Raw genomic sequence first — 57,671 nt, 5'->3', positions numbered from 1 at the left:
CGTCAGACCGACCGTGAAGGTGCCCCACGGCGAACCGGTCAGCGCCTTGACGACGATCAGCGCCAGCACGGCGAGGATGATGATCATGATGAGAAACGCGCCGAACAGTGCGATCACACCGGGGATCATGCCGAGTTCGGACTTCACGAGATCGCCCAGCGAGCGGCCGTCGCGACGCGTCGAGATAAACAGCACCATGAAGTCCTGCACTGCGCCCGCGAACACCACGCCCGCGAGAATCCAGAGCATGCCGGGCAGGTAACCCATTTGCGCGGCGAGCACGGGCCCGACGAGCGGACCGGCACCGGCGATGGCAGCAAAGTGATGGCCGAACAGCACGTAGCGATTGGTCGGTACGTAGTCGAGGCCGTCGTTGTGACGCCATGCGGGCGTCATGCGTGTGCCGTCGAGTTGGGCCACACGGGTGGCGATGAACTTGCTGTAGAAACGGTAAGCGATCAGATAAACGCAGACGGCTGCGATCACAATCCAGAGTGCGCTGACGGTTTCGCCGCGCGATAGCGCCACCGTGCCGAGCGCGCACGCGCCGACGACGGCCACCGCTGCCCAGGGCAGTTGTTGCCAGATACGATTCATTGTCTCTCCTCGGAACTGCCTGCTTAAGGCAGCAACCCGGGACGGTGCCGTTGCGACACTGTCCCGCCTCTTGGTGTGACACCGTGTCGGTGTCCCGAATCGCAGCGCGAAGCGCTTTCGCGTACGGCTCACTGGCGCGCCCCTCTGTGGGGGGGTGACGACAGCGAAGACCAGTGGCGACGCTTGTGACCTTCCGCCCGGTCCGCGCATGGACGCATGCGAGCTTGCCGGACATCTTGCCAACACCGGGAACGGACTTGCGAGTTACACTCGGCAGCCCCGGCCACGATTCGGCGTGTAGTATTGGCGTTTGCCCGACGCGCCACAAGCGCGGAACTACGCAGGTTCGCTACGTGCTAGTACGTAGCGCGCACCTTTGAAACCGGCGGTCGCGGCATTGCAGGCTTATCGAATGCCATGAATCTCCGACAGAAATTTTTCGTCCTGTCGCTGCTGCCGGTTGCGTTGGCGATGGTCGCCATCGCGCTTGCCGTGCGACACCAGGGTATTGAGCTATCGCGCGCGCAGCACGAGGCCGTACAGACCACATCGCTGGCCAACAAGCGGGCCGAGCTGCTGCATTACGTGGGTCTCGCGCGCAACGCCATCGAGCCGCTTTACAACGGCCCGGATACGCCCGCTGCGCGTGAAGCCGCCCTGGCCACGCTCGCCCGGATGGAATTCGGTCAGGACGGCTACTTCTTCGTCTACGACCTACAGGGCCGCAGCTTGATGCATCCGCGTCAGCCGGAACTCGTCGGCCACAATCTCTGGTCGCTCAAGGACGAGTCCGGTGCGCCCACGATCCAGCGCCTCATCGCGGCCGCCCGCGCTGGCGGCGGCTACGTTCAATACGCGTGGGAAAAACCATCGCGCCAGCAACAGATGACACCGAAGCTCGGTTACGTCATCGCCCTGCCGCGCTGGAACTGGATGATCGGCACGGGTATTTACCTCGACGACGTCGAAGCGACCTTACGCGAGTCCGACGATCGTGCGCAGGCGAACATCGACCGCACGCTGATCTGGATCACGCTGATCGCGTCGTCGTGTCTCGCCATCGTCGGCCTGTGCGGCCTGGTGGTGAACATTACCGAACTCAAGACCGCCGACGCCAAGCTGCGGCAGCTCGCGCGTCAGGTCGTAGAGTCGCAGGAACTGGAGCGTTCGCGCATCTCGCGCGAGTTGCACGACGGCATCAGCCAGTTGCTCGTCTCGGTCAAGCTCCTGCTCGAATCGGCGTCGATGCGTCTGCCAGGATCGCCTGCGGCGGCCAGCGCCACGCTGGGCGTTGCCATCGAACGGCTGAACGGCACGCTCGGCGAAGTCCGGCGTATTTCGCAAGCGTTGCGCCCCGCAATGCTCGACGATCTGGGGCTTGCGGCCGCGATCGAGCAGCTCGCCCGGGAGTTCGGCTCGCACGCGGGGCTTCCCGTGGAGATGAACGTCGAGGGCGATGCGCCGACGCTTGACGACAACATCAAGACGATGCTCTACCGAATCGCACAGGAAGCGCTGACGAACATCGAGCGTCACGCGAATGCCTCACGTGTGTCGATTTTGCTCATCTTCAAATCCGACGGCATTCATCTGTCGATTGCCGACGATGGACGCGGTTTCGACGTCACCGACGTGCATCACGATCCTCGTCACGGCATCGGCCTGCGCAATATGCGCGAACGGCTCGACGCCGTAGGCGGTGCCCTCGGCATTCAATCCTGGCCCGGCCTCACGACCATCAGCGCGTGGGTCCCCCTCACGCCGGCCGCCGTGAAAGCGGCACTTCGCGCAACCACTCGCAAATGATGCAAGCTCACCCCATCCGACTCCTGTTGATCGACGACCACCCGTTAGTGCGCGACGGCCTGCGCGCGCGATTCGACGCGGCACCCAACTTGCAGGTCGTTGGCGAAGCGGGCAACGCGCAGGAAGCCCTGACCCGCGCGAAGACGGCATCGCCCGATCTCGCCCTGATGGACATCAGCATGCGCGGCACGAACGGCATCGAGCTGACGGCGCAGTTTCGTGAGCAGTTTCCGCATATCGCTGTGCTGATTCTCTCGATGCACGACAACGCGGAGTATGTGCGTCAGGCGGTACGCGCCGGTGCGCGCGGCTACGTGCTCAAGGACGCGCCCGCACACGAGATCGTGACGGCCATCGAACGTGTGGCACGTGGCGATGCTTACTACAGCGCCGCGATTGCGGCGCGTGTCGTGCAGGCCTCCACATCGCACGCCCCCATCGATTCGCTCACGCCTCGCGAGCGCGAAATCCTCACGCGCATTGCGCACGGACTCGCGAACAAACAGATCGCCACGGAAATGGACCTTTCTGTGCGCACGGTGGAAACCCATCGCCTCAACATCAAACGCAAGCTCGGCATCGAAGGGCAGGCGGAGTTGATCAAGTTTGCGGTGGAGAATCGGCTGTAACGTCGGTCGAGAAATGCTTTCGCGCCGTTCGTCTAATGTAGGAAAGGGTTGTGCACCTCCACCCCGGTTTCCGAGAAATCCTTGACGTTGCGCGTGACGACAACAAGCTTGTGGACCAGCGCAGTTGCCGCGATGAGCTTATCGATTGGATTCTGCTTATGGGGTACACGCATGTGCGCCCACACGTCACTGACGGCCATGTCGATCGGTAGAATGCGGTCGACGAAGTCGCCCCGCATCACCTGAATCCAATTTTCGATGAGTCCGGCCTGGATAACGTCGTTGCGATGACGAAGCAATAGGGCACCTCGGCGCAACTCCCCCAACGAAATAACGGAAAGGTATCGTCGCCTCGACGAGCGTCCGGCATGACGATAAAACCGATCAACGCCAGCATCGCCGCCACCGCCCTTCCTAAGCTCGCTTATGACGTTTGTATCGAGCAGAAACATGCGCGCTCCTTGTCGCCTCGACCGTAGCATCAGTTAACACGCTCGAAATCACTATCGAGCCCCACGTTAGGGAAACGCGTTAGCGCATCGTAAAAGTCCACGAATTCCGGCTCTCGCGCAAAGTAATTCAACACCCGCAACACCTCCTGCTCAGGCGTAATGTTCGTATTCGTGGCCCGCAGTTGAAGCGACTGCATCAATTGCTCATCAATTCCCTCGATCACCATCGTGTACATAAGCTCCTCCTTCCGTCCATAACCAAAATCCGTCATCCAAATTAAACATTCGGATGACGAGATAAATGCTAGCACCGGAAGACTTTCGAAAACCGGCCAACGCGTTGACTGACGCACCTTTCGGAAGGATCACAAGGCAATAAAAAATCCCGCCGAAGTTTCCCTCGGCGGGATCGTGCTGCGGACTCAGGATTACAACAGCGCTATCGTGACGTTGACGACGTTTGCGATGTATCCATCATCGCCAACATCACGACTTCAGACGGCGCTCGATGTCGGCCTTCGTATCGAGCAGTGCCTGCGGCAGATGGTGCTTGAGCGTGTCGAACAGTTCGGCGTGAAGCTTGAGTTCTTCGTGCCACGCGGCAGGATCCATCGAGGTGACGTCGTCGAACTGCGCCGGCGTGAACGACAGACCGTCCCAGTTCAGATCTTCGTAGCGCGGCGTAATGCCGAAGGCGTTCTCCGTGCCCTGCGCAGTGCCGTCGATACGACCCAGCATCCATGCCAGCACGCGCATGTTCTCGCCGAAGCCCGGCCACACGAACTTGCCGTCGGCCCCCTTGCGGAACCAGTTCACGCAGTAGATCTTCGGTAGCGTGGCGCCCGACTTGTCGAGATGCGCGCCCGTGTCGAGCCAATGCTGGAAGTAGTCGGCCATGTTGTAACCGCAGAACGGCAGCATCGCAAACGGATCGCGACGCACCACACCTTGCTGGCCCGCGGCTGCCGCGGTCGTCTCCGAGCCCATCGTCGCGGCCATGTACACGCCCTCGGTCCAGTCGCGCGCTTCCGTGACCAGCGGCACCGTGGTCGAGCGGCGTCCACCGAAGATGAACGCATCGATCGCCACGCCGGCCGGGTTCTCCCAGTCGGCGTCGATCGACGGGCATTGCGACGCCGGCGCCGTGAAGCGTGAGTTCGGATGCGCCGCCTTGCGGCCGGTTTCCTTCGCAGTCTCGGGCGTCCAGTCCTTGCCCTGCCAGTCGATCAGGTGCGCGGGCGGCGTGTCGGTCAGACCTTCCCACCACACATCGCCGTCGTCCGTGAGCGCGACGTTCGTGAAGATCACGTTTTCGCCCAGCGTCGCCAACGCGTTCGGATTCGTCTTCTGGCTCGTGCCCGGCGCTACGCCGAAGAAGCCCGCTTCCGGATTGATGGCGTACAGACGGCCGTCCTTACCCGGTTTGATCCATGCGATGTCGTCACCGATGGTCTCGACCTTCCAGCCATCGAAGCCCTTCGGCGGAATCAGCATAGCGAAGTTGGTCTTGCCGCAGGCCGACGGGAACGCCGCCGCGACGTGGTACTTCTTGCCCTGCGGCGACGTCACGCCCAGGATCAGCATGTGTTCGGCAAGCCAGCCTTCGTCGCGGCCCATCGTCGAGGCGATGCGCAGCGCGAAGCACTTCTTGCCCAGCAGCGCGTTGCCGCCGTAGCCTGAGCCGTAGCTCCAGATCTCGCGCGTTTCCGGGAAGTGGACGATGTACTTCGTGCTGTTGCACGGCCATGCCACGTCTTTCGCGCCAGCGGCGAGCGGTGCACCCACGGTATGCACGCAAGGCACGAATTCGCCGTCGTCGCCGAGTACGTCGTACACGGCGCGGCCCATGCGCGTCATGATGCGCATGTTCACCGCGACGTACGGCGTGTCGGACAATTCCACGCCGATGTGCGCGATCGGCGAGCCGAGCGGGCCCATCGAGAACGGCACGACGTACATCGTGCGTCCCTGCATGCAGCCCTGGAACAGCCCGTCGAGCGTCGTGCGCATCTCGGCCGGATCGATCCAGTGATTGGTCGGGCCGGCGTCTTCGCGCTTCTCGCTGCAGATGAATGTGCGATCTTCCACGCGCGCGACATCCGACGGATCGGACAGCGCGAGGAACGAATTGGGGCGCTTGGCGGGATTGAGCCGCTGCATTGTCCCGGCGGCGACCATCTGTTCGCACAAACGGTCGTACTCTTCTTGCGAGCCGTCGCACCAGACGACACGCTCGGGTTGCGTGATCGCCGCGATATGCGAGACCCAGTCGATCAGTTTGCGGTGACGCACCCAACCGGGCAGATCACGCGTGGCAACATTGGACGAGGAAGAGGCGTTGAGCGCATTAGCGCTCACACTGGCTTGCGTCATGGGGGTTGTCTCCATGCAGAGTCGGGGAAATCGAAGCGGACGTTGAAGCGCCGGTGGGTGCGAGCACCGGTCGTCCTTATATAAGAGCACCGCGCAGGCGCCCTGCGTGACCGGGCGGTCCATCCGGTTGGGGATACCGGAGGGACGTCACAGTTGGCGTCTCACTCACCCGGTCCGACTCGCATTTGCGGGGTGGGTTCGATTTTTTGCCATCGTGTTTAGGCGGTTTCGCCATGGTTGCCAGGACACCTGCCATACTATGCAAAACGAGGCGTCAGCATACCACCGCAAAAATTGCTCCGGTGCTGCGTCGCAACAAGGCGGCAAGGGGTTTGCCCCGCCTCGCGCCGCCCACGCCCAGAACAAGCATGCCCGCCCGTCGGGGTGGGCCCCGACGATTGCTCCGTCTGTGCAGAATGCCGCCGTTCTGCGCCGATCCGATTACGCTTTGCCATGAAAATTGCCATTCTCGACGACTATCAGGACGCCGTTCGCAAGCTCGATTCTTTCTCCCTTCTGGCCGGTCATGACGTCAAGGTCTTCAACAACACGGTAAAAGGCGTCGGGCAGCTTGCGGCCCGGGTCGGAGAAGCCGAGGTGCTCGTTCTGATTCGCGAGCGCACCGCCATCACGGCGCAACTCATCGACAAACTGCCGCGCCTGCGTGTCATCAGCCAGACCGGTCGCGCCGGCAGTCACATCGACATCGACGCCTGTACCGCACGCGGCGTGGCCGTGCTCGAAGGCGTCGGCTCCCCCATCGCACCGGCCGAACTCACCTGGGCGCTGATCATGGCCGCCCAACGCCGGATTCCCCAGTACGTCTCCAGCCTCAAGCACGGCGCATGGCAGCAGTCGGGCCTGAAGTCGTCGAGCATGCCGCCGAATTTCGGGATGGGTCAGGTGCTGCGCGGCCAGACGCTCGGTCTGTGGGGCTACGGCAAGATTGGCCGTCTCGTCGCCGGTTACGGCAAGGCGTTCGGGATGGAAGTGATGGTGTGGGGACGCGAAGGCTCACGCGAAGCGGCGGCCGCCGACGGTCTGCGTGTGGCGAATAGCAAGGAAGAGCTCTTCACGCAAAGCGATGTACTCTCGCTTCACCTGCGTCTGAACGACGAGACGCGTCACGTCGTGAAACTGGAAGACCTCTTGCAGATGAAGCCCACGGCATTGTTCGTGAACACGAGCCGCGCCGAACTGGTGGAAGAGAACGCCCTCATCACCGCGCTGAACCGCGCGCGCCCCGGCATGGCCGCCATTGATGTCTTCGAGAGCGAGCCGATTCTGCAAGGCAATCCGTTGCTACGTCTGGAGAACTGTGTGTGCACGCCGCACATCGGCTACGTCGAGCGTGAGAGCTACGAGTTGTACTTCCGCGTCGCGTTCGAGAACATCGTCAACTTCCTGAACGGCGATCGTTCGCACGTCGCGAATCCGGCAGCTCTGCTCGGCTTCGGACGTTAACCCGCTCCCCTCTCGCCCCACGACATCGATGCAGCGCCGACCCAACGTCGGCGCAACCGCTCGGCTGTATGGCTCGCCGTTACATCGACGCCAGATGCCGCAGAAAGGTCTCGCCGTCCTTGCGGCCGAGCGCGAACGCCGGCGCCATATTCTCGGGGCGCGTGTAATCCCAGCTTGAAATCGGCACCGGCTCGGACGGCTGCACATACAGCCGGTCCTGCCCGGCATGATGCTGCGTAAAGATTTGCGGACGCGGATAGCGCCGCGTCACCAGCACGAGCACTTGTCCGGGCGTGGCATCGAGCGCATCGACGGGAACGTTATCGACCATACCCCCATCGAGTACCGCTCGGCCGCCACGTCGCAAAATCGGTGTGAACGGCGGCGTGCACGACGATTGCAACATCAGATCCGCCAGTTCCTCGGTCGTGCGGCAGTCCTGCGCTCGCACGAATTCCGGACGAAACCCGAGGCTGCGGGCGAGCGTCGGATGCAGCGTGCGCCGCCAATGTTTGTCGATGTTGTACGCCACGAGTCCGGCCGCCGTCGCGCTGCGCGGTCCCAGCCAGCGGGGGATGTGCGACACGCCCACGCGAATCTCCGGTCCGGCGGCGAGCTTGTCGAGTTGACCGTCGTAGATGTCTAGCAATGCCTGACGATAGATGCGGTAATGCGGGAACACCCGCTCGCGTCGCAGCAGGTTGCCCCAATAGGCGTTCTTGCGATTGCCCGCGAGCGCCTGCCGGTAGTAATCCATCACCCAGTCCGACGCCCGCATATGCAGCATGCATGCCGTGGCCGCACCGGCCGAAATGCCGGTGATAACGCGCGGACGCAGCGGTACATCGCGCGAGACGCGCTCCCAAAATCCGGCCTGCCACCAGCAGCGGTTACCGCCACCGGCAAAGACGATCTGATCGAACATCGGGGTCTCCTCTGAGGCGGCCTCGCGACGCCGCCGTCAATTCGTCACAGCAGCGCGTAGGTGGTCGTTGCATGCACGGCCATCTTGCCGGACGCGTCGAAAATCTCGATCTCGCCGAACACCAGATTCTTGCCTCGACGCAGAATTCGCGCGATCACGCGCAGATCGCCGTCCGTGACGGGACGCATGAACTGCGTGTTGAGCGTAACCGTCGTCATCGGCTGGAAGCCACCGAGCGCGGCGGACAACGCCACCACCATCGCGGTATCTGCCACAGCCATGAACACCTGTCCGCAGATCACGCCGCCACCGTGCTTGAACGCGGCATCGAACGGCAACCGTAGCTCGCTTTCGTCGGGGCCGACGGCCTCGACTTGCAGGTTCAGTTGCCGCACCCACGGCGAGACGAGTTCTTCGAGCATCTTTTGCGCTTGCACCAGCTCCATCCTGTCCATCCTCCATCGTCATGCTTGTTTTCGTGACGCCGATGATAGCCCCAAAACAAACGCGCCACCCGGTAAAGGGTGGCGCGTAGAGCAGACACTCGGGACAGCTAGGAAGCCTTCAGGACGACTGAGCGACGCTCGATGAAAATCGCTTAGCCGTTCGTCTTGTCCTGATGAATACGCTGGCTCTGATGGTTCTCGCGATGTTGAACGCCGGACTGCTCACCTGCGCTCACGTGACCGTTCTTGGCGGCGTGCGCCTCGGCGGCGTCTACATGCGCCTGGCCCTTCTCGAGGCTGCCGACCTGCTTGTTGTTCAACGTCCCGGCCGCTTGCCCTTGGGCGATGCGCTTCTCCTGATTGACGTTACGCTGCACGTCTGACTGCAAGCGCTCGGACGACTTGGACGTCGGATTCGCCACCCGGTCATTGTGCTTGAGCTGATCGATCTTCGCGCTTTCCTTGTTCTGCGCGTTGGCGATGCGCGCCTTCTGCGCGGCAGTGTCGCCCGTGCGATCGGCATGCGCCTGCATCTTGTCGATCTTCGCTTCGCCCTTCTCCAGACCCGACGCTTCCTTGGTCGTCAACTGGCCGCTCTTCAAGCCGTTCTCGATGCGTTGCTGCTGATTGATGTCGCGTGCCGTTTCGGTCCCGGTGCCCTGGGCGAACGCCTGCGAGGCGAACAAGCCACCGAAAGCCACGGTCACAGCGCTCAGAATCAGAGTTTTACGGACGTTCATGATGGAATCCTTATGCCTTAGGGCGTTTTGCTTCGTCGGAGACTCGACGGGGGGATCGCGCCTGCCGGCGGAATTGCCGACGATTTGCTGCGTCCTTGACCGTAATAACGAAGCGCGCCGGCCATGCGCCGACAGCCGTTGTGTAACGCGGCAGTCCGAAAAGTAACGGCGTGTAATCGCGCTGATGGGGGCGTCTTTCGCTATGTCCATGAAATCGTTGGGACACCCGCAGACAGCGCCGTAACGTTTTGATACAGTGGTGCCCATTTGGCCGGCACGCCCTACCCGTTCCGACGTTGCAAACATCGAAGGGGGCGCGCCACTCCGTTGTCTGTCAGCCCCCCTTACGCGAACAAGCGAGTCAAGAAGGAGCCTTCACCATGCAGAGCACCAGAGACGATCTCGGCAAACTGATCTTGCGCCTCACCCTCGGCATCCTGCTGCTGTTTCACGGCGTCAGCAAAGTCATCAACGGTGTCGGATTTATCGAGGGCATGATCACATCGCACGGTCTGCCGGCGTTTCTCGCCTATGGCGCATATCTGGGTGAAGTCCTCGCCCCTGTCCTGCTGATTCTCGGCGTGCTTACCCGTCTGGGTGGCTTGCTCGTCGTGGGCAACATGCTCGTCGCCTTCTCGCTGGTTCACCTGAGCCAACTGGGCGATCTGTCGAAGACTGGCGGCTGGGCGCTGGAATTACAAGGCTTCTATCTGTTCATGGGCCTGTGCGTCATCCTCTTCGGCGCTGGCCGGTACAGCGTATCTGGCGGTCGCGGCGCCTGGGACTAATCCACAAGGAACCGTAGGGCGCGAAGGCGCCCCCCTCGGGAACCGGACGACGCGCGGCATGTCGCGCGTTTCGTCAGCACGGCCCGCCCTTGCCCACCCAGGCAACGGCGGGCCGAGTCGTTTCGGAATGTTGCAAACGCGGGCGCTGGTAACGCTGAGTAATACAGCGGTTGCACTTTGCAACTTGTTAGGTTCACTGATGACTTACTCTGAAACTGCCAATTCCGGCAGTATCAAAAGGAGTCAACACCATGCGCAAACTGAAGATCGCCGCCGCGTCGGCAATCGTTGCCGCCTCCGCGATGTTCGGCGTCGCCCATGCCGCGGACACCCCTGAGCCGGCCACCGGACCGCACGCCGCCATGCATCACATGCGCGGCGACCACGGCCCCTGGGGGCTGGGTAACATCAGCAAGCTGCACGACCAACTGAAGCTCAACGCGCAACAGGAACAGGCCTGGCAGCAAGCGGTAGCCACGTCGAAGCAGAATCGCGACGCCATGCGTAAGAATGGCGAGCAATTCCGTCAGATGATCGGTCAGGCGAAGGACCAGCAGGTGCTCGATCTGGCCGGCATGCGTGCCGCCCGCGAAAAGGTGTTCGATCAGAACCGCCAGCTTCGCAGCCAGACCGAAGATGCGTGGCTGAACGTGTACAACGGCCTGAACAACGACCAGAAGGTGCTTGTGAGCAATGCCATCAAGGCACGCTGGGCGAAGATGAAGGCCTGGCATGACAAGGCGATGCAGCATCGCGGCCAGATGCACAAGGGAGCCCCGGCTCCGGCACCGACGCCGGCACCTGCCGGTCAGGCACAATAAGCGCGAGGCCAGCGCCGCCGGGTGCGAACGCCCGGCATGTTGTGAAACGCCCGGTCCCTTAAGCAGGGATCGGGCGTTTTTTTGCGCTCAGTTTGTTCAGGTCTCGCTCCAGACCCGCAGCAGGTTGTGATAACAGCCCACGAGCGTGCGACGCGCCGTCTCGTCCGCGTCCGTCGTGTTCAGACGCTGAATGGCGTTATCCATGTCGAAGAGCAGCGTGCGCTGTGTGTCGTCGCGCACGAGGCTCTGCACCCAGAAAAAGCACCCCACGCGCACACCACGCGTAATCGGGTTGACACGATGCAGGCTGGTCGCCGGATACAGCACCATGTCCCCCGCCGCGAGCTTCACCTGATGCGCACCGTACTGATCTTCGATGACGAGTTCGCCGCCGTCGTATTCGTCCGGCGACGCGAGAAACAGCGTGGCGGAGATGTCGGTGCGGATGCGCATGCCGCTGCCCGGTTGCAAACGGATCGCACCGTCCACATGATTGCCGAAGTGCATGCCTTCGCCGTAGCGGTTGAACATCGGCGCGTAGACTTTGTTCGGCAGCGCAGCGCTGATGAACAGGGGATTGCGCTCGAGCGCGGCCAGAATGATGTCGCCGAGTTCGTGCGCGACGGGCGAGCGTTCGTCGATCTGCTGGTTCTGTTTGACGGGCGCGCCCTGATACCCCGCCGTGGCAAGGCCGTCGACCCACGCTTCGCCCGCGTTGTCGAGCCTCAAACGGACCCGACGCACCTGATCGGCGGTGAGAACATTCGGTATTCGGAGCTGCATGGGCGGCATCCTTTGAAGAAAGCACAAGGCGCGAAACCGGCCACTGATGCCGGTTCGTGCCTCGTATTGTGCGTCATTTTGCGCGGTGCGGGACGGCGCTTCGCTCTGCGCTTAGGCCCCGCGAAGTCCGCTCGGGCAACGATCAGAAACGATACGTCCCAGTGAGCAGCGCCGTGCGTCCGATCCCTGGTGTCGCGCGTCCGCCGTCCGACTGAATCAGCCCGTCCCAATACGTCTTGTTGAACACGTTGAGCAGGTTGAAGCGGATGTCGTACTTCGGCTGATGGTAGGCCACAGTGGCATCCCAGCGTGTGTAGCCACCCACCCGAATCAGGTTGGTGTTCGCCGCGTAGCGCATCGACATGTAGTTCATGCCGCCGCCCACTTCCCAATGGCCGAGCGTGTACGTCGACCACAGCGTGAGCGAATGTCGCGGCGTATTCGCGAGCACATTGCCCTGCGTGCCGTCGTTGGCCTGCACGACTTGCGAGTTCAGGAACATGTAGCCGCCCATCACTTGCCAGTTCGACGTGATGTGCCCCGTCGCGCTCACTTCCGCACCGCGAATGCGCACCTTGCCTGCGTCGCTGTAGTCACCCGTCGTGCCAGTCTGCGTGCGTGCGTTGTTCTTCGTGACCTGGAACAGCGCGGTGCTGATCGAGAGGTTGTCGTCGAACAGATTCCACTTACTGCCGACTTCGAACGATTCGTTCGTTTCCGGCGGCAACGCTTGCGTGTTGTTGGTGACCGTCAGCGTCTCAAGCGACGGATTGAACGACGTACCATACGAGAAGTAATAAGACTGCGCTTCGCTCGGCTGATAGATCACCCCCGTGCGTACGCTCGTGTAATTGACGGTCTGCGTCGCATAGCCCGGTGAGCTGATCGTGTTCGAGAGCTGCGCCTTATAGCGATCCCACCGAAGACCGCCAATGATCTTCCACTGCTTGTTCAGTTCGATCGTGTCGTTCGCGTAGAACGCCACTGTCTCCGCCGAGCCTTGCGCGAGATTGCCAGTCGACGTCGTGACGTTCGGCAGGCTGGCGAGGTACGCCGTGCTGTTCGCCGGAATCCAGCCTAGGAAGCCCGACGCCTGCCCCGCGCCCGTGCGCAGATACGTCTGATTCTCGTATGTGTCGCGGCCAAGTTCCGCACCGGCGATCAGGGTGTGCTTGATCGGTCCCGTGTCGAACTTCTTCACCACGTCGGTCTGGTTGAACAGCGCCGTGTCCGTGATCTGACGGTCGTGGCTTTGCAACTGGACGGAGAGTTGATCGAGCGAATACGACGGCAGCCCCGGCGCCGGCCCGGTCGGCAGCGTCGTAAAGCCGCTGCCGTTGGAGATACCCACCGCGTGTGCCGACGTCTCGATCGCATCGATCGAATAGCGGCTGTAGTTCGTCTGGTTCGTGATCTTCAGGCTGTCGTCGACCTTGTGCTCGATCTTGGCCGTAACGCTCACCACGTCCTGCACGGTGCGGTCGGTCGTCAGCCCGTAGAACTGATTCTTCGAGATGGGCAGCGGATTGCCGTTGAAACCGACGGTGCCGTAGTCCGCCATGTCGCGGTTATGCTGGACCAGCGCAGAGAGCGTGATTTCCGTGGGCGTGCCGATACCGAGCTTGAGGGTCGGCGCGACACCCCAATCCTGGTTGTACAGCACGTCGCGCGTGGTGTGGATATCCTGACCGAAGCCGTTGATTCGGAAGGCGGCCGTGTCGGAGAGCGGATGATTGAAGTCGAACGAGCCGCGATAACGGTCGTTCGTCCCGATCGTGCCCGACACTTCGTTCAACGGCTTGAGGTTCGCCTGCTTGCTCACCTGATTGATGACGCCCCCGGTCGATCCGCGCCCGAAGAGCATCGACGACGGGCCTTCGAGCACTTCGATGGCGTCCAGATCGAACGTGTCGCGATAGTACTGACCACGGTCGCGGAAGCCGTCGAGATAGATGTCCGTACGCGCGTTGAAGCCGCGCAGGTTGATGTTGTTGCCGATCTGCCCGCCCTCGGCGCCACCGAGCGTGATCGCGGGGGAGTTGCGCAACGCATCGGCGAACGACGTCGCGCCCTGCGCCTGCATGACCGCCTTGTCGATGACCGTGACCGTTTGCGGAATGTCGCGAATCGCCGTGGGCACTTTGCCGCCGACCGTCGACATGTCGCGCATGTACTCTTCGCGAATCGACGTGCCGGAGACCTCCGTCTGCGGCAGTGCCGCCGCAGGGGCGGCGGGTGCAGCAGGCATGACCGTCGGGGCGGCCTGATTGGTGACGGGCGCGTTCGGTGCGGTGCTTTGCGCCATCGCGTTCGGGGCGTAGGTGACGGCGAGCGGCGTGGCGAAGATCGCCATCATCGCCAGCGCCAGCGGCTTGCGTTGCATCATGGTGATTGAAAGTACGACGGAACGAGTGAGTACGAATGCGTGCTCGACGGCACGACGTCACAGGAGTGATCTGGGGCGCGAATATAAATAGGAATGATTTTCATTACAAGACGCCCGCGCAGCGGTAACTCACTGAAATCACTCGTTCTTTTGTAATACGTCGTAACACAACAGCACCAAATCGGTGCGATCGTGCGGTAACGCGATGAAAGTATTCGGATTGCTTCGTCGACCTGCAATCGCTATTGATCACTTCGCCCACACGAAACACAGGGTTTTCACTGAGGGCGAAGAAGCAACGAATGCGAGACTTCCACGCCATTTGCGGGCTTGACGAGCGTTGCGGCGGTTTTGACTGACGATATCGCCGTGTTCGGGGCCGATCCGAGGCAGTTTTCGTGTGACGTCCGACGGGAAGCGCGTCGCACCGATATCGATATGACGGTAACAACGCTAAGCAAAGCCGAATCGCTTATTGGCGTGAGCGCGATGCGTCGCGATACAAATAACGACGGCGCAGCGCGCCGCATGTTGCGCTATCGCCCTGCCCGTCGTTCACATTCAGATGTTCACGTTCACGGCGCTCCCGCTCACCGCCCTCACCTTGCACCGCTCATGACTCGCCTGCCCGATTCCGCCCACCTTGCCGCCGCCGTCGACAATACCGACGACACTCTTCTTTCGTCGCCGCCTCCTGCGCGCCGACGCTTCCTTCAGCGCGCGGGCACCGCGATGCTCGCGGGCGGTGCGCTCAACGCGCTGGGTGTCGCGGGGGCGGCCGGTGTGCTGACGCACAGCGGCCAGGCACGCGCAGCCAACGCCCCGCTCACCCTGCGCGTCGGTTATCAGAAGTCGTCGACGCTCATCGTGCTCGCCAAGGCGCGCGGCACGCTGGCGCAGGCGCTGGCCCCACACAACGTCACGCTCACGTGGCACGAATTCACGAGCGGATTGCCGCTGCTCGAAGCGCTCAACGTGGGCAGCATCGACTTCTCGGCGGACGTCGCTGACACGGTGCCGGTGTTTGCCCAGGCGGCCGGCGCACGCATCGCCTATGTCGCGCGCGAGACCCCGTCGCCGGACGCCGAAGCGATTCTCGTCCCGCAGAATTCCCTCATCAAAACGCTCTCGGATCTCAAGGGAAAACGTATTGCCGTGACGAAGGGCGCGGGCGTGCACTATCTGCTCATCGCGGCCTTGCAAAGCGTTGGTCTGCGAATCAACGACGTGCAGCCCGCCTATCTCACTCCGGCCGACGGCCGTGCGGCGTTCGCCAGCGGCAATGTCGACGCCTGGGTGACGTGGGATCCGTTCCTCGCGAGCGTCGAGCGTCAGGACAAGGTGCGCACCCTGACCACCGCACGCGCACTGGCTGGCTATCAGCGCTACTACCTCGCCACGCCCGCCTTCGCACGCGATCACGACGCCGTGCTGCGCGACGTGTATCGCACGTTGCGTGAGACCGGTCAGTGGGTACGCACCAACCCGCGTGAGGCGGCGGCCCAGTTGTCACCGGTGTGGGGGCTCGACGTCGCCACCGTGGAAGCTGCCAACAAGCGCCGCAGCTACGACGTGCAGCCTGTCGGGCGCGACGCCATTGCCGAGCAGCAGCGCATTGCGGACGTCTTCACGCAGGCGGGACTGCTGCCCCGGCGCATCGACGCCGCCGACGCGACCATCTGGCAAGCCCCCGCCTGAGGATTCCGGACACCCCTGCACATCACCATGGCGCGCGCATGACACCCCGGGTATTCATTAGCGATTCTTTCAGGTATTTCCGACGGAATTAAGACACCTGTTTATACTTCGGTATGTAAGACCTAAAGCATTCGGCCGGAGCCCCCCCGGAACGGCCTTGGCGTCTCGTTGGCATGCCGACGGGATGACATCATGAAATTCGCAATACCGGCGCATGCCCCTGCGGCCCCGCCGGTTTTGCTTATTTGCCGTCCAAGGACAATGCAAGTCAACAGATCGCTCTACCTGCTCGGACCGATGCGGGTCGAACAAGGAAAACAGGCCTGCGCCGTGAAATACACGAAAGCGCGCGGCCTGCTCGCCTATCTCGCCCTGCAACCGGGCTATCACACACGCGGCGCACTGGCCGATCTCTTCTGGCCCGACGAAGACGGCCAAGGCGGTCGCGACAAGCTCAAGCGCATGCTGTTCCATCTGCGCGACACCCTCGGCGACGAACTCTTCGAATCCGATCGTCAAGTCGTGCGTCTGCGTCCGGAAACCGGGCTGTGGATCGACGCACATGTCTTCGCGAGCATGATCGAGCAGGCGAACCGCACGCTCGACGGTGTCACCGGGCTCGATCTCGCGGCGCACCTCCAGCATCTGGCGGACGCCGTCGCGCTATATCAGGGGCCGTTCCTTCACGGCCTCTCGGTACGCGACACGCCCGATCTCGAACAGTGGATCGAACTGCAACGCGACGAATATCAGCGTCGCCGTGTCTTCGGCGAACGTCTGCTTGCGGACGGTTACGCACGTCTGGGCGATCTCGATCAGGCGCTGGCACACGCGCGTCAGCTCGTAGCGCTGGCCCCCTTCGACGAAACCGGCTGGCATTGCCTGATCGCCCTGCTGCTGCGCGCCGGCCGTCGCGACGACGCCGAGACCGAATACCGCCGTCTGTGCGACATCCTCCATGAAGAACTCGGCGAGTTGCCCGGTGACGCGCTGACGCAACTGCTGGAGACGCCGCCTGCGCGCATGGAGCAGCGCGCAACCGGACCCGAGCGCCGCCAGATCACCGTCGTCGCGATCGAACTCGCACCCAACGGCGTAGACGATCCCGACCAACTCGTCGCGATGATGCGCCCGCCCCTCGTGCAGTGCGAGACGATCCTGCGACAGTCGTGGGGCTACACGTTGCGCACCCCGACCGGCGGCCTGCTCGGCTACTTCGGTTACCCCACGGCACTGGAAGGTGCGGGACGCCATGCCGTCGAAGCCGCCATGCGCTGCGTGCAAGCGAGCACCGTGCGCGTCGGCATCGGTGTGGGCGTTCACACCGGCCTCGTGATCAGCTCGGCGGCCGACGACAGTCCCGACACGGGCGGTCGCGTCTCGCGCTCGGCTACACAACTCGCCGACATGGCGCTGCCCGGCGAAGTCGTGATCTGCGACGCTACGCAGCGTCTTATCGGCGTTGCCATCGCTACGACGGCGCACGGCAGCGTGCGCGAGCGCCACGGCAATCGCGAAATTCCGGTCTTTCGCGTCAACCCCGATCCCACTCCAGAGCGTCGTTCGCGCCGCCGTGCGGCCACGCTGTTCGGCCGCGACGCCGCCTTGGCCGAACTCGCCGCTGCGCATGCCGCCATGCGTGACGCCAGCACCGGCCACGGCGTATTGGCGCTGGTCATCGGCGAAGCGGGCATTGGCAAGACCGCGCTCGTGCGTCACTTCGTCGAGACGGGCGGCCTGCGCTCCATTGATCTCGCCTGCGCACAGGACGGCGCAGGCACGCCGTTCCATCCGATCGCGCGCTGGCTGCGTGCGCAGTCGACGGTCGAGGCCTCGCAGTTGCCGCAACCCGCGCTGCTCGCCCTGAGGCGATTGCGTGCGCTGTTCGACATGCATGCCGACGGCAACGTGCCGCATGCATGGAAGCAGGCCGTGCTCAACGAAGCGCCCACACTACTTGCCACGCTGTTGCCTGACGGCGGCGTCATCACGCTCGACGACGCGCACTGGGCCGACCCGTCAACGCAAGAATTGCTCGCCGTGATGGCGGAGAATGCGCCGGGCGGACGCTTGCTGATCGTGTGCGCGCGCCCCGAATTCGAGTTGCCCTGGCGGCATACCGTCGGACTTCGTCGTATCGATCTCGCACCGCTCGACGCAGGGGCCGCAGCCTCCATCGTGCGGGCCGCCACGCCGCGCGTCGCCCTGCCTGCCGCCATGCGCGAGCGCATCGTGCATCTGGCCGAAGGCGTGCCGCTGTTCCTTCAGGAACTGGCACGCGCAACGGCCGCGCAGCAAGGCGGACGCAACACCGCGAACACCATGCCGATGCCCGCGAGCCTTCAGGAACTGATGATGGCGCGCATCGACGCGGCGGGCAGCGCCAAGCCCGTGGCGCACTTCGCGTCGTGTCTCGGACATGAGTTCCACGCGGAATTGCTGGCCGCTGCGAGCGGCCGTTCGATGGCGCTCGTCGAGCGCGCGCTGGACACGCTCGTCGCCTGCGCCCTCGTGCAACGTCAGGACCTCGGACGCTACGTCTTCCGTCACGCATTGCTGCATAAAGCCGCGTACGACGCACAGCCGCAAGAGCGCCGACAAGACGCACACCGCCGCATTGCGCTGGCGATGCGCGATCACGCCGCCGTTCAGACCGAACCCGAAGTGCTGGCGTGGCACTTCCGTCAGGCCGACGAACCCGACGCCGCCATCGAGCACTACCGCCTCGCGGGGGAGTACGCCACCGGTCGTCAGGCATTTCGTGAAGCGTGTGCACACTATCAAAGCGCGCTGGACGTGCTGCGTCAGACCGGCACCAGCGCACAGACCGCGCCGCGCGAACTGCAACTGCGCATGGCGATGGGCGTGCCACTCGTCTCCCTGCACGGTTACGGCTCGGAGCCTGCACGTCACAACTTCGAAACGGCACTGGCGCTGGCTCAGCCGATGGGCGACGACATCGCCCTCTTCCCCGTGTACTGGGGACTGTGGCTCGGCTCCAGCTCATGGAGCGACTTCGAGCGCAGCACCGAACTGGCGCGCAAGCTCATTCTCATTGCCGAGCAAGCCGGTGCCCCGCCGTTGCTCGCGCACGCGTACTACGCGCTGGGCAACAGCCTGTGCTGTCACGGCGATTTCGGCGGGGCCATCACGGCGCTGGAAACCGGTCTGGCGCATTACCGCCCCGAACACGCCGACACCGGCCTCGGAGAAGACGCGCGCATCACGGGCCTGTCGTTCCTCTCGTGGGCTTACTGGTTCGCGGGACGTCACGACGCGTCGCTCGCCGCGAGCGAGGAAGCGCTGGCGATGGGACGTCAGCAGGGCCGCCGTTACTCGTTCGCCTTTGCGCTGGTGTTCGCGGCGATGCTGCGCCGCCTGCGGCGCGAAGTCGCGCCCGCCGAAGCACTGGCGAGCGAGGCGACCGAAGTAGCGTCCGAGGCGGGCGTGGCCCTCTGGGCGCTCGCCGGGCAGACGATTCGCGGGTGGGCGCTTGCGTCGCGCGGCGATGTGAACGGCCTGGAGCGCATTACCGACAGCGTCGGCCGACTCAGCGAGATCATGGGCGGCGTCGAAGGGATGTTCTTCGGTCTGCTCGTCGAAGCCTGCGCAGGCACCGGTGATATCGCACTCGGTTTGCATGCGGCTGAGCGCGGCGCGCATTTGTCGGCGCGTCGCAGCGACGGGCACTGGCAAGCGGAGTTCCTGCGGCAGAAGGGGGACTTCCTACGTGCGGGACATCACGCCGACGACGCGATCCGTCCGTGGCTCGAACACGCGTTGCAAATCGCACGGGCACAAGCCTCGCCCATGCTGACGCTGCGCGCCGCACACAGTCTGTTGCGTCTGGGTGGCGGCAACGCGCCGGACACGCTGAGCGACGCCGAATGCATGACCGTGCTGCGCGACGCGCTCGACGCCCTGCAAGGCGGCGAGACGCTGGCGGACGTGCAGGAAGCGCGCGCCACGCTGGCGGAGGTAGCCGCACGTCATACCGGTAAAACCACGGCGACGCGCCCTGCCCGCTATGGCAGTTGATGCTTGCGGGGCGTCGCTGTGCGTGACGCCCATCGGCAGCAGTTAGCATATGCGGGGCCTGCTTCGGCCCCGCGTTTCTTCGCGCTTTTGCGCCGCGAATAGCCGCTATCAGCGACTTCGTATGTCCGCGCCGGGGTCGGCCGCTATATTGAGACGACCGGCTCCCCCAGGCCGACACACCGAATCCACCATGCCCATCGACCCCTTGAGCGCGAACCTCGGCGCTGCGCCGGACGCACGCCTCACCGGCACCGGCGCACCGCTCACGCTCGTCAGTCCCATACCGACCGGTCTCTCCCCGACATCTGCACCACCACCCGCGATGGCATTGCACACGTCGAGCGAAGTCGTCGTCTCGGGCAGTGTCAAACGCCGTCACTCCTTCGATCTGTGTGCGCTCATGCGCCTGCCCACGCAGTTGACCGGGCCGCTCGACGTCGTCTGTCTGTCCGGTCGCAAGGTACGCAGCGCTAGCGAGTACAAGGGCGTGCGGCTCACGGCGCTGCTCGACGTCGCGCAGTGGCGTCTGCCACAGGCGCGCGACTTCACGCGAGCGTATGTGCTCGCACAGGGCGCGGACGGCTACACCGTCATGTTCTCGTGGCACGAGTTGTACAACACGTCGATCGGTGTCGGCGCACTGGTCGTCTACGAGCGCGATGGTCAGCCGCTCGGCGACGACGAGGGAGGCATCGGCCTAATTTCGACCGGCGATCTGCGTGTCGCGCTGCGTCAGGTGCGTGCACTCAAGCGCCTCACCGTCCATCTGGCAGAACCGTCAGCCCTCTGAGGGCAATCGCAGCGCGCGTGCGCCGCCTACACTAGCGGCACTTTTTCATCACGGCGACCCGAATCATGACGGCATCTTCCGGACAGCCCCTCGCAGCAAGCACGAACGCCATCGGCCACTGGCGCATGCCACCGGAGTGGCATCCGCATGCCGCTTGCTGGATGGCATGGCCGGGTAGCTCGGTCGTCGCCACCGCGCAGCGTCAGTCGCTCCTGGGCGAACTGACCCGCATCGCCCACGCCATCGCCCTGTTCGAGCCGCTACGCGTCGCCGTCGATCCGGCGCATCTGGACGAAGCGCGTCGCGCCCTGCCCGATAACGTCACGCTTTACGCCATGCCGGTCGACGATCACTGGATGCGCGACACCAGCCCTACCTTCCTGCTCGACGACGCCCTCACCCCGCACGCGCTGTGCTGGAACTTCAACGGTTGGGGAAAGCCGTGGATGCAATGCATCGAGGCCGACGCGAAGCTCGCGCAGCGGGTGGCGCGTGCGCTTGACGAGAGGACACCGATGACCGCATCGCTCGCACCCATCGTGGCCGAAGGCGGATCGCTGCTGGTCGACGGTGACGGCACGCTGATCGTGACGCAGACGTCGATCCTCAACGAGAACCGCAACCCGGGTCTGACGCGCAGCGAAGCCGACGCGGTGTTTCGTCATTGGCTCGGGGTGACGAAAGTCGTCTGGCTGCCGGGCTCCACGCTCGATACGATCACCGACGGACATATCGACGGCATCGCGAGCTTCGTGCGTCCCGGCGCACTGCTGGCGACGGGCGCCGAGGGTGGCGACGAGCGGGCACGGGAGATGCGTGAAAATCTGAAAGCACTGCTGCTCGCGCGCGATGCCCGGGGAAGGCACTTCGATATCGGCCTGCTACGCGCGCCGGACTTCGAAGCGCTGCCCGTCGATCTCGCCACCGATGCCGACTTCGCGCCGGAATATGTGAACTTCTACCTACCAAACGGTGGTGTGGTGATGGCGTCCTTCGGCGACGCGAAGGCCGATGTGCATGCTCGCAACATCGTGCAGCAAGCATTTCCCGAGCGACGCGTCGTGCAATTGCCGTTACGCGCTATCGCCCGGCGTGGCGGCGGCATTCACTGCTGCACGCAACAGCAGCCAGCGGCGGTGCTGACCTGATGCTTCGCGCTGCACCGCCTATCGCTTCAGTTTGACGAGGTGCGTCGCGCAGTCCGCGCTTTGGGCTGCGTTGCGGTCTTCGCGGTGGATTTCGCCGCAGCCTTCTTCGCGACCGGAACCTTCGTCGCCACCGTCTTCGTCGCGGCGTTCCTCACAACGCCCTCGCCCGTTGTCTTGCGCGTCGCGCGCTTCGGTGCCGGTGCAGCGTCCGCCGTCGCGATCTTCTCCGTCTTCGCCGCTGACTTACGGCGCGACGCGGGGGCAGCATTCGCACCCAATTGCGAACGCACACGCTGCTGCATGTCGGCGATATCCGAATCGAGAATCAGACGGCCGCGCAGCTTCCCGTTCATTCGTTTGATGTACGTGCGCGCCTCCTGCATGTGGAAGTGCATGAGTTCGCGCACGCGCTCGGCATCGCCAGCGCGCGCCGCGTCCGTAATCTCACGATGGATGTTGACGTTCGCTGTACCGAACTTCTCGTGTTCGCGACGCGGCGTCTCGTTACCGAACACGATCAGCTGACGGATCATCTCGTTGACGAGTTCGCACGTAAAGCGCAGGAAACTGTTGGGATTGGCGGCCGCGAGAATGTCGTGAAAGTCGACATCGGCCTGACGCTGACGCAGCAACTCGTGACGATCGTGCGACGCCGGACTGCAACACGACATGTTGTTCTCGAGCGCGGCGAAATCGGCTTCGGTCAGGTGCGGCACCGCACCGGCGGCGAGTTCGGGTTCGAGCAACTGACGCACCGTATAGATGTCGTCGATGCTTACTTCTTTGAAGAAGAGATAGTTCTGCATGAGCTGGAACGTGCGCTCCAGCGGCACCTCCACGACCATGCCACCGCCCGACGGCCCGGTGCTCACCTTGATGAGCCCCTGCACTTCGAGCGACTTGAGGGCTTCGCGAATCGTGCTCTTCGACACGCCGAACATTTGCTGCAATTCGACTTCGCGCGGCAGACGATCGCCGGGCAACAGATTGCCTTCCGTGATCAGACGCTTGATGGCTTCGGCGACCAGATCGCCCCGCTTTTGCTGTTTGATTTCCAACGGCTCTCGCACCGTGTGTGCATCCAATGCCATGTAGCGCCTCAGGAGTCTGTTCGCACTTGAAACATGCGTCACCGCAGCGGTGAACACACGTCGTGTCTTGCTTTCCGGGTTGTCCCGGATCGGAATTTTTTCCGATTGACACGGAAAATCATTATACCTACGATCAAATCCATCCTATTTATCATAATAAATATGACGGATAGGGAAAAAGGCGTTTGACCCCATGAACGATTGCTCCCCGACTGGAGACCAAATTGAATCGTCGTGAACTGTTGAAGCTCGCCGCCGCGGCGTCTCTGCCCGGCTCTCTATTCACCGCTCGCGACGTGTTCGCGCAAAGCACCGGTGCCATTCAGCTGGCGTGTCCGGTGCCCATGTCGGGGCCGTTCGCCGCCAACGGCAAGTTCGCCGATCTGGGCATGAAACTCATCGTCGAGCAGTACGGCAAAGTGCTCGGCCGTCCGCTCGCTTACACCACGCTCGATACCGAAGGTAAACCCGCAACGGCAATTCGCCGCGTGCAGGAAATTGCGCAGCAGAAGGGCGCTCGCTTCTTCGCTGGCGGCATTCTCTCCTCGGAAGCGCTCGCCATGGGCAAGGAAGTCGAGAAGGCCGGCGGCATCTTCATCACCACGGCCGGGGCTGACGAAATCACCGGCAAGGACTGCAACAACGCCACGTTCCGCTGGTCCGTGCCGACCTTCGGTGCGATTGAGCAGACGGTGCGTCCGCTCATCGAGTCGATGCCGAAGGCCAAACGCTGGTACACGATCACGCCGCAGTACGTGTTCGGCGAAGGGTTGCTCACCGCCGCGAAGAGTATCTTCAAGGAGAAGGGCATCGAGCACGTGGGCAACAGCTATCACTCGCTCACCGAAAAGGAGTTTTCGGGCTATCTGACGAACGCGGCCGCCGCGAAACCCGACGTGTTGCTGATCCTGAACTTCGGCTCGCAGTCGTCCGACACGCTGCGTCAGGCCGTGAGCTTCGGCATGAAGAAGAACTGCACGATCCTGATGGCCTGGGCCTCGGGTCTGGAGCAGTTCGAGACGCTCGGCGCGGATCTGTGCGACGGTGTGTACTTCGGCGCGCAGTACTGGCACGCCGTGGCCTCGCCGCTGAACCTCGATCTGGTCAAGCGCACGCAAGACCGCTTCAAGCAGAACCCGAACTACAGTCTTGCGGGCTCTTACATCTGCACCAAGCTCATGCTTGACGGCATGGTCAAGGCGGGGAGCGCCGATCCGAAGGCGGTCATCGCGGCGATGGAGGGCCTGAAGTACGACGGTCTCACGGGACCGGAAGAGATTCGCAAGGGCGACCATCAGGTGCTCAAGAACTATTACCTGCTCAAGGGCAAGGCGAAGGCGAAGATGAAGAACGCCGACGACTATGCCGACATCGTGAGTGCAGGGAAGTCGTTCCTGCCGCTCGACAAGACCGAGTGCAAGATGGCCTGACGCCGTCGCGCATCGTCTCGCATGGTCTGAAATCTGTCGCTCGCGGGGACGCACGTCGTCCCCGCATGTGTCGTCTGTGCAGCATCCTCTCGCGAAGCGGGCGCATGCACAAGGTGTTCCACGTCTGCTCCAAAGCTCTCCGGGACGCGCATGAACGTCTACTTGCTCCAAGTCATTAACGGCGTCGGGATCGGGATGTTGTACTTCCTGCTCGCCGTCGGCCTATCGATCATCTTCGGCCTGCTGCGCTTCGTGAACTTTGCGCACGGTGCCTTCTATCTCCTCGGCGCGTACTTCTGCTATCAGGCATTGCAATGGGGGATGTCGTTCTGGCTCGCCCTCATCGTGTGTCCCATCGTCGTGGGTGCGCTCGCCTGGATTGCCGAGAAAGTGCTGCTCTCGCACATCTACGAGAAAGCGCATGAGTTCCACATTCTCGTGACGGTCGGCCTCGCGCTCGTCGTGCAGGAAGCCGTCATCATCATTTGGGGACCGCTGGGCGATAACGTCGCCGTGCCCGAAGTGCTCGACGGCGTGGTGATGTGGGGCAGCTTCATCTATCCGAAGTATCGCCTCTTCCTGATCGGCTTCACCGCCGTGTTCGCCGCCGTGCTCTGGTGGTTGCTCGAAGGCACGCGACTGGGCAGCGCGGTGCGCGCGGGCAGCGAGTCGTCGGAGATGGTGTCGTTGCTCGGCATTAACGTGTTCCGCGTGTTCAGCCTGGCGTTTGCCCTCGGCGCAGGTACGGCGGCACTCGCGGGCGTGCTGGCTGCACCGGTGCGTGGCGTGGAGCCGTTCATGGGCATCGAAGCGCTGGGCATTGCGTTCGTGGTAGTCGTCATCGGCGGCATGGGCAGCTTCGCCGGGGCGCTGGTGGGTGGTCTCGTGATCGGCATCGTGCAGAGTCTGATGAGCACGATCTGGCCGGAAGGCGCGCGCCTCATGATCTACGTGGCGATGGCAGCGGTGCTGCTCATGCGTCCGCACGGCCTGCTCGGGAGGGGATGATGTTCGTACGTTACCGTTTTTGGTGGCTCGCCGCCGCCGTCACGCTGATCCTGCCGGTCGCGCTCTCGTCGGGCACGCTGGCCACCGAAGTGCTGATCTACGCGCTCGCGGTCCTCGGCTGCAACCTGCTATTGGGCTACACCGGTCTGCTGTCCTTCGGTCAGGGCATCTTCTTCGGGATGGGCAGCTACACGCTGGGCATTATGCTCACGCGCTGGTCGTTGCCGATGCCCGTGGCCATCGTCGCCTCCATCGTGCTGGGTGCGGCGATTGCGGCCCTCGTCGGCAGCTTCGCCATCCGGCAGAAGGGCACCTACTTCGTGATGCTCACGCTTGCGTGCGCGCAGATGTTCTACTTCTTCGCCTATACCGCCACAGACTGGACGGGCGGCGACAACGGTCTGCTCGACATTCCACGCAAGTCGCTCGCCATCGGCGGCAAGACGCTGATTCCGCTGGAGACGCCGTGGCAGTACTACACCTTCGTCGCGGTGATCTTCCTGATCGTCTTCGCCTGGTTGCTGCGCGTAGCGGACTCGGTGTTCGGCCGCACGCTGCTCGCCATTCGCGATAACGAAACGCGCGCGGCGGCGATCGGCTATCACGTGAAGACGTTCAAGCTCGTGGCGTTCGCCATCTCCGGCGCTGTCACGGCACTGGCTGGCGCGCTGCACGCGCTCATGACGGGCATCGCACCGTTGTCCAACATCGAGTACCACACGAGCGAAATGATCCTCGTGATGACGGTGATCGGCGGCACGGGCAATCTGTTCGCGTCAGTGCTGGGCGCGGCGTTCTACGTGCTGGCCGCCGACTGGTTGTCGACGCTCTGGCCGCGCTGGCTGTTGCTGCTCGGCCTGCTGCTCATCGCCGTCAGTCTGTTCATGCATCGCGGCTTGTGGGGGGTGGGCGAATCGCTGTGGTATCGCATCACGGGCCGCCGCAATACGTCGAACGGCAAACTGGATACGCAGAGTACGCAGAGTACGCAGGGAGACCCGACATGAGCGACGCTCTCATCGAAGCCTCGGGCATCGTCAAACGGTACGGCAAGTTCACCGCGCTGCACGGCGTCGATCTGCGTGTGGCACCGCGCACGGTGCACTCCGTCATCGGGCCGAACGGCGCAGGCAAGACCACGCTGTTCCACATGCTCACGGGCACCGTGCCGGTCTCGGGCGGGCGAATCATGTTCGACGGTCACGACGTCACGACCGAAGCCGATTACCGTCGTGTGCAACGCGGCATCGCTCGCTCGTTTCAGGTGACGGCGCTGTTCCAGAACCTGTCGGTGCGCGAGAACCTGCGTCTCGCAGCATTGGGCGTGACGCCGCGTCAGGCGCTGTCGTCCTGGCGTAAGGCGGACGGCGCGCGCGCCTGCGCAGCCGTCGTGGACGACGTGCTAACGCGACTTGCGCTCACGCGTCACGCCGACACCGCAGCGGGTCTACTCTCGCACGGGCAGCAGCGACGCCTAGAGGTCGGCATGGCGCTTGCCGCGCGTCCCAAGGCGATCTTTCTGGACGAACCGACGTCCGGCATGGGCATCGACGATCTCGACGACATGAAGCAACTCATTCGCGGCCTGCGCGACGACCACACGGTCGTGCTCATCGAGCACAACATGAACATCGTGATGGACATCTCCGACACGATCACCGTCATGCAGCAAGGCCGTGTCCTCGTCGAAGGCAAGCCTGATGCGATTCGTGCCGACGACCGCGTGCGCGCCGCCTATCTCGGCAACATGATCACGGGAGGCCGCGCATGATTCTCGACGTCGCAGGCGTTCACAGCTATTACGGCAAGAGCCACATCCTGCAAGGCGTGTCGTTCCAGATCGGCGACGGGGAACTCGTCACGCTGCTGGGTCGCAACGGCGCGGGCAAGTCGACAACGCTCAAGACCGTCGCCGGTGTGGTCACGCCGAAGGCGGGCAGCATCACCTTCATGGGCAAGCCGGTCGCCGGGCAGCCCGCGCATCGCATCGCTGCGCGCGGCGTGTGCTTCGTACCGGAGCATCGCGGCATCTTCAAGCTGCTCACCGTCGAAGAGAATCTGAAGCTCGGCGCGCGACGCGATTCGCCGTGGCAACTCGCCGACATCTACCGCATCTTTCCGCGCTTGCAGGAGCGTCGCAAGAACGGTGGTGCGCAACTCTCCGGCGGCGAACAGCAGATGCTCGCCATCGGGCGCGCGCTGATGAATCACCCACGTCTGCTCATGCTCGACGAACCCGTCGAAGGGCTAGCGCCGGTGATCGTCGAAGAGATCGTGGCGCAGTTGAAGCTCATCAAGCAGGCGGGCGTGGCCATCCTGCTCGTCGAACAGAATCTGGAAGTCTGCACGCAGCTCGCCGACCGGCATTACATCGTCGAGCAGGGCGTGATCGTGTACGGCGCGGACAACGCGACGTTTCTCGCCGACGAGGTCGTCAAGGACCGCTATCTCGGCGTCGGCGTGGCGTAGCCCGCCCGGCTGGCGTCTCCGCTGGCGTCGATATGCAACTCTCAAGGACAGAAATACATGGAACGTCTCGATCAACCGGCTGCCGCAGTGCGCATTGACGGTGCGCGTCTGTGGGACAGTCTCATGAAACTCGCGCAGATCGGCGCGACCGAGAAGGGCGGCGTCTGCCGCCTCGCGCTCACGGACCTGGACCGTCAGGGTCGCGATCTGTTCGTGGCGTGGGCGAAGGAGATCGGCTGCACGGTGCGCATCGACGCCATCGGCAACATCTTCGCGCGCCGTGCCGGGCGCAACGACGCGCTGCCGCCCGTCATGACCGGCAGCCACATCGACACGCAGCCGACCGGCGGCAAGTTCGACGGCAATTACGGCGTGCTGGCTGGCCTCGAAGTGCTGCGCACGCTTAACGACAATCACATCGTGACGGAAGCGCCGCTCGAAGTCGCCGTCTGGACGAATGAGGAAGGCTCTCGCTTCGTCCCGGTGATGATGGGCTCGGGCGTCTACGCGGGTGCGTTCACGCTCGAACACGCGCTGGCGCAAAAGGATCACGACGGCGTGAGTGTCGCCGAAGCGCTCGGCGGCATCGGGTATGCGGGCAAGACGTCCGCCGTCGGGAAGTCGGGCGACGTCGGCGCGTATTTCGAAGCGCACATCGAACAGGGACCGGTCCTCGAAGCGCACGGGAAGACCATCGGTGTGGTGCAGGGCGCGCTCGGCCAGCGCTGGTACGACGTCACCATCACGGGAATGGAAGCACATGCGGGCCCGACGCCGATGGAACTGCGTCGCGACGCCCTGCTGGCGGCTGCACAACTGATTCAGGCTGTGAACCGCATCGCCTGCGAACACGCGCCGCACGCGCGCGGCACCGTGGGCTGGGTCGACAACTATCCGAACTCGCGCAACGTCATTCCGGGCCGCGTGAAGCTATCGGTCGACCTGCGTGCGGCGGACGACGCCACGCTCGACGCGCTCAACGCGAAGCTGCGCGCCGAGTGTACGGCCCTGAGTACTAAGGGCATCGACGTCGCCATCGAGCAGGTCGTGTACTTCCCGCCGCAGCCGTTCGCGCCGGAACTGGTCGACGCCATTCGCACCGGCGCACAGACGCTCGGCTATTCGTCGATGGACGCCATCAGCGGTGCAGGGCACGATGCGGTGTATCTCGCCCGCGTCGCCCCCACGGCGATGATCTTCGTGCCGTGCAAAGACGGCATCAGCCACAACGAGATCGAAGACGCCGATCCGGCGCACCTCGAAGCTGGTTGCAACGTGCTGCTGCAAGCGATGCTGCAACGCGCCGGAGGTGCCGCATGAAAGTCATGATCGCGCGGATGAATCACGAGACGAACACCTTCTCGCCGGTGCCGACGCCGCTCGACGCCTTCGGTAATGAAGGCCCGACGTTCGATGCCGACGCCTATCGCGACAACAAGGGCATGCGCACGGCGATGTCTGCATTTATCGATCTGGCAGAAGCGGCAGGTGCGCAGATGGTGACGCCTGTCTCTGCGAGTGCGAATCCCAGCGGTCCGGTGGCGGCGAGCGCGTATGACGAACTGTGCGGTCGCATCGTGGCGGCAGCCACCGGCGTCGACGCGATTCTGCTCGATCTGCACGGCGCGATGGTCGCGGAAAACAGCGACGATGGCGAAGGCGATTTGCTCGCGCGCGTGCGCGCCGCTGCGCCCGATACGCCGATTGCCGTGGCGCTCGATCTGCACGCGAACGTCACGCCGAAGATCGTGGCGAACGCCGACATCGTCGTCGGCTTCAAGACTTATCCGCACGTCGATATGTACGAGACGGGCGAGCATGCCGGGCGTCTGCTGTTCGAGATGCTGGCGGGCAAGCGTCGCCCGAAGGTTGTGTGGCGACAGCCGCCGCTGATGGTGCACTCGCTGCGCAGCACGAGTCATGGCGGCGCGATGAAGCGCGCACTGGACGCCGCGCGCCGCGCCGAAGCCGAGGAGGGCATCCCCGCGGTGTCGGTGTTCTCGGGCTTTTCGCTCGCTGACATTCCTGCGCCGTGCATCAGCGTGGTCGTGACCGCTGACGAAAGCGAAGACGGTGTCGCACGCGCGCAAGCAGTCGCCAATCGCATCGCGGCACAGGCGTGGGACGAGCGCGACGGTTTCGTCTATCGCAGTGCGCCGCTTGAGGCATCGGTGGCCGAAGCGAAGCAGCTGGCGCAAGGCGCAGACAAGCCGGTGCTGCTGCTCGACCACAGCGATAACTGCATGTCGGGCGGCACGTGCGACACGATGGACGTGCTCGAAGCTGCCTTGGCAGGCGGGCTGACGGGCATCGGCGTCGGCCCGCTGTGCGACCCCGAAGCGGTGGCGACGCTGATCGCCGCAGGCGAGGGTGCACAGGTCACGCTGGCGCTGGGCAACAAGCGTCCGTTGACACAATTGGGCATCACCAAGACACCGCCGGTGCTCACCGGCATCGTGCGCAAGATCAGCGACGGCGAGTATGTCGTGACGGGGCCGACGTACACGGGCCAGCGTTGCTACATGGGGCGTACTGTGCTGTTCGACATCGGTGCGGCCCGCATCGTGGTGACGGAGCGCACACACGAACCGTGGGATCACGGTGTGTTCACGTGCGTGGGGCTCGATCCGCGTAGCGAACGCTTCCTGCTGCTGAAGTCGCGTATGTATTGCCGTCCGGTCTTTGTGCCCATCTCGGCCGGTCTGGTCGAGTGCGACAGCAATGGCGTGACGAGTTCGAACTACGACCTGTTCCCGTTCTCACATGTGAATCGTCCTGTGTATCCGCTGGATGGGGAAGTGAAGTTCGACGTGTGAGCGATAGGCGGCGAGCCTTCCGTCGCTCGTCACCTGTCAAGGTTGTCAGGTGTTTTGTGCGAAATCGCGTCCTAAGCTGAGACGTGGCGCCGCGTGCGGCGGCTCCCGTCCTTCGGCTGATTCGTCAGGACTTCGCTATGAATACCGACATCGTCATCGTCGATGCCGTTCGCACGGCCATCGGCGAATTCGGCGGGGCGTTGCGCGAGCAACCGCCAGCCGATCTGGGCAGCGCTGTCGTGCGCGCGTTGCTGACCCGTACCGGTCTCTCGGGCGACTCCGTCGATCAGGTGATCTTCGGTAACGTTCATCAGACGTCCGCAAGCGATATGTACCTCGCGCGACGTGTCGCACTCGGTGGCGGTGTGGCACCAAGTGCCGGTGCGCTGACCGTCAATCGCCTCTGCGGCTCGGGACTCGAAGCCGTCCTGCTCGCAGCGCAGTACATCGATTCCGGCGAAGCTGAAACCGTCATCGGCGGCGGTGCCGAGACGATGAGTCTCGCGCCCTACATGCTGCCTGCCCACCGCTTCGGCTCACGTCCGGGCGACGTCGTTGCCGTCGACACACTCATGGGCGGCCTCACCGACCCGATGACCGGCGTTCACATGGGGGAATTGGGCGAACGCGTGGCCGCGTCGCTCGACATCGGCCGCGCCGAACAGGACGCTATCGCGCTAGCTTCGCATCAACGCGCCGCGCACGCCATCGAGGCAGGTTACTTCGACGCGCAGATCGTTCCACTCGACATCGGCACAGCACGCAAACCCGCCACATTCTCGCGAGACGAGCGTGTCAGGGCCGCGCCCTCGGCAGACGATTTCGCGCACCTCAAGCCGGTGTTTCGCCGCGACGGCGGCACGATCACGGCGGCGAATGCGTCGGGCATCAGCGACGGCGCATGCGCCGTGCTGCTGATGTCGCCCCGTAACGCGCAGACGCGGCGGCTGCGACCGCTGGCGCGTCTCGTCGCTCATGCACGAGTCGGTGTGCCGCCTGAGGAGATGGGGTTCGGTCCGGTCGTCGCGACGCGTGAGGCCCTCAAGCGTGCGGATCTGCATATCGGGCAGATAGGCGTCATCGAAGTGAACGAGGCGTTTGCGTCCGTCGTCGGCGCATTCATCAAAGAGATGTCGCTCGATGCATCGCGCGTCAATCCGAACGGCGGCGCGATTGCACTTGGGCATCCCGTCGGCGCAACCGGTGCCATCCTCGTGACAAAGGCGGCGTACGAATTACAGCGCACCGGCGCACGCTACGCGCTCGTCACGACTTGCATCGGTGGGGGGCAGGGGATGGCGGTGATTCTGGAACGGGTGTAAGCACGCTCCAGATTCGGACGGCAACAAAAAAAGGCGACGCGGAATGCCGTCGTCGCCTTTCTTGCGTTTCGCGTCGATCCGCGCTTACTCGTCGAGCACCTTATTCCCGGTCTCTTCGAACATCGACACGGCAATGAGCGACACGATCACGCAGGCGATCATGTACCACGCCGGGGCCATCTTGTTGCCCGTCACTCGAATCAGCCAGCCCGCGGCGAGCTGTGCCGTGCCACCGAACACCGACACCGAAATCGCATAGGCACTCGACATGTAGCCCGCACGCAGATGCTTCGGGAAGTTCTCCGGCATCAGCGCATACGCCGGGGCCGAACCCATCGTGTAGCACAGCATCAACACGATCAGCGCCGCCAGCACGACCGGCAGCGACGGGTAGTGGATCATCACCCAGAACGCCGGGTACAGCAGAACGATCAGCGCCACGCGGCCAAACATCGTCAGCGGCTTACGCTTGCCCATCTTGTCCGACCACGCGCCGTAGATCGGGCACATCACCAGCGAGATCGTGCTGGCGGCAACGCCCGCGAGCATCGACATCTTCGGCGGCAGACCCAGGTACTGAATGCAGTACGTCGGCATGTAGTACATCATCACGTACGTCGACACGGACATGCCCGCGATCGAGAAAATCGTGAGGAACCAGTTGCGCACATACAGGCCACGCTTGGGATCGTCGCGACCGGCCACTGCCTTCGCCTTCGGCGGCTCTTCCTGAATGTGACGACGCAGGTAGATACCGACCGGTGCGATCAGCGTGCCCAGCAGGAACGGAATGCGCCAGCCCCAGCTGTGCATGGTGTCGTCCGAGAGCAGGAAGCCGAGGCTCGCCGCCAGCCCCGAACCGAGCAGCGCGGCTGCGCCCTGACTCGCCAGTTGCCAGCTTGCGCGAAAGCCACGGCTCTTCGCACCGCCCACTTCCAGCAGCGTGGCCGTCGCCGCACCGAACTCACCACCCTGCGCGAAACCTTGCAGCAAACGCGCACTTACGATCAGCAGCGGCGCCGCGAGCCCAATCTGCGCATACGTCGGCGCAAGACCAATGGCCGCCGAACCGAGCGCCATCAACAGGATGGTCAGCGTCAGCGCAGGCTTGCGACCAGCACGGTCAGCATAGCGGCCAAGCACGATGCCACCCAGCGGGCGCATCACGAAGCCCACCGCGAACACGGCGAACGCGAGCAGCGACGACGTGATGGGGTCGTCTGCCGGGAAGAACTGCTTGCCGATGGTCAGCGCAAAGTAGCTGTAGACCGTGAAGTCGAAGAACTCCAGCAGGTTGCCGATGACGGCGGCAAAAACGATCTTGCGTTGCTGTGCGGGCGACATCTGCACTGCCGATGACGACGCTGCACCGTCACCCGGAAACGATTGCGATTGCGTGGCGGTGCTCATGCGCGGTCCTTGGCAAGAAAGCGTTCGACCAGACGCGTCCAGAAGGCGGCACCGATGGTCAGATTGTCGTCGTTGAAGTCGTACTTTGCGTTGTGCAGCATCGGTTTGCCTTCGCCGTTACCCAGGCGAATGAAGCAACCCGGCACCTTTTGCAGGTAGTACGCAAAGTCCTCGCTGCCCGCGATCGGCGGGAACGGCGAAATGATGTGCTCCGCGCCGACCAGTTCTTCGGCCACGCTGCGGGCAAATTCCGTTTCCGCTTCGCTGTTCACCAGCACCGGATAGCCACGGATGTACTCGATGTCGGCGCTCGCACCGAAGCCTTCGGTATGCGACTTCACCAGCGCGCAAATGCGCTCTTCGAGCGTCGCGCGAACCTTCGCCGAGAACGAGCGCACGCTCAGTTCCATCGTGGCGTCTTCCGGAATGACGTTCGGCGCGAAACCGGCATGGAACGTACCAACGGTCACGACTGCGGCTTCGGTCGGGTCGATGCTGCGCGCCACCACGGTTTGCAGCGCCATCACGAGACCGCTGCCGATCACCACCGGGTCGATGGCCAGGTGCGGACGCGCCGCATGGCCGCCACGACCGTGAATGCGGATCTTGACGGTGTCGCACGCGGCCATCAGCGGACCTGCGCGGAAACCGAACGTACCCGTGGCCACGCCCGGGTGGTTATGCAGACCGAAGATCGCTTCGCACGGAAAGCGCTCGAACAGGCCGTCGGCAATCATCTGCTCCGCACCGCTGTTCGAACCGGCTTCTTCCGCCGGTTGGAAAATCAGATGGACGGTGCCGTCGAAGTTGCGCGTCTTGGCGAGATGTTGTGCTGCACCGAGCAACACCGTCGTGTGACCGTCGTGACCGCACGCGTGCATCTTGCCGTCGTGCACGCTGGCGTACGCGAGCCCCGTCTGCTCGTGAATCGGCAGCGCATCCATGTCGGCGCGCACACCGACCGTGCGACCGCTAGTGCCCGCGGTGAGCGAGGCCACCACGCCGTGACCACCGACGTTACGCGTGACCGTGTAACCCCAGCTTTCCAGCTTCTGCGCCACATATCGCGACGTGTCGACTTCCTCGTAGGACAGCTCGGGGTGTTGGTGGATGTGGTGACGAATGTCGGCCAACTGCTCACGCGCGTCGGCCAGATCGCTCACCTCGCAATAGCGAATCTCGCTCATCGGGGGCTCCTCTCTAGTTTTTGATTAACGCGGAGTATTGCACCGACGAAATTCCCCACCGATGACCATTGACAGGTCAAAATGTTGCTTTCAGGGCAACAATGCTTGAAGTGACGATATAGGTCGAATGTCGGTATCGACACGCAAAACCACTGCGAATTCAACAGGTTGCCGGTAATCCAAGACCGGCACATTCTCGCCTTGGCAATCGTTGCCTGCCTCATGCATCACACCGGTGCATCCGCTCGAACGCAACAGTGAAACAAACATGAACAACGAATCGTGGATGGACGACATTGGCGAGCGTCCGCTCAAATATCTCGCCGAGATCGCTGCGACAGGCGGCGTGCGGATGGCGGCCGAAGCGCTCGGTGTGAATCCGTCCGTCGTCAGCCGTCAGATCGCGGCGCTGGAGCGACGGTTGCGATTTCCGCTCATCGAGCGACGCGGGCGCAACGTGATCATCACTGAAATCGGTCAGGTGCTCATCGACTATTACCGCGACGGCCAGCGGCGTCAGCGTGACCTGTCGGCGCGGCTGGAGGAGTACCGGCATCTGAAGCGCGGACGCGTCGCCATCGGCGTGGGCGAGGGGTTTATCGGACGCCTGATCGCGCAGGCGTTGCAGCGCTTTTCGATGAGCTATCCGGACATCCTCGTCGAAATCCGCTCCGGCCCCACGCCCGCCGTGCTCTCGCTGGTGCGCGACGACGTGGTCGATATCGGCCTGTGCGCCCGCTCGGACGACGACCCCGCCATGCGCATCCATCCGTTTGCCGCCAAGGCGTTGTGCGCCATCGTCGCCCCCACGCATCGCTTCGCGAAGATGGAGAGCGTGCCGCCCTCGGAACTGGTGCACGAGCGGCTCATCTTCATGACCGAAGCGCACGGCGTGCAGCACTTCGTGCACTCGGTGCTCGACACGGCGCGTCTGAACGTCACGCCCGCGTATCGCGTCGACTTGTTCAATACCGCGCAGACGCTCGCCGCAGCCGGTCTGGGTGTCGCCTTCATGTCGGCCATCACCGCGCGGCGCGGCATCGAACTCGGCGAGCTGGTCGCGGTGCCCATCGACCACCCGATTGCCGCCGGTTTCTCCAGCCAGATGATGACCCGCGTCGGACGCCGCCTCTCGCCTGCGGCCGACCATCTGTGGAAACAACTCGCGCAGAGTCTCGCGAATCGATGAACTGACGATGCGTCCGCGATGAATGCGGACGGCTTGGGTCCGGTGTCGGGAACGACGCCGTAGATGGCGTATGATCGGCCGAATGTTGGACCTGTTGGCTAAGCCCGCCCGATCAATTCATGACGACTGACTCTAACCAACCCGCCCACCGGCGACTCCGCGCGCGCTTTGTCGCGATTTCCTGGCGAGATCTCGCCGTCTCCTTCGGCCCTGTCGTGCTCATCGCGATTGCGGCCATCTGGCTCGCCGTCTGGCTCGTGCAACCGGCCCCGCCGCGCACCGTCACACTGAGCGCCGGACCGGAAGGCAGCTCGTTCTGGACCGCGGCGCAACGTTACAAGACCATCCTCGCGCGCGATGGCATCACGCTCAATGTGTTGACCTCCGAAGGCTCGCGTCAGAACGTCGAGCGACTGGCCGACGACAAGCAGAATGTCGACCTCGGCCTCGTGCAGGGCGGCGTGTCGCAAGGTCTCGATACCGAAGGGCTGGTCTCGCTCGGCAGCATGTTCTACGCACCCATTTCCGTCTTCTATCGCGGCGAACGCGTGACGAAGCTCTCCGACTTCGCGGGCAAGCGCATCGCCATCGGTCGCGAAGGCAGCGGCGCACGTGCGCTGTCGCTCACGCTGCTCAAGGCGAACGGCATCGAGCCCGGCGGCCCGACCAAGCTCACCGCTTACGACGGGCAGGAAGCCGCGCAGGCGCTGATCGACGGACGTGTCGATGCCGCGATGCTCACCGGCGACACCGCCACTGGCCCGACGATGGGCAAACTGATTCGCACCCCCGGCGTGCGGCTGATGGACTTCGCACAGGCCGACGCCTACACGCGCCGCTTCACCTATCTGAATCAGTTGACGCTGCCGCGCGGGGTCTTCGATCTCGGCCGCAATCTACCGGCGCAGCCGGTGCACGTCATCAGCCCGACGGTCGAACTCGTCGCGCGCGAAAGTCTGCATCCGGCGCTCTCCGATCTGCTCATCGAAGCGGCACGCGAGGTCCACGGCAAGGCCAACCTGCTGCAACGCGCGGGCGAATTCCCGTCAGCACAAGTGCATGAGTTCCCAATTTCCGACGACGCCGCGCGTTACTACAAGTCAGGCAAGGGATTCCTGTACCGGCATCTGCCGTTCTGGATTGCGAGCCTCGCGGACCGAATCGTCGTGCTCCTCGTGCCGATCATCGTGGTGCTGATCCCGGCGTTCCGGCTGGTGCCGTCGCTGTACAGCTGGCGTGTGAAGTCGCGACTGTATCGCTGGTATGGTGCGCTCATCGCGCTGGAGCGCGAGGCGCTGGCCGACGACGCTCACACGGAATACAAGAACCTGCGGCACCGGCTCGACGCCGTCGAGGCCGCCGTCAACCGGCTGAAAATTCCGCTCGCCTATGCCGATCAGTTTTACGTGCTTCGCGAACACATCGGCTTCGTGCGTGCACGGCTCGACGCGATGAATGCCGAACCGGGCGCTTCGGCAGATGACGCGGCGACAGAGAAAACGTCGAAAGAGACTTGAGCATCATCTCAAAGAATGACTTATGCAATGCATAATCCGCACAAGCTTTTCTTATAGCAAGGCGCGGCGCAAACTGCCGACAGTCACGGGCCGAAAAACCGGCCCGTCGTAAATTCCAACGCTACTGGTTCTTTGGTATGTCGTCGTCCCGTCCCGCTCACTCCTACCGCCCGTCGTCATCGTCGACGGCACCTGTCTCACCGGCATCGGCCGAATCGCGGTGCGTGGGCACCGAACTCGCGCGTTGCGCTTGCAACGTGCGTCCGTTACGAGACGACGATCTGCCCGCCATTACGGCCATCTACGCCCATCACGTGCTCACCGGGTCGGCGTCGTTCGAAGAGGTGCCGCCCGACGAAGCGGAGATGCGTGCGCGCTGCGCAAAGGTTCGCGAGGCAGGTCTGCCGTATCTCGTCGCGGAATATGAGGGTAGGGTGCTGGGTTACGCGTACGCCACGCATTACCGTCCGCGTTCGGCCTATCGATTCACGCTGGAAGACTCGGTGTACATCGCCGCCGATGCCATCGGCCAAGGGGTCGGACGTGCGCTGCTGCTCACGCTCATCGCGCGGTGCGAGGGCGGGCCGTGGCGGCAGTTGATCGCAAACGTCGGCGATAGCGGTAATCGCGCGTCGCTCGCACTGCACACTGCATGTGGTTTCGAGCATGCGGGCACGCTCAAGTCCGTCGGCTTCAAATTCGGCCGTTGGGTCGACACCGTGCTGATGCAGCGCCCGCTCAACGCCGGGGATACCTCGTTACCGGAATAGGCATGGGATCATGCAGGCCGTCAAAACGGCGACGCGCGATCCAGTTCCTTGTAGTGCCGGAAAATGCCCGTGGTGTTGAACGCGATACGTCGCGACGACTTCAGATAGGCGGCAACAAGCGGCTCGCGAGCGACGGCGTCGCGCACTGACTGACAGCGCGGGAACGCCTTCGCAAATCCCGACATGGCGCGGGGAAACGCGTAATACAACCCCTCGATCACCTGAAACAGCGACAGGTCGGCGTACGACATCGCGCCTTCGCTGAGCCATCCCCCCGCGTTCGGATTGTTTGCCAGCACGCGCTCGAAATACCCGAAGAATTTGGGCAGACGGTAGTCGATCAGGTCCGCCGTGCGTTTGCGCGCCTCTGTCTTCTGATTGCTGTAATAGAGACGACTGGCAATCGGATGATGACCGTCGTGCACCTCCGCGACGAGGTCGGCCATCGTCAACTGCAACTGATTGACCCATCGACGCGCCCGGGGCGATTCACCCGCGAGACCTAACAACGGTCCGAGATACGCAAGGATGTTGGCCGTCTGTCCGATAAGTTCGTCGCCGGACGGGTGCCGAACACGCAGGAAAGGCGGCGCGAAGGGGGGATCCATGCAGGCCGGATCGTCCATCGTGTGCAGCAGACCGTCCATGCCCTGACCGGGGCCGTCCTCCTGAACGATCTCCACATACGGCGTACCGCTGGCCTCGAAGGCGAGGCGGACAAACTCGCCGCGCCCTTGCAGGCCCGGCCAATAGAACAGCTCGAAGGTCATGCACCCTCCTCAGGCTCAGGAAGCGCCTGGCTGCATCTCCACGCGATTCTTGCCCTGTTGCTTGGCGCGATAGAGCGCCAGATCCGCCGACTCGATCAACGAGGTCGACGCCATGTGCGTGCGCGGCACCAGTGCCGCGCCGCCGAGACTGATCGTCACGTGTCGGCCGTTGGCCGACCCCACGTGGGGAATTGCCATCGCGTCGATCTGCGCGCGCACCTTCTCGGCAATTGCCGCCGCGCCGGCGGCCGATGTGTTCGGCAGCACCATCACGAACTCTTCGCCGCCGAAACGCGCCGCAAGATCGGCCGGACGCGCAGCCGCTTCCGCGATGGTGCGCGCCACGCGGCGCAACACGTCGTCACCCGCAATGTGGCCGTAGGTGTCGTTGTAGATCTTGAAGTTGTCGACGTCGATCATCAGCAGCGCCATCTCGCGTTGCTCACGCAATGCGCGACGCCATTCCGCACCGAAGTACTCGTCGAAGTAACGACGGTTCGCCAGCCCGGTAAGGCCATCGGAATGCGTCAGCCGCTGCAACTCCAGATTCGTCTCCAGCAGTTGTTGCTGGCTCTCGCGCAGCGCCCGGTACGCTTCGTCACGTTGCAGCAGGTTCATGTACGAGCGTGAGTGGTAGCGAATGCGGGCGACCAGCTCGATGGTGTCGGGCAGTTTGACCAGATAGTCGTTTGCCCCCGCCCCGAACGCCTCGCGCTTGATCGTCGACTCTTCCTTGGTCGAGAGCACGATGATCGGAATGTCGCGCGTGAGCGGGCTAGCGCGGTACTGACGCACCAGCGACAACCCGTCGGTGCCCGGCATCACGAGATCCTGGAGGATGACGGTCGGGCGTGTCTGTTCTGCTACACGCAGCGCGTCGTCAGGACTCGCACAATAGTGAAAATCGATGTTCGCTTCGCCGGCCAGCGCACGGCGAATCGCTTCGCCCACCATCGCCTGATCGTCGACGAGCAATACCATCGCTGACGATTCGCTCAGGCTGCTTTCTGTGCCAATGGGCGGCATGGCCGGTTTGGGTTGGCGCGGGGGTGTCGTCATCGTTATTCGTCCTTCTGTTCTTGTCCCACAGTCATACGGTGCCGAACAGCGTCACCAATTGTGGCGCGATGATGTTCAGCGGCAGGATTTGCGACGCAGCGCCGGCTTCGGCTGCCGCCTTGGGCATGCCGTACACCGCGCTCGTCGCGCGATCCTGCGCGATGGTCATGAAGCCCTGCGTGCGCATGGCGCCCAGCCCTGCGGCGCCGTCGCGGCCCATGCCCGTCAGAAGTACGCCGACCGCGCGCGAGCGCCAGTTCTCGGCCACGCTGCGCAGGAAGACGTCGATGGACGGACGATACACCGCATCCCTGGGTTCGTCGGTATACACACAGCGACCGCTGGCGTCCACCCGCAGGTGACGGTTTCCACCCGCGAGCAGGACCGCGCCTGCCGTGGGGCGTTCGCCCGCCTCCACCAGCCGCACGGAAAGCGGCGTCTGCTGATCGAGCCACGCCGCCATGCCGGGTGCGAAGGCGTCGTCCACATGCTGTACGACGATCACACCCGCCGCGAAGTTCGCGGGCAGGCGTCCGAGCAGGGTCGCCAGAGCGGCCGGACCGCCCGCCGACGCGCCGATGGCCACCAACGCGTCCGTCTCGGGCACGACGCGCGGCACTACGACCGTCTGCGGTATACGGGCGTCGGCCTGCTGCGCCGCCACCGCCTCGATCTTCGCGAGCAACGATGACGCCGGACGCGCCAGTTCCGCTGCCCCCAGCACGGGCGTGTCGACGGCATCGACCGCACCGGCCCCCATCGCGTCGAACACTAAACTCGCGTGATGGCCAACGTCCGATGTCACGATCAGAATCGGGCACGGTGTGCGACGCATGATCTCGCGCGTCGCCGCCACGCCATCCATGACCGGCATGACGAGATCCATCAGCACAAGGTCGGGGGGCACAGGGGCGCACATCTGGACCGCCTGCGCGCCGTCGTGCGCGACCCACGCCACTTCCAGGCCAGGACGCTGCGCAAGCGTGCGGCGCAACGCCTCCACCGCGATGGCCGAATCGTTCACGATGCCGATTTTCATGACCCCGACTCCCCGATGAGATCCACGACAGCACGCAGCAGCGCGTCGTCGTGGAAGCTGCCTTTCGCAAGGTAATAATCGGCACCCGCATCGAGTCCGCGCTGCCGGTCTTCCTCACGATCCTTGTATGAAACGATCATGACGGGCAATTCCGCCGTGCGCGGGTCGCGTTTGATCAGGGTCACCAGCTCGATGCCGTCCATACGTGGCATGTCGACGTCGGTGATCACCATGTCGAACGTTTCGCTGCGCACTGCGTTCCAGCCGTCCATTCCGTCGATGGCGACACTCACGTCGTAGCCGCGCGCGGCGAGCAGCTTGCGCTCAAGCTCACGCACGGTGAGCGAATCATCCACCACCAGCAAACGTTTGCGACCGCCTCCGCTAGTCTGGGCGGTGCGCATCGGCAAGCGCTCCAACGCCCCCATTTCCACGGCCTTCGCGATCGAGCGCACCAGATCGGCCGTGTCGATGATGAGCAGCGGCGAGCCGTCTTCCGTCAGCGCCCCTGCGGCGATGTTGGGCAACTTGCCGAGCCGCGCATCGAGCGGTTGCACGACGAGCATACGCTCGCCGAGGAGTTTGTCGACGGCCAGCCCGTAGCGCGCCTCGCCGTCGCCGAACACCACGACCGGCTGATCGCCGGAAGTGCCAGCCGGTTCGGTGCCGCACAACACCTGCTGTGCGCTCACGAGCCCGATCTGCTTGCCGTCCAGCGTGAAATGCGGACGCCCTTCGAGCATGTCAATCTCTTCCTGCGGCAGCGCCAGCGTGCGCGACAGGCTAGCGAGCGGCAACGCGTACGGCTCGCCAGCGATCTCGACGAGCAGACTGCGCACTACCGACAGCGTAAGCGGCAGTTGCAGAATGAACTTCGTGCCACGCCCGGGCGTGTGTTCGATGCGTACGGTGCCTCGCACCATCGCGACCATCGCGCGCACCGCATCGAGGCCGACGCCGCGCCCGGAGACATCCGTGACCGTATCGCGCAACGTGAAGCCTGGCAGCATCAGGAATTCGAGTAACTCGTTGTCGTCGAGATGACGTGCCGTATCGAACGCGACGAGCCCGCGCTTGACCACCGCCTCGCGCACACGCTCGATGTCGATACCTGCGCCATCGTCGGACACGCTCACGAGCAGCAGTCCGGCGCTATGGCGAGCACTGAGCGTAATGACACCTTCGCCGGGTTTGCCCGCCGCCGCACGCACTTCCGGGCGCTCCAGCCCGTGGTCGACGGCATTGCGCAGCAAATGCCCCAGCGGCGCTTCGAGCTGATCGAGAATGTCGCGGTCGACCTGCGTATCCGCGCCGCGAATCTCCAGCCGCGCCGGTTTGCCGAGCGAGCGGCCCAGATCGCGCACCATGCGGGCGAATCCGCCAAGGCGGTCGTCGATGGGTCGCATGCGGCACGCCAGCGCCTCGTCGTACAGACGCTGCGACAGTTGCGTCGAGCGCCGGTCGAAGTCGTCCAGTTCATGAATCTGTTGGGCCAGCAACTGACCGCCGACACCGAGCGCGCGCCGCAGGTCTGCGAGCGCCGAGAGCAACAACTGACGGTCTTCGTCGGAGCGGTCGGCCACTTGCGCGAACGCCGAACTCACGCGGTCGAGCGCGTCGCCCGCGTCGTGCTGATGACGTTTCAGACGCTGCAACGATTGGGCGAACGGTTGCGACCAGCGTGACGCCACCAGCGCCTCGCTCGACAGGCGCAGCAGCCTGTCGAGGTTGTCGGCGGAGACGCGCAGAGCGCGCGAAGCACTGTCGCCAGTGTCGGCATGTACGCCCGGCTCGGTGAGGTATGTGTCGTGTGTGTCGGGAAGCGCCGGCGGCACCGCGTACTCCACGACGCGCGGGAGTACAAGACTGTCCCGCACGTGATTATCGTCAGACGCGGGCGCTGCGGGCGAAATATGCGCCATGTCCGAGACAGGCGTTTCGGCGCTCGCAGCGTCGCTCTCCCCCGTCTCCACGCCATAGCTGGCGTAATCGAACGCCGTGAGTTCGCCGGAGGCTTCGGGCGCATGCGACGCATCGCCCGTCAGTGCCGAAAGCTCGCTGGCGAACGATGAGACGAACGCGTCGATCTCGGCCTTGCCTGCGCCTTGCGCCCAGTTCGGATCGCGCCCGGGCGGGTGTGCGAGACGCATAAGCAGATCGACACCTTGCAACAGGCGATCGATGATCGACACGTTGAGCGCGAGCGCACCGTGCTGCGCCGCGACGAAAGCGTCCTCCAGCACGTGCGCGAGCGAGACGCCCGCCTCGACGCCAACGATGCGCGCCGCCCCCTTGAGCGAATGCGCGGCGCGCATGCACGCTTCGAGGCGCGCCGCGTCGGTAGGCGCGCGTTCGAGCGCCAGCAAGCCGTCGCCGAGGACTTGCGCCTGCGTCTCCGTCTCCATGCGGAACAGATCGAGCAGGGTGGCGTTCTGCAGATCGTCGCTCATGCGAGGCTCCGGTCGAACGCCGCGCCAACGCGCAGCGGGTCGAGCACACCGACGATGTGGTCGCGCCACGGCAGCACGGCGACGGCAAAGCCGTCCGACGCACCAAGCGCCGTCGCGGGCACTGCGCCCATGGATGCACGTGCAGGCGTCACCGTGCCGTGCACTTCCGTCACAGGAAACGCACTCAGATGATGCCCATGACGCAACGCCAGCAATCGCGCCGTGCTTGCGCGCAGACTGTTCGTCGGCGGCGTCTGTGTTTGCAGTGCGGGCTGCACGCCGAGCAGTTCGCCGAGCGATAGGCACGGCACGAGCGCACCACGCAGATTGACGAGCCCCAGCAACGCACGTTGCCGATGGCCCGGTACGGAATGCCAGCCGCGCATGGGTGCGACTTCTTCGATGGTGGAAGCGGGCAGGGCAAGCCATTCGTCCGCCAGCCGAAAAAGCAGCAGCGAGGTCCCGCGCTCGCTCTCCTGCTCGCCGGGGATGGCGCGCCACGGTGCCGGGTCGACCGGCACCACCGGCAGACGGTCGAGCAACTCCGCCGCTTGCCGATGCAGCGTGTTGCCGTTCGCTTGCGCAGGCCGCGTGGGGTGCACGGATTGCGCAGAGGCGGGCGAAGCGGGTATACGCTCGCCGGACACGGGACCGGTCTCAGGCGGGGATTCGCGATAGGTCATCGATGTCGGGTCCCGTGGCGATGCGTCGGATCATGCGGTCCGGTAGTCGTCCGCGAAGTCGTGCCCGCACGTTCGGCACGCTCCAGCAAACGCCGTGCGCCGGTAGCGTCGCCGCGCGCGTCGAGCAGCGCGGCGCAGTGCACCAGCGCTTCGTAATGCCCCGGCTCCAGATAGAGCGCGCGACGGTAATGAACGAGCGCGCCCTGCGCGTCGCCCCGCGCATCTTCGACCAACCCCAGCAGATACTCTGCCTGCGCATTGGCCCGGTCGACAGCCAGCGCCGCACGGCACAACGCCACGGCGCCCACGAAGTCGCCAGCGTCGGCGGCAGCTTGCGCCTGTGTGAGTTGTACGGCGATGTCCGTTTTGGCTGTGGCATCAACGTGCTGAAAAACGCCGGGGCGTGTTGACTCGGTCGGCGGCGTGACAGGCGTCACCGGTGCAAACGTGCGCGATGACCCCGCCCCCATCGAAGGCGGGAGCGGTGCCTGCGCGTGCGCAGACGAAGGCGACACGTGCGAAATGTGTGAAACGTGCGGCAACGCAACGCGATGCTGCGCCACTGCGTCGAGGGCGCTCACTGGCAATGAGGGATGGAAGGCGTCGAGCGTGCCCGTCGGCCGTGACAGGCCCGCCGCCGACGTGCGCACGTCGCGCACCGGCCCCGCCACGCGGAACGAAAACGCTTGCACGTGCCCCGTCGGTGCCAGCCCATTGCTGGTCAGCGTTCCCCCCTCGGCCGGTCCGGCGAAGAGCGTCGCCCCCATGCGCATGAGTTGTTCGAGTGCGGCGATGGCACGACGCTGCCCCTCGCGGTCGAAGTAGATCAGCACGTTACGGAAGAACACGTAATCGAACGTGCCCAGCCGGCCGACGAGCGACGGATCGAACAGATTGCCCGAGTGCCAGCGCACCTGCGTACGTAGTACATCGATCACACGAAAATTCTCGTCCTCACGCGTGAAGTAGCGATCCCGGAACAGCATCGTGCCCGGCGGGCCGCGAAACGAATTTCGGCCGTAGAGTCCCTCTCGCGCAACGGCAAGCGCGCGTTCGCTGATGTCGAGCGCGTCGATGGTGAAGTCGTTCGCACCGAAGCCCGCGTCGAACATCGTCATCGCCATCGAGTACGGTTCTTCGCCGGTGGAACACGGCAAGCTCAACAGTCGCAGCGCCTGTCCTTCGCGCGCGGTGCCCCGACGAGATTCTCGCTCCTCATGGACCATCTGCGTCAGCGCCGTGAAGGCGTCGCGATGCCGAAAGAACCATGTCTCGGGCACCACCACCGCCTCGATCAGCGCCTGCAATTCCTGCGGCGATTGCTGCAAGCGCTGCCAGTAACGCGAGTACGGCGGCGCGTCCTGCATGTCCGGCGACAAGGCGGAGAGGGCGGCAAGACGCGCGCGTATCGCACGCTCGATGGCGTTCGCGCCGAGCGTCTCCGCGTCCAGCCCCATCGTGTCGTAGAGCAAGCGTTCGATGTCTCGCACGTGGCTCATGGCGACGCCTCCGTTGCGTTCGCCGCACCCGCATCACCCGCATCACCCGCGTCATCTGCGCCCTCTGGCTCGACGGCCAGCACTTCCTTCGCCGCGTCGAACAGCATGGCGCGCGCCTCGGCCGTCAGCAACTGGTCGACGCGTACCCACTGCACAAGCCCGTCGTTGGTATCTAGCACCGGGCCGAGATAGCGGCCTTCGGGCAGGTCGACACCGCTCGTCTGAAACGCCGACGGATCGGCACGCAAGGTATCGGTCGCACGCTCGACAAGCACCCCCAGACGCCGGGCGTTCGGGCCGGGTGCGGGGTAGTGCACGAGCACCAGCCGCGTGGATCGACGCGCGGGCGCATCACGTCCTGTCGCGAGCCGCGTCAGATCGATCACCGGCACGGACTCGCCACGATAGCTGAACGCGCCCGCCACCCATGCCGGTGCGGCGGGCAGACGCTTGAGCGCCAGCCACGGCAGCACCTCGGCGACGTGGCCCGCTTCGATGACGTAATGATCGGTCGCGATGGCGAAACGCAGGAACAACATGGCGGTGTCCGCGAAATGAACGACGAAAACTCGACGAAAGCCCGACGAATTAGCGACGGCTAAACGACGGATGAATAGACGACGTCAGACGAGTCCCGAGGGCGGCAATGCCTGCACCTTGAAGCGCGACACCCCGCTCTTGAGACCGTTGGCGACGTGATTGAGCTCTTCGATGGCCTGACTCGACTGCTGCAAGGATTCGGCCGTCTGCTGCGCAGCCTCGGAGAGCTGCACCAGCGCCTGATTGATCTGCTCTGCGCCGGTGGCCTGCGCCTGCATGCCTTCGTTGACGACCTGGAAGCGCGGCGGCAGCGTCTGCACCTGCGCAATGATCTGCGCGAGCTGATCGCCGACCTGACGCATCTCGTCCATGCCGCGACGCACTTCCTCGGCGAACTTGTCCATGCCCATCACCCCGGCCGACACCGCCGACTGGATTTCCTTGATCATCTGCTCGATGTCGTAGGTCGCCACAGCCGTCTGATCGGCCAGCCGCCGGATCTCGGTCGCCACCACCGCAAAGCCGCGACCGTACTCGCCCGCCTTCTCGGCTTCGATGGCCGCGTTCAGCGAAAGCAGGTTGGTCTGATCGGCCACCTTGGTGATCGTCGTGACGACCTGATTGATGTTGCCCGCCTTCTCATTGAGGATGCCCAGCTTGCCGTTGACGGAGCCCGCCGCGTCCATCACGTGCCGCATGGCGTCTTCCATGCGCGTGAGGCCGACGTGACCGGTGCCCGCGAGCGACGCCGCATGATCGGCCACACCCGCCACTTCGGTCATGGTGCGCGCCAGATCGCGCGACGTGGCGAAGATCTCGCGCGAGGTCGCGCCGATCTCGGTCGTGGTCGCCGCCGTCTCCGACGCAGTGGCCTGTTGCTGGCGCGACGTCGCGGCAATCTCGGTCACCGACGTCGTCACCTGCAACGCCGACTTCTGCGCCTGCCCGACGAGGCCCGTCAGTTCGTCCGTCATCCGGTTGAAGCCCGACTCCAGCGCACCGAACTCATCGCGACGCGCCAGATCGAGGCGCTTGGTCAGATCGCCCGCGCGCATGACCTCCAGGATCTGCATCACGCTCGCGAGCGGCACGCTGATCGCGCGGAACAGCATCCATCCCGCCAGGATGGCCGCTGCGAGCGCCACGCCCAACGTGATGAGCAGCGTGGCCTTGGCGGCCGTGACGGCTTCGTTGATGTTATGCGTCGACTCGTCGGCAAACGTCTTGTTCGTGTCGACCAGACGTTGGATCGCGGAACGCCCTCGGCCCCACTCGGGGTACAGCTGGTCGGTCAACATGGCGCGGGCGGCGGGCAACTGACCGTCGGCCACGAGCTTGAGCACCTGATTGCTGATGCGCCCGTACTGCGTGCGCACACCGCGCACCTCGTCGTATTGCATCCGGTCGACGGCGCGATTGACGGTCGTGCCGTAATCCTTGATCCAGCCGTCGATGCGGGCGTCCGCCGAGCGCAACGTGTCGAGGTCGATCGCACGGGTCTTGTCGTTGTCGTCGATGGCGACGACCTGCTGGAGCAACTGATAGCTCTCGAACCACGCGCCGCGCAGCATCGTGCTGTAGTAAAGGCCCGGCGTGGAATCGGATTCCACACTGTATGCCTCCACTTCGATGGCGGACAGTCGCGTGTAAGCGACGCCGGCCATCAGGGCCATCAGGGCAAGGATCAGGCCAAAACTGGCCAGAATGCGATGTCGGATCGACCAGTGTTTCACGCCGCGCTCCCGTTCGTGTTCACGCCCGGTGCCGGGGAGGGCGACGCGGGCCTTTTTGAGGTTACGCCGATTCTATTACAGCGGCCCGACCGGGCAACGCCGGTCAGGCCGTGTATTTGGGTTTATTTCTGATTTGTCGCGCACTCCCGGACACGGCTTGTGCCCGGGTGGACCACTGTCCGCATGCCATCGGATGCTGCCGGATGTCCCGGCGCTCAGCGGGTCAGTTCGCGCAGAGCGTCGGCCGTCATGGGCGCGAGGGCCAGTGGGGTGGCGGCGGCCGTCAGCGCACCAAGCGACGCGGCATTGCCCGGGGAGACGCTGCCGTCCGGCAGGTAAAGGTTGTTCTCGAAGCCGATCCGGGCGTGGCCGCCCTGCAACACCGCGGCCAGCGCGCACTCGGCCTCGCGCGGCCCGAAGGCGCACATCGCCCACGGCGTAGCGTCGGCGGCTTCCCCAATTCCATCCGCGCCAACTTGCCAGGCGGCGAGGAACGGCAGCACATCCGACGGCGACGACAACTGGCCCTTGCTGTAGCGGCCGAGCACGAACAGCACCCAATGGCGGCCGGGCCGAATCGCACCGCTCGCGCGCAAGCGCCAGTAGTGCGCCACGTCCTCGGTGTCGTAAAGGATGTATTGCGTCGTGATCTGCTCGCGCCACAGCCAGTCGAAGAACGCCTCGGCAACGCTCGCGTGCGACGCGTCGGGCAGCACTTCACGCAACGCCACCGAAATCGCTTCGGGATGCAGCGCGTGCACCGTCGCAATCTGCTGCTCGGGCGTGTAGATGCCAACCGCCTCGGTCGTCACCTGCAACACCAGCGCGTCGCCCACCGCGCGACGCACGGCCTCAATGCCCGCCGCGTAGTCCGCCACTTCCAGACTGTGCGTGCCGTCTGCCTTGCGGACATGCAGATGGATCATGGCCGCGCCCGCGTCGAGACACGCCTTGGCGCATTCGCCGAGTTCCGTGGGCGTCATCGGCAGCGCCGGATGGTCGGCGTGCGTGCGGCGAGCGCCATTCGGTGCGACGGCCAGCGCGTAATTTCGTGTCATGCCACGCCTCCGGCCTTCACACCGGTGACGTCCGCCACGGCGAGCGCCAGTCGCTCGACGATGCGGTCGATGTCGCCCGGCTGGCAGATGAACGGCGGCGCGATCAGCGCATGGTCGCCGTGAACGCCGTCAACCGTGCCGCCCATCGGGTAAATCAGCAGGCCGCGTTCTTTCGCGGCCGTCTTCAAACGCGCGTGTGTCTTGTCGGCCGTCGGCAGCGTTTGCTTCGTGGCACGGTCGGCCACGAATTCGACGCCGACGAACAGCCCGCGTCCGCGCACGTCGCCCACGTTCGGATGATCGGCAAACACTTCACGCAAACGCGCACGCAATTGCTCGCCGCGCGCCTTCACGTTCTCCAGCAGGTTCTCGTCGGCAATCGTGCGCTGCACGGCCAGCGCCGCCGCGCACGCCATGGCGTGTCCGAGGTATGTATGACCGTGCTGGAAGAAGCCCGAGCCACCGACGACGGCGTCGAAGATCTTGTCCGAACACAGCATCGCGCCGATGGGTTGATAGCCCGCGCCAAGGCCCTTGGCGATGACGAGGATGTCCGGCGTCACGCCATCTTCTTCGCAGGCGAACAGATAACCGGTACGGCCCATGCCGGACATCACTTCGTCGAGCAGCAACAGCACGCCATACTTGTCGCACACGGCGCGCATGCGTTTGAGGTAGTCGCCCACCGGCGGCACCGCGCCGGCCGTCGCGCCGACCACGGTTTCCGCGACGAACGCGATCACCGTGTCGCCGCCGAGTTCGAGAATCTTCGCTTCGAGTTCGTCCGCCAGACGCTGCACGTACGCGGCATCGCTTTCGCCGTCGAGACGCTCGCGATAAGCGAAGCACGGCGAGACGTGATGCGCCGGCACGAGCAAGGGCAGGAACGGCTCGCGTCGCCAGGCATTGCCACCGATGGCGAGCGCGCCGAGTGTGTTGCCGTGATAGCTCTGACGGCGCGCAATGAAGAACTGACGCTGCGGCTGACCGATCTCGACGAAGTACTGGCGCGCGAGTTTGAGCGCCGCCTCCACGCCTTCGGAACCGCCACTCACGAAGTACACATGGTTCAGATCGCCGGGCGCGCTCGCGGCGAGCGTATCGGCCAGTTGCTCGGCCACTTCGGTCGTGAAGAACGACGTATGGGCATAGGCCAGTTGCGCCGCCTGTTGCTGCATCGCCTCGATCACGCGGGGATGTCCGTGACCGAGGCACGAGACGGCAGCGCCGCCGCAGGCGTCTAGATAGTGCTTGCCGTTGCTGTCGATCAACTCGACTCCCTGACCGCCGACCGCGACGGGCAACGTCTGGCGCGGATTGCGGTGAAACACATGAGTCATGCCTGAACCTCTGACGAAAAGATGGTGCAAAACGAGACTGACCGGAGAGTGGCCGCCTGACCATCGGTCTCACGAACGATGGCGCTCAGTGTAGGCGTATCGCCCATCGTTTGCAACATATGTTTCATGTGTTTTGCGAGCGCAACACTTCGCTCAGATGCATTACCACACTCGGTGTTTCAGCGCAGGCCACAGGCCCAGAGGAAAGGGCGTGCGCGCTCGCGGCATTTCATGCAACAATCGTTACATTCTTTCGCCGCCGTGTTGCCATCCCTCAATGACACAAGCCACAGCGCTGCCGCAGACGCTCGACCAGCTCAACGCTCTGCTGCGTGAGCGCTACTCTCAATTGAGCCCGCAATTTCAAGCGGGCGCGCGCTTTCTTCTCGACCATCCGCAACGTGTGCCGATCAGCTCGATGCGCGCTATTGCCGCCGAAGCAGGCGTGCAACCGGCCACCTTCGTGCGACTCGCGCAGCATCTCGGCTTCGACGGGTGGCACGGCCTTCGCGAGCTGTTCCTCGAATCGATTCGTCTCGGACCGCAGCCCTATGCAAGCCGCGCACGACAGGTAATACGCGAGGGCGACGCCGCGCGCATGGTGCCCGAGATGTTCCGCGTGCAGCACAACAATCTCGATCTGACGGAAGCCGGCGCGAACGACTCGCTGAGTGCGGCCGTCGATCTGCTGGCGAATGCGGGCACGGTGCACGTGGCTGGCTTTCGTGCGTGCTTTCCCATCGCGTTCACGTTCCAGTACATCTACCGGTTGTTCCGGCCGACGGTACACCTCATCCGTGGCGAAGCGGGCACATTGGAAATGGAATTACGGGCGCTCTCGGCGCGCGACGTCGTGGTGGTGATCAGCTTCGCGCCGTATTCGAACGAAGCGCTGATCGTGACGCGCGCGGCCCGCGCCGCAGGTGCACGTGTGCTGGCACTCACGGACTCGACGGTCTCGCCGCTCGCGCTCGATGCGGACGTGACGGTGCTGTTCTCGCACGAAAGCCCGTCGTTCTTCCCGTCGATCACGGCGGGGATTGCCGTGGTGGAGACCCTCGTCGAAATGCTTCTCGCCCGCAAGGGACGCGGCGCCGTGCGCGCGCTGGAACTGGCCGAAGATCAGTTGCACGGCACCGGGGCTTACGTCAGCCCGTCGGGCAGCGGCTCGAACACCGCGAGCCAACCCGGCCCCCGCGTCAAACCAGACGCGTAAGCGTCGCGCGCTCGCGACACAGCGCCACCGCGAGCGCTGCACTGCCCGCGATCAACGCGGCAGTGAACAATGCGAGGGCGACGGGCATGCCGAAGCGATCGGCGAGCCAGCCGCTGGTGACGACCGGCACCGAAAAGCCGAAGTACGCAAACAGGAAGTACCCGGCGGCCGCCCGCGCACGCAATGCTGACGCGACTGCAGAATTGACGGCCGCCAGTCCACCCAGGTACGTGAAGCCGTAGCACGCCGAACTGGCGATGGCTGCTCCGGCGAGGATCGCGGGCAGGCTGACGTACACCACCCCCAGCGCGAGCACGACGAAACCCAGCGGCACCAGCGCCAACCCGACCCGAACGGCTTGCATGGGGGCCATGCGGCGAGCCGCCGGCTGGAACAGCAGGCCGGTCGAGATGACGAAGAACGTCGCGAATCCTGCCCAAGCGGTATGTCCGTGCGCGGCCAGCGCCGACGGCACCACGCCGATCACAACGCCCACCGCTGCCCACGCGAGCAGGATCGCCATGCCCAGCGGCACCGTCCCGGGGGCGAGCACCGGCCAGCGCAACCACGGCACGTTCGGGTGGCGTGCCGGTGCAGGCAATGCGGCGACGGCGAGTGCCGCAACAAGCGCCAGCGGCAAATACGTCCACAAGCTCAGCGGTGGCAGCATCGATGGCGCCACGATCAGGCACAGGCCTGTGACAAGTGCGCCGGTGCCGAAGCCGAGCGAGGTCGCCGCCGCGACCAGCGCCGCACCGCGCGTCGCCGCGTCTTCGCGGTCTCCGTACAGTTCCGTCATGTAAGCCGTGCCGCTGCCCGCGACGAGGCCGGTCGCCAATCCGTAGCATGCGCGCGCGCCACCGAGCGCGACCAGCGTCGGCCAGCGCAGCGTCAGCCACGTGCCCACGAGGCCCAGCAGAAGCGCGATGGCGAGCGGCAAGCGACGTCCGACACGATCCGACAACCCTGCAAGGAACAGCAGCGCTGGCACCAGCGCGCCGACGTAACACGCAAACGCCAGCGCTTGCGCCCCCGCGCCATACCCGCTCGCCGCCGCGTAGTGCGGCACCAGCGGCGCTTGCAGATTGACGGAGAACGTCACGAGGAAGAGTTGTAGGGCGAGGAGCGGGATCGCCCAGCGGGGCGGCGAAGCGGTCGTGGGGAGCATGATCGGAAAGAGAACATCGGGGGGACACTGCGCAGTGCTCAGTATTGCCAGCGCCTAAATCCAGTGCAATTATTGAATTGTCCTGAGATCAATTCTCGCCTCCATGTCAGCCCCTGCCCGCTATCTCGAACACGTCGAACGGCTTGCCGATGCCATTGCGTCGGGCGAACTGACCTCGGGCACGCGCCTGCCGCCGCAGCGCGACTACGCCGACGCGCACGGGCTCGCCACGTCCACCGTCACACGCATCTATACCGAACTCGCGCGACGCGGCCTTGCCGTGGGCGAGATCGGACGCGGCACCTTCGTGCGCTCGCCCGCCGTTGGCGCGGCCGCTGCCTTTGCGCAATGGGCACCTGCGCCGGGCACGCTGGGCGGCGTCGATCTGGCGTTCAACTACCCGGTGCTGCCGGAGCAAACCGAGGCGTTACGCCAGGCGCTGCGTGAGATGGCGTCCGGTGGGGATTTGAGCGCCTTGCTCGCCCACTCACCGCACGACGGGCAACCGGCCGACAGACGCGCGGCGGCGCATTGGCTGTCGCGCCGCGACGGCGTTGCGGTATCGCCCGATTCGCTGGTCGTTTGCGCGGGCGGGCAGCATGCGCTCGATGTTCTGCAACTGGCGTTGTGCTGCGCGGGTGAGCCGGTCGCCGTCGAGGCCCTCACGTACCCCGGCTGGAAGGCGCTCGCGGCCATGCGCGACGTGCCGCTCGCCGCCGTCTCGATGACGGCCGATGGACTCGATCCCGCAGCGCTGGACAAGCTCTGCCGCCGCCACGCGGGACGACTGCGCGTCGTCTACACCATGCCGACGCTGCACAACCCACTGGGCGGCGTGATGCCGCTCGCGCAACGTTTGGCACTGGTGGAAGTCGCGCGACGTCACGACCTGCTGATCGTCGAAGACAGTGCCTACGGCTTTCTGGTCGCGGACGCCCCGCCGCCGCTTCGTCTGCTCGCACCGGAACGGACGTTCGAAGTGTGCAGCCTGTCCAAACCCGGCGCACCGGGGCTGCGCATCGCCTATCTCGTCGCCCCGTCCGGCCTGCTGCCGCGCGTGCACGCGGCGATGCGAGCCAGTGTGTGGAGTGCCGCCCCGTTGATGGCGCAACTGGCCTCTCGCTGGCTCTCTGACGGCACGATGGACCGCTGGATCACCCGCAAACGCACACTGGCCGCCCAGCGGCAGGCGATTGCCATGCAATGCCTGTCCGGGCTGGATTCGACGGGGTATCCCGGCGCATTCCACCGGCTGGTACCGATCCCTACGTCGACGCCCGCCCTGCGCTGCGACGACATCGTGGCCGCGCTGCAAGCGCGTGGTGTTGCAGTGACGCCGGTCGATGCGTTCGCCGCCCCGGGCCAGACAGCACCGTCGGCCATTCGCATCGCCCTCGGTTCGCCGGGCAGCGACGAGACGCTGCGGGCTGCCCTCATGCAGGTGGCCGATATCGTCAGGACAGCCGGACGTCGCTGAAGTTACCGACGTCACACGGCGACGCGCTGAGATGACGCCGCTGCCGGTTTCTTTTATGATCGACGTGCTTCCTGCGGCCGCACGCCCGGCGCAACTTCCGGTGCGCCATCGCCAGGCGTCGCGCAGGCTTCGTCCCATGTCGACAATACCAAGGACTCCGAATGTCGCTCATCCACTTCTCCCGCGCCCGTTCGCTCGCGCTTGGCACAGCGCTCGTCGTCGGCGCCGCCCTGGCCGCCCCTGCGTTCGCTGCGTCGAACCTCTCCTTCATGGGCAACTCGCCGCTGGCCTACTGGAAGCAACGCGACACCGCGTCGTTCGCCAAGGCCGCGCGTACTGTGCTGACGGAAAAGCAGGACAACGAGACTACCGACTGGACCAATGCAGGCACCGGCAACTCGGTGGCCATCGCCGCGCAGATCACGCCGACCAACACGCAAAAGGACGGCGAGCGCACCTGCCGCGATCTGGTCGTGCTGCTCACCGCCAAGGGTCAGGAAGTCACACTCAAGCTCCCGGCCTGCAAGGCGAACGACAAGGCCGAATGGAAGCTGCAAAAGCGCGGCACGCCCTGATCGGTCCCGATCTGTCGACTGCGACAGACACCGCTGGATAAAAAAATCGCCGGTTCCGAGATGTCGGACCGGCGATTTTTCTAGGGTGGACGAGGCAGGGTGACGGCGTCTTGCCACACCGTCAGCCTGCGAACCCCGTCATGCAGCGGCTGTCTTCTTGTGCCCTTCGACGTCCGGCAACAGGATCGTCACAATGCCGAGCAACGGCAGATAGGCGCACACGTGATAGACGAAGTCGATGCTCGTCGTGTCGGCCAGTTGGCCCAGCACCGCAGCGCCTACACCGCCCATCCCGAACGCGAAGCCGAAGAACAGACCCGACACCGTGCCGACCTTGCCAGGCATCAGTTCCTGCGCATAGACCAGGATGGCCGAGAATGCCGACGCCAGAATCAGACCGATCAGCACCGTCAGAATGCCCGTCCAGAACAGGTTGGCGTAAGGCAGCATCAGCGTGAAAGGCGCAGCACCGAGGATGGAGCCCCAGATCACATACTTGCGGCCAATCTTGTCGCCCAGCGGGCCGCCGATCATCGTGCCCGCCGCCACTGCGAACAGGAAGACGAACAGATGCACCTGCGCGCTTTGCACGGAGACGTGGAACTTGCTGATCAGATAGAAGGTGAAGTAGCTGCTGATGCTCGCGAGATAGAAGTACTTCGAGAAGATCAGCACCAGCAGAATGCCGATGGCGAACAGCACCTTGCCCTGCGACAGTTGCACAGTGCCGCCCCGGCGCGCGGCCTTCTTGCCTTGATTCGCGGCACGTTGCACGGCGTACCAGCGGCTCACGTGATACAGCACGAAGATCGCGACGAGCGCCGCCACCGAGAACCACGCCACGCTGCCACGGCCGTTCGGCACGATAATCAGCGCCGCCAGTAACGGTCCGAGCGACGAGCCGACATTACCGCCGACCTGGAAGAACGATTGCGCCATACCATGGCGTCCGCCCGAGGCCATGCGCGCCACGCGCGAAGACTCCGGATGGAACACCGACGAGCCCATGCCCACGAGCGCCGCCGCGACCAGCAGCATGCCGTAGTTCGGGGCGACAGCCAGCAGCAGCAGACCCACGAGTGTGAAACCCATGCCGACCGGCAGCGAATACGGCTTCGGATGCTTGTCGGTGTACAGGCCCACGACCGGTTGCAGTAGCGACGCCGTGATCTGATACGTCAGCGTGATCAGGCCGACCTGTCCGAAGCTCAGGTTGAAGCCGGACTTGAGCAGCGGGTAGATCGCGAGAATCAACGACTGGATCATGTCGTTGAGCAGGTGGGAAAAGCTGATCGCAGACAGCACGCGGAACGCTGTGCCCTGCGCCGCCGGTGTGTTGGCACCGGGAAGGGACGTTGCAGGTTGACTCGACATGGGTTGGATTGACGTCTAAGGCTTAAGAAAACGGGTGCTGAGGGTCGGTATTCGGGCAAATTGATGCGAATTGACCGACCTATGCAGGAAAGTTGGGATTAATCCCAATTTCCGCCAGAAATTTAATGAGTGAAGTGTAGAGCATGCGTAAATCGTCGTTGCGCCAACTTTTGTCGCGATTACGCCATCCCAGTGTCACGCAAATTGCGGCCAGAACGCCCGCTGATGACGCTTTACACGCCTGCCGGAAGCAGGCCGCGCGCAGGATCGGCATGCGCCGTTCACGCCCATCTGCCGGGCGTTGTGCGGGTTTATCGGGGGTCGGACGCCGTCGGGGATTCGTGTAGAGTCAATTGACGAGTTGTGCCGTGCAGCACGCGTGCACCCAAGAAATGCACCGCAGCACACGTAGGGCCCCACTCTTTCCTTGGTTGGCAGCGAACATGATTCAACACTCCAGAGTCGTGCAGTGGCTGGTGACCGGACTTGTCGTGGCGGTCACGCTTGCGGTCGTCCTTTTCCTGGGCTGGCTGCGCATTTATCACATGTCGCAGTCGATTCTTCAGGAAGAAGCGGTCCGTCAGCGCGACGCACTCGAGCGCATCGTCGCGCAGGCTGAAAGTACGCTGCGTGGTGCCACCCCGTGGGTCGGCCGCTCGTGCAGCGAGGTCAGTACCTCGCTCCAGGCCGCTGGCACCCTCAGTCCCTACTTCCGTTCCATCTGGCTCGTCTCGCGTGGACAGCTGTATTGCTCGTCGGTCATTCGTTCGGATGTGGCGCTCAACATGCCCCTCCCAGCGGACCTCGTGCCAATGCTGACGGGGACCCGCACGTTGCTCGTCAGCGGCACACCTTATGTCCGTGAGGCCCCCGCACTGGCGCTTTACGTGCCGACCTCGGCCACGGACGGCGTGCTCGGGTTCGTCGACGGCATCTACCTCACCGAGACGCTGCACAGCGTCAAGAGCAGCGATCTGGCGTGGACGGCCATGACGGTGGGCAACGTTGCGCTGACATCGGAAGGGCCGCGTCTGGAATCGGCAGGTGTTGCGACGCGCGGGGCGCAGATTTCACTCACGTCGGAACACTTCACGACGTCGCTGGCAGGCAGCCCCTCGCTGATGCGCTCGCTCGCCGCCAGTCAGGCACCGATCTTCCTGTCGTTTGGCGGCATCGTGGCATTTTTGCTCGGTGTCCTGACCTTCAGCCATTTCGGGCCGGCGCAATTCATGAAGCGTCAGATCGCCCACGGCATCAAGCGCAACGAATTCAAGGTCTACTACCAGCCGGTCATGGAACTGGCCACCGGCCGTTGCGCGGGGGCCGAAGCGCTGATGCGCTGGCACCATCCCGTGGCCGGACTGGTGCGCCCGGACGCCTTCATCCCCATTGCCGAAGACAACGGGCTCATCATCGAGCTCACGCGTTCGCTACTGCGCCAGATTCGCAACGACGTCGCCAAGGGCGCGCTGCCGCAGGGCTTTCACATCGGCATCAACCTCGCGGAACGCCATCTGCGTGACACCACCATCATTCACGACATCGAGCGGTACTATGGCACGCTGAACGATACGTACCCGATGGTGGCCGAGATCAC

General features: G+C 64.3%; 48 protein-coding genes (2 of these 48 running past the window's edge). 24 read left to right on the top strand and 24 right to left on the bottom strand.

Going from position 1 to position 57,671, the window contains the following annotated elements; all coding sequences use genetic code 11:
• A protein-coding gene (locus PAN31117_RS17110; protein WP_150739253.1) for a carbon starvation CstA family protein crosses the window boundary here: on the bottom strand, positions 1–597 show its 5' end (the start). 1,470 nt of this gene lie to the left of the window's left edge; the window shows 597 of its 2,067 coding nt (coding positions 1–597); the start codon lies at positions 595–597; the stop codon falls past the left edge of the window.
• Positions 598–1,014: 417 nt separating this feature from the next.
• Here PAN31117_RS17110 and PAN31117_RS17105 point away from each other — a divergent pair, with 417 nt between their 5' ends.
• Positions 1,015–2,403: a cache domain-containing protein gene (locus tag PAN31117_RS17105; protein WP_150663850.1), complete on the top strand. Its 1,389-nt coding sequence runs from the start codon at positions 1,015–1,017 to the stop codon at positions 2,401–2,403.
• Complete coding sequence (locus tag PAN31117_RS17100) at positions 2,400–3,032, top strand: response regulator (RefSeq protein WP_039394571.1); 633 nt, start codon at positions 2,400–2,402, stop codon at positions 3,030–3,032. The genes PAN31117_RS17105 and PAN31117_RS17100 overlap by 4 nt, the downstream gene beginning before the upstream one ends.
• Before the next feature lie 32 nt (positions 3,033–3,064).
• Here PAN31117_RS17100 and PAN31117_RS17095 read toward each other — a convergent pair whose 3' ends face one another.
• The 3 genes from PAN31117_RS17095 to PAN31117_RS17085 all read right to left on the bottom strand — a co-directional run bounded on the left by PAN31117_RS17095 (position 3,065) and on the right by PAN31117_RS17085 (position 5,857).
• Positions 3,065–3,484, bottom strand: a complete 420-nt coding sequence (locus PAN31117_RS17095) for a type II toxin-antitoxin system VapC family toxin (protein WP_150739252.1) — start codon at positions 3,482–3,484, stop codon at positions 3,065–3,067.
• 29 nt (positions 3,485–3,513) lie between these two features.
• Entirely contained in the window at positions 3,514–3,720 is a 207-nt protein-coding gene (locus PAN31117_RS17090; RefSeq protein ID WP_150739251.1) for a hypothetical protein, read from the bottom strand.
• A gap of 250 nt (positions 3,721–3,970) precedes the next feature.
• A complete protein-coding gene (locus tag PAN31117_RS17085; protein ID WP_246189142.1) occupies positions 3,971–5,857 on the bottom strand; it encodes a phosphoenolpyruvate carboxykinase (GTP) in 1,887 nt (628 codons plus the stop codon).
• 453 nt (positions 5,858–6,310) lie between these two features.
• On the opposite strand from PAN31117_RS17085, the gene PAN31117_RS17080 reads away from it, so the two are divergent.
• A complete protein-coding gene (locus PAN31117_RS17080) occupies positions 6,311–7,321 on the top strand; it encodes a D-2-hydroxyacid dehydrogenase family protein (protein ID WP_150739250.1) in 1,011 nt (336 codons plus the stop codon).
• 79 nt (positions 7,322–7,400) lie between these two features.
• Here PAN31117_RS17080 and PAN31117_RS17075 read toward each other — a convergent pair whose 3' ends face one another.
• The 3 genes from PAN31117_RS17075 to PAN31117_RS17065 form a co-directional block, all read right to left on the bottom strand.
• Positions 7,401–8,246 carry a patatin-like phospholipase family protein gene (locus tag PAN31117_RS17075; protein WP_150739249.1) on the bottom strand — a complete coding sequence of 282 codons (846 nt, stop codon included), beginning with the start codon at positions 8,244–8,246 and terminating at the stop codon, positions 7,401–7,403.
• A gap of 44 nt (positions 8,247–8,290) precedes the next feature.
• Positions 8,291–8,692: a PaaI family thioesterase gene (locus PAN31117_RS17070; RefSeq protein WP_150739248.1), complete on the bottom strand. Its 402-nt coding sequence runs from the start codon at positions 8,690–8,692 to the stop codon at positions 8,291–8,293.
• A gap of 152 nt (positions 8,693–8,844) precedes the next feature.
• Positions 8,845–9,432: a hypothetical protein gene (locus PAN31117_RS17065; protein ID WP_150739247.1), complete on the bottom strand. Its 588-nt coding sequence runs from the start codon at positions 9,430–9,432 to the stop codon at positions 8,845–8,847.
• A 380-nt stretch (positions 9,433–9,812) separates the two neighbouring features.
• Here PAN31117_RS17065 and PAN31117_RS17060 point away from each other — a divergent pair, with 380 nt between their 5' ends.
• Both PAN31117_RS17060 and PAN31117_RS17055 read left to right on the top strand, forming a co-directional pair.
• Complete coding sequence (locus PAN31117_RS17060; protein WP_150575072.1) at positions 9,813–10,220, top strand: DoxX family protein; 408 nt, start codon at positions 9,813–9,815, stop codon at positions 10,218–10,220.
• Between the two features lie 251 nt (positions 10,221–10,471).
• A complete protein-coding gene (locus PAN31117_RS17055; RefSeq protein ID WP_150739246.1) occupies positions 10,472–11,041 on the top strand; it encodes a Spy/CpxP family protein refolding chaperone in 570 nt (189 codons plus the stop codon).
• Positions 11,042–11,137: 96 nt separating this feature from the next.
• On the opposite strand, the gene PAN31117_RS17050 is transcribed toward PAN31117_RS17055, so the two are convergent.
• Positions 11,138–11,824, bottom strand: a complete 687-nt coding sequence (locus PAN31117_RS17050; RefSeq protein WP_150739245.1) for a Fe2+-dependent dioxygenase — start codon at positions 11,822–11,824, stop codon at positions 11,138–11,140.
• A 142-nt stretch (positions 11,825–11,966) separates the two neighbouring features.
• Positions 11,967–14,210 (bottom strand): TonB-dependent receptor, encoded by a 2,244-nt coding sequence (locus PAN31117_RS17045; RefSeq protein WP_150739244.1) that lies wholly within the window; start codon positions 14,208–14,210, stop codon positions 11,967–11,969.
• Positions 14,211–14,942: 732 nt separating this feature from the next.
• Between PAN31117_RS17045 and PAN31117_RS17040 the strand changes: the two genes are divergently transcribed.
• The 4 genes from PAN31117_RS17040 to PAN31117_RS17025 all read left to right on the top strand — a co-directional run bounded on the left by PAN31117_RS17040 (position 14,943) and on the right by PAN31117_RS17025 (position 21,884).
• A complete protein-coding gene (locus tag PAN31117_RS17040; RefSeq protein ID WP_150739325.1) occupies positions 14,943–15,908 on the top strand; it encodes an aliphatic sulfonate ABC transporter substrate-binding protein in 966 nt (321 codons plus the stop codon).
• 261 nt (positions 15,909–16,169) lie between these two features.
• Positions 16,170–19,946: an AfsR/SARP family transcriptional regulator gene (locus tag PAN31117_RS17035; protein ID WP_174991006.1), complete on the top strand. Its 3,777-nt coding sequence runs from the start codon at positions 16,170–16,172 to the stop codon at positions 19,944–19,946.
• Positions 19,947–20,136: 190 nt separating this feature from the next.
• Positions 20,137–20,736 carry a molybdopterin-dependent oxidoreductase gene (locus tag PAN31117_RS17030; RefSeq protein WP_174991005.1) on the top strand — a complete coding sequence of 200 codons (600 nt, stop codon included), beginning with the start codon at positions 20,137–20,139 and terminating at the stop codon, positions 20,734–20,736.
• Positions 20,737–20,801: 65 nt separating this feature from the next.
• Complete coding sequence (locus PAN31117_RS17025; protein WP_150739241.1) at positions 20,802–21,884, top strand: agmatine deiminase family protein; 1,083 nt, start codon at positions 20,802–20,804, stop codon at positions 21,882–21,884.
• A 26-nt stretch (positions 21,885–21,910) separates the two neighbouring features.
• On the opposite strand, the gene PAN31117_RS17020 is transcribed toward PAN31117_RS17025, so the two are convergent.
• The gene (locus PAN31117_RS17020; RefSeq protein WP_150739240.1) at positions 21,911–22,975 is read right to left on the bottom strand and encodes a FadR/GntR family transcriptional regulator; all 1,065 of its coding nucleotides are present in this window, start codon (positions 22,973–22,975) and stop codon (positions 21,911–21,913) included.
• A 224-nt stretch (positions 22,976–23,199) separates the two neighbouring features.
• On the opposite strand from PAN31117_RS17020, the gene PAN31117_RS17015 reads away from it, so the two are divergent.
• From PAN31117_RS17015 to PAN31117_RS16980, 8 genes are all read left to right on the top strand, one after another.
• The gene (locus PAN31117_RS17015) at positions 23,200–24,405 is read left to right on the top strand and encodes an ABC transporter substrate-binding protein (RefSeq protein WP_150739239.1); all 1,206 of its coding nucleotides are present in this window, start codon (positions 23,200–23,202) and stop codon (positions 24,403–24,405) included.
• A gap of 150 nt (positions 24,406–24,555) precedes the next feature.
• A complete protein-coding gene (locus PAN31117_RS17010; protein ID WP_039394534.1) occupies positions 24,556–25,413 on the top strand; it encodes a branched-chain amino acid ABC transporter permease in 858 nt (285 codons plus the stop codon).
• Positions 25,413–26,420 carry a branched-chain amino acid ABC transporter permease gene (locus PAN31117_RS17005; protein ID WP_150739324.1) on the top strand — a complete coding sequence of 336 codons (1,008 nt, stop codon included), beginning with the start codon at positions 25,413–25,415 and terminating at the stop codon, positions 26,418–26,420. The genes PAN31117_RS17010 and PAN31117_RS17005 overlap by 1 nt, the downstream gene beginning before the upstream one ends.
• Complete coding sequence (locus tag PAN31117_RS17000; RefSeq protein ID WP_150739238.1) at positions 26,417–27,184, top strand: ABC transporter ATP-binding protein; 768 nt, start codon at positions 26,417–26,419, stop codon at positions 27,182–27,184. Before PAN31117_RS17005 ends, PAN31117_RS17000 begins: the two co-directional genes overlap by 4 nt.
• Positions 27,181–27,882: an ABC transporter ATP-binding protein gene (locus PAN31117_RS16995; protein WP_150739237.1), complete on the top strand. Its 702-nt coding sequence runs from the start codon at positions 27,181–27,183 to the stop codon at positions 27,880–27,882. Before PAN31117_RS17000 ends, PAN31117_RS16995 begins: the two co-directional genes overlap by 4 nt.
• A 57-nt stretch (positions 27,883–27,939) precedes the next feature.
• Positions 27,940–29,202 carry a Zn-dependent hydrolase gene (locus PAN31117_RS16990; RefSeq protein WP_150739236.1) on the top strand — a complete coding sequence of 421 codons (1,263 nt, stop codon included), beginning with the start codon at positions 27,940–27,942 and terminating at the stop codon, positions 29,200–29,202.
• Positions 29,199–30,698: a M81 family metallopeptidase gene (locus tag PAN31117_RS16985; RefSeq protein WP_150739235.1), complete on the top strand. Its 1,500-nt coding sequence runs from the start codon at positions 29,199–29,201 to the stop codon at positions 30,696–30,698. The genes PAN31117_RS16990 and PAN31117_RS16985 overlap by 4 nt, the downstream gene beginning before the upstream one ends.
• Before the next feature lie 137 nt (positions 30,699–30,835).
• Positions 30,836–32,020 carry an acetyl-CoA C-acyltransferase gene (locus PAN31117_RS16980; RefSeq protein ID WP_150739234.1) on the top strand — a complete coding sequence of 395 codons (1,185 nt, stop codon included), beginning with the start codon at positions 30,836–30,838 and terminating at the stop codon, positions 32,018–32,020.
• 84 nt (positions 32,021–32,104) lie between these two features.
• Here PAN31117_RS16980 and PAN31117_RS16975 read toward each other — a convergent pair whose 3' ends face one another.
• Positions 32,105–33,430, bottom strand: a complete 1,326-nt coding sequence (locus PAN31117_RS16975) for an MFS transporter (protein WP_174991004.1) — start codon at positions 33,428–33,430, stop codon at positions 32,105–32,107.
• A complete protein-coding gene (locus tag PAN31117_RS16970) occupies positions 33,427–34,617 on the bottom strand; it encodes a M20 aminoacylase family protein (RefSeq protein ID WP_150739233.1) in 1,191 nt (396 codons plus the stop codon). The genes PAN31117_RS16975 and PAN31117_RS16970 overlap by 4 nt, the downstream gene beginning before the upstream one ends.
• A gap of 268 nt (positions 34,618–34,885) precedes the next feature.
• On the opposite strand from PAN31117_RS16970, the gene PAN31117_RS16965 reads away from it, so the two are divergent.
• The 3 genes from PAN31117_RS16965 (at position 34,886) to PAN31117_RS16955 (ending at position 38,093) form a co-directional block, all read left to right on the top strand.
• On the top strand, positions 34,886–35,806 hold the full coding sequence (locus PAN31117_RS16965) for a LysR family transcriptional regulator (RefSeq protein WP_150739232.1): 921 nt from the start codon (positions 34,886–34,888) through the stop codon (positions 35,804–35,806).
• Positions 35,807–35,925: 119 nt separating this feature from the next.
• Positions 35,926–37,323, top strand: a complete 1,398-nt coding sequence (locus PAN31117_RS16960; RefSeq protein ID WP_150739231.1) for a TAXI family TRAP transporter solute-binding subunit — start codon at positions 35,926–35,928, stop codon at positions 37,321–37,323.
• Between the two features lie 137 nt (positions 37,324–37,460).
• Positions 37,461–38,093 carry a GNAT family N-acetyltransferase gene (locus PAN31117_RS16955; RefSeq protein ID WP_150739230.1) on the top strand — a complete coding sequence of 211 codons (633 nt, stop codon included), beginning with the start codon at positions 37,461–37,463 and terminating at the stop codon, positions 38,091–38,093.
• A gap of 20 nt (positions 38,094–38,113) precedes the next feature.
• On the opposite strand, the gene PAN31117_RS16950 is transcribed toward PAN31117_RS16955, so the two are convergent.
• From PAN31117_RS16950 to PAN31117_RS16905, 10 genes are all read right to left on the bottom strand, one after another.
• The gene (locus tag PAN31117_RS16950) at positions 38,114–38,863 is read right to left on the bottom strand and encodes a glutathione S-transferase (protein WP_150739229.1); all 750 of its coding nucleotides are present in this window, start codon (positions 38,861–38,863) and stop codon (positions 38,114–38,116) included.
• A gap of 15 nt (positions 38,864–38,878) precedes the next feature.
• On the bottom strand, positions 38,879–39,922 hold the full coding sequence (locus tag PAN31117_RS16945; protein WP_370855764.1) for a diguanylate cyclase: 1,044 nt from the start codon (positions 39,920–39,922) through the stop codon (positions 38,879–38,881).
• A gap of 31 nt (positions 39,923–39,953) precedes the next feature.
• A complete protein-coding gene (locus PAN31117_RS16940) occupies positions 39,954–40,961 on the bottom strand; it encodes a chemotaxis response regulator protein-glutamate methylesterase (protein ID WP_150739228.1) in 1,008 nt (335 codons plus the stop codon).
• Complete coding sequence (locus PAN31117_RS16935) at positions 40,958–43,411, bottom strand: hybrid sensor histidine kinase/response regulator (protein ID WP_150739227.1); 2,454 nt, start codon at positions 43,409–43,411, stop codon at positions 40,958–40,960. Before PAN31117_RS16935 ends, PAN31117_RS16940 begins: the two co-directional genes overlap by 4 nt.
• A complete protein-coding gene (locus PAN31117_RS16930) occupies positions 43,408–44,094 on the bottom strand; it encodes a chemotaxis protein CheW (RefSeq protein WP_150739226.1) in 687 nt (228 codons plus the stop codon). Before PAN31117_RS16930 ends, PAN31117_RS16935 begins: the two co-directional genes overlap by 4 nt.
• A complete protein-coding gene (locus tag PAN31117_RS16925; RefSeq protein ID WP_150739225.1) occupies positions 44,091–45,593 on the bottom strand; it encodes a CheR family methyltransferase in 1,503 nt (500 codons plus the stop codon). The genes PAN31117_RS16930 and PAN31117_RS16925 overlap by 4 nt, the downstream gene beginning before the upstream one ends.
• Positions 45,590–46,132 carry a chemotaxis protein CheW gene (locus tag PAN31117_RS16920; RefSeq protein WP_150739224.1) on the bottom strand — a complete coding sequence of 181 codons (543 nt, stop codon included), beginning with the start codon at positions 46,130–46,132 and terminating at the stop codon, positions 45,590–45,592. Before PAN31117_RS16920 ends, PAN31117_RS16925 begins: the two co-directional genes overlap by 4 nt.
• Positions 46,133–46,216: 84 nt before the next feature.
• On the bottom strand, positions 46,217–47,866 hold the full coding sequence (locus tag PAN31117_RS16915) for a methyl-accepting chemotaxis protein (RefSeq protein WP_150739223.1): 1,650 nt from the start codon (positions 47,864–47,866) through the stop codon (positions 46,217–46,219).
• A gap of 215 nt (positions 47,867–48,081) precedes the next feature.
• Entirely contained in the window at positions 48,082–48,924 is an 843-nt protein-coding gene (locus tag PAN31117_RS16910; RefSeq protein WP_150739222.1) for a beta-keto acid cleavage family enzyme, read from the bottom strand.
• Positions 48,921–50,264 carry an aspartate aminotransferase family protein gene (locus PAN31117_RS16905; protein ID WP_150739221.1) on the bottom strand — a complete coding sequence of 448 codons (1,344 nt, stop codon included), beginning with the start codon at positions 50,262–50,264 and terminating at the stop codon, positions 48,921–48,923. Before PAN31117_RS16905 ends, PAN31117_RS16910 begins: the two co-directional genes overlap by 4 nt.
• 277 nt (positions 50,265–50,541) lie before the next feature.
• Between PAN31117_RS16905 and PAN31117_RS16900 the strand changes: the two genes are divergently transcribed.
• Positions 50,542–51,480 (top strand): MurR/RpiR family transcriptional regulator, encoded by a 939-nt coding sequence (locus PAN31117_RS16900; protein WP_150739220.1) that lies wholly within the window; start codon positions 50,542–50,544, stop codon positions 51,478–51,480.
• Here the strand turns inward: PAN31117_RS16900 and PAN31117_RS16895 are convergent.
• The gene (locus PAN31117_RS16895) at positions 51,464–52,648 is read right to left on the bottom strand and encodes an MFS transporter (protein WP_150739219.1); all 1,185 of its coding nucleotides are present in this window, start codon (positions 52,646–52,648) and stop codon (positions 51,464–51,466) included. The two genes, PAN31117_RS16900 and PAN31117_RS16895, sit on opposite strands and share 17 nt — an antisense overlap.
• 103 nt (positions 52,649–52,751) lie before the next feature.
• Here PAN31117_RS16895 and PAN31117_RS16890 point away from each other — a divergent pair, with 103 nt between their 5' ends.
• The gene (locus tag PAN31117_RS16890) at positions 52,752–54,125 is read left to right on the top strand and encodes an aminotransferase-like domain-containing protein (RefSeq protein ID WP_150739218.1); all 1,374 of its coding nucleotides are present in this window, start codon (positions 52,752–52,754) and stop codon (positions 54,123–54,125) included.
• Between the two features lie 161 nt (positions 54,126–54,286).
• A complete protein-coding gene (locus PAN31117_RS16885) occupies positions 54,287–54,700 on the top strand; it encodes a hypothetical protein (protein WP_039394491.1) in 414 nt (137 codons plus the stop codon).
• A gap of 138 nt (positions 54,701–54,838) precedes the next feature.
• Here the strand turns inward: PAN31117_RS16885 and PAN31117_RS16880 are convergent, their stop codons facing one another.
• Positions 54,839–56,074 (bottom strand): MFS transporter, encoded by a 1,236-nt coding sequence (locus PAN31117_RS16880; RefSeq protein ID WP_150739217.1) that lies wholly within the window; start codon positions 56,072–56,074, stop codon positions 54,839–54,841.
• Between the two features lie 443 nt (positions 56,075–56,517).
• Here PAN31117_RS16880 and PAN31117_RS16875 point away from each other — a divergent pair, with 443 nt between their 5' ends.
• On the top strand, positions 56,518–57,671 hold the 5' portion of the coding sequence (locus tag PAN31117_RS16875; RefSeq protein ID WP_174991003.1) for an EAL domain-containing protein. The gene runs 460 nt beyond the window's last position; 1,154 of the gene's 1,614 nt are visible here — the first part of the coding sequence; the start codon lies at positions 56,518–56,520; its stop codon lies beyond the right edge, outside the window.

The organism is Pandoraea anapnoica, from assembly GCF_902459765.1.
Taxonomy (GTDB): Bacteria; Pseudomonadota; Gammaproteobacteria; order Burkholderiales; family Burkholderiaceae; genus Pandoraea; species Pandoraea anapnoica.
This window is presented reverse-complemented; position numbering and strand designations above follow the sequence as displayed.

What these genes read in the sequence shown, in the direction of transcription:
- PAN31117_RS17020 (WP_150739240.1), bottom strand. Translation starts at nt 22,975, where the DNA reads ATGGCATTGGATGCACACACGGTGCGAGAGCCGTTGGAAATCAAACAG.
- PAN31117_RS16880 (WP_150739217.1), bottom strand. Translation starts at nt 56,074, where the DNA reads ATGTCGAGTCAACCTGCAACGTCCCTTCCCGGTGCCAACACACCGGCG.
- PAN31117_RS17010 (WP_039394534.1), top strand. Translation starts at nt 24,556, where the DNA reads ATGAACGTCTACTTGCTCCAAGTCATTAACGGCGTCGGGATCGGGATG.
- PAN31117_RS16990 (WP_150739236.1), top strand. Translation starts at nt 27,940, where the DNA reads ATGGAACGTCTCGATCAACCGGCTGCCGCAGTGCGCATTGACGGTGCG.
- PAN31117_RS16935 (WP_150739227.1), bottom strand. Translation starts at nt 43,411, where the DNA reads ATGAGCGACGATCTGCAGAACGCCACCCTGCTCGATCTGTTCCGCATG.
- PAN31117_RS17050 (WP_150739245.1), bottom strand. Translation starts at nt 11,824, where the DNA reads ATGCAGCTCCGAATACCGAATGTTCTCACCGCCGATCAGGTGCGTCGG.
- PAN31117_RS16925 (WP_150739225.1), bottom strand. Translation starts at nt 45,593, where the DNA reads ATGAGCCACGTGCGAGACATCGAACGCTTGCTCTACGACACGATGGGG.
- PAN31117_RS16900 (WP_150739220.1), top strand. Translation starts at nt 50,542, where the DNA reads ATGACACAAGCCACAGCGCTGCCGCAGACGCTCGACCAGCTCAACGCT.
- PAN31117_RS17045 (WP_150739244.1), bottom strand. Translation starts at nt 14,210, where the DNA reads ATGATGCAACGCAAGCCGCTGGCGCTGGCGATGATGGCGATCTTCGCC.
- PAN31117_RS17085 (WP_246189142.1), bottom strand. Translation starts at nt 5,857, where the DNA reads ATGACGCAAGCCAGTGTGAGCGCTAATGCGCTCAACGCCTCTTCCTCG.
- PAN31117_RS16995 (WP_150739237.1), top strand. Translation starts at nt 27,181, where the DNA reads ATGATTCTCGACGTCGCAGGCGTTCACAGCTATTACGGCAAGAGCCAC.
- PAN31117_RS17070 (WP_150739248.1), bottom strand. Translation starts at nt 8,692, where the DNA reads ATGGAGCTGGTGCAAGCGCAAAAGATGCTCGAAGAACTCGTCTCGCCG.
- PAN31117_RS16945 (WP_370855764.1), bottom strand. Translation starts at nt 39,922, where the DNA reads ATGACGACACCCCCGCGCCAACCCAAACCGGCCATGCCGCCCATTGGC.
- PAN31117_RS17075 (WP_150739249.1), bottom strand. Translation starts at nt 8,246, where the DNA reads ATGTTCGATCAGATCGTCTTTGCCGGTGGCGGTAACCGCTGCTGGTGG.
- PAN31117_RS16890 (WP_150739218.1), top strand. Translation starts at nt 52,752, where the DNA reads ATGTCAGCCCCTGCCCGCTATCTCGAACACGTCGAACGGCTTGCCGAT.
- PAN31117_RS17030 (WP_174991005.1), top strand. Translation starts at nt 20,137, where the DNA reads ATGCCCATCGACCCCTTGAGCGCGAACCTCGGCGCTGCGCCGGACGCA.
- PAN31117_RS16920 (WP_150739224.1), bottom strand. Translation starts at nt 46,132, where the DNA reads ATGTTGTTCCTGCGTTTCGCCATCGCGACCGATCATTACGTCATCGAA.
- PAN31117_RS16985 (WP_150739235.1), top strand. Translation starts at nt 29,199, where the DNA reads ATGAAAGTCATGATCGCGCGGATGAATCACGAGACGAACACCTTCTCG.
- PAN31117_RS17000 (WP_150739238.1), top strand. Translation starts at nt 26,417, where the DNA reads ATGAGCGACGCTCTCATCGAAGCCTCGGGCATCGTCAAACGGTACGGC.
- PAN31117_RS17080 (WP_150739250.1), top strand. Translation starts at nt 6,311, where the DNA reads ATGAAAATTGCCATTCTCGACGACTATCAGGACGCCGTTCGCAAGCTC.
- PAN31117_RS16955 (WP_150739230.1), top strand. Translation starts at nt 37,461, where the DNA reads ATGTCGTCGTCCCGTCCCGCTCACTCCTACCGCCCGTCGTCATCGTCG.
- PAN31117_RS17100 (WP_039394571.1), top strand. Translation starts at nt 2,400, where the DNA reads ATGATGCAAGCTCACCCCATCCGACTCCTGTTGATCGACGACCACCCG.
- PAN31117_RS16930 (WP_150739226.1), bottom strand. Translation starts at nt 44,094, where the DNA reads ATGACCTATCGCGAATCCCCGCCTGAGACCGGTCCCGTGTCCGGCGAG.
- PAN31117_RS17025 (WP_150739241.1), top strand. Translation starts at nt 20,802, where the DNA reads ATGACGGCATCTTCCGGACAGCCCCTCGCAGCAAGCACGAACGCCATC.
- PAN31117_RS17005 (WP_150739324.1), top strand. Translation starts at nt 25,413, where the DNA reads ATGTTCGTACGTTACCGTTTTTGGTGGCTCGCCGCCGCCGTCACGCTG.
- PAN31117_RS17065 (WP_150739247.1), bottom strand. Translation starts at nt 9,432, where the DNA reads ATGAACGTCCGTAAAACTCTGATTCTGAGCGCTGTGACCGTGGCTTTC.
- PAN31117_RS16970 (WP_150739233.1), bottom strand. Translation starts at nt 34,617, where the DNA reads ATGAGCGAGATTCGCTATTGCGAGGTGAGCGATCTGGCCGACGCGCGT.
- PAN31117_RS16965 (WP_150739232.1), top strand. Translation starts at nt 34,886, where the DNA reads ATGAACAACGAATCGTGGATGGACGACATTGGCGAGCGTCCGCTCAAA.
- PAN31117_RS16940 (WP_150739228.1), bottom strand. Translation starts at nt 40,961, where the DNA reads ATGAAAATCGGCATCGTGAACGATTCGGCCATCGCGGTGGAGGCGTTG.
- PAN31117_RS16910 (WP_150739222.1), bottom strand. Translation starts at nt 48,924, where the DNA reads ATGACACGAAATTACGCGCTGGCCGTCGCACCGAATGGCGCTCGCCGC.
- PAN31117_RS16885 (WP_039394491.1), top strand. Translation starts at nt 54,287, where the DNA reads ATGTCGCTCATCCACTTCTCCCGCGCCCGTTCGCTCGCGCTTGGCACA.
- PAN31117_RS17095 (WP_150739252.1), bottom strand. Translation starts at nt 3,484, where the DNA reads ATGTTTCTGCTCGATACAAACGTCATAAGCGAGCTTAGGAAGGGCGGT.
- PAN31117_RS17060 (WP_150575072.1), top strand. Translation starts at nt 9,813, where the DNA reads ATGCAGAGCACCAGAGACGATCTCGGCAAACTGATCTTGCGCCTCACC.
- PAN31117_RS16905 (WP_150739221.1), bottom strand. Translation starts at nt 50,264, where the DNA reads ATGACTCATGTGTTTCACCGCAATCCGCGCCAGACGTTGCCCGTCGCG.
- PAN31117_RS16950 (WP_150739229.1), bottom strand. Translation starts at nt 38,863, where the DNA reads ATGACCTTCGAGCTGTTCTATTGGCCGGGCCTGCAAGGGCGCGGCGAG.
- PAN31117_RS16960 (WP_150739231.1), top strand. Translation starts at nt 35,926, where the DNA reads ATGACGACTGACTCTAACCAACCCGCCCACCGGCGACTCCGCGCGCGC.
- PAN31117_RS16895 (WP_150739219.1), bottom strand. Translation starts at nt 52,648, where the DNA reads ATGCTCCCCACGACCGCTTCGCCGCCCCGCTGGGCGATCCCGCTCCTC.
- PAN31117_RS16975 (WP_174991004.1), bottom strand. Translation starts at nt 33,430, where the DNA reads ATGAGCACCGCCACGCAATCGCAATCGTTTCCGGGTGACGGTGCAGCG.
- PAN31117_RS17105 (WP_150663850.1), top strand. Translation starts at nt 1,015, where the DNA reads ATGAATCTCCGACAGAAATTTTTCGTCCTGTCGCTGCTGCCGGTTGCG.
- PAN31117_RS17040 (WP_150739325.1), top strand. Translation starts at nt 14,943, where the DNA reads ATGCTCGCGGGCGGTGCGCTCAACGCGCTGGGTGTCGCGGGGGCGGCC.
- PAN31117_RS17055 (WP_150739246.1), top strand. Translation starts at nt 10,472, where the DNA reads ATGCGCAAACTGAAGATCGCCGCCGCGTCGGCAATCGTTGCCGCCTCC.
- PAN31117_RS17035 (WP_174991006.1), top strand. Translation starts at nt 16,170, where the DNA reads ATGCAAGTCAACAGATCGCTCTACCTGCTCGGACCGATGCGGGTCGAA.
- PAN31117_RS16980 (WP_150739234.1), top strand. Translation starts at nt 30,836, where the DNA reads ATGAATACCGACATCGTCATCGTCGATGCCGTTCGCACGGCCATCGGC.
- PAN31117_RS17090 (WP_150739251.1), bottom strand. Translation starts at nt 3,720, where the DNA reads ATGTACACGATGGTGATCGAGGGAATTGATGAGCAATTGATGCAGTCG.